We start from the raw sequence: 57,671 nt of genomic DNA, 5'->3' as shown, positions 1-57,671 counted from the left end.
TCACATCGCTGTCGGTGATGCTTTGGCCGCTTTGTAACGGTTGAGACAATAAGGCGAGATCCATAGAAGCGTGTTGGATGAGCTTTGACAACGGCTGGTCAACGATACGTTTAGCGCTTTGTGAAAACAGCTGCTCTGCGGCTGGGTTGGCGTAACGAACCTGAAGCGATTCGTTCATGATCATCACGGAGGTGACCTGATGATTGAGTATTAGGTTATCGAGTTCGCTGCTCACTGTCGTCCCTCATCCTTGACCTTAAAATGTGCAATGCACCAATTTGGTGCGCTTACATTCCAAGTATGGCGCAATAACTCATGCAGAAGAAGTGAAAAGTCCAGATATCATAGGCTTTTCAACATCGTTGCCGTTAATTGCACCGTTATGAAGGGTAACGATGCAATAAGCTTGCCGAGCGTAAAGCTCTGAATAAAAAAGATTTTAAGTGAAGTGTCACTGATGCCTAAGACATAAAAAAGGCTCACCAAAAAGGTGAGCCTCGAAGTAAGGGTTTAATCGATTGAGCGATTAAACAGAGTAGTAAAGTTCAAACTCAAGTGGGTGAGTCGTCATGTTTACTTGCTCAACGTCTTGAGACTTAAGGCCGATGTAAGAATCGATAAAGTCGTCAGAGAACACACCGCCTGCTGTTAGGAACTCACGGTCTGCATCTAGTGAATCTAGTGCATCTTTTAGTGAATAAGCGACGGTTGGGATTTCAGCTGCTTCTTCCGCTGGTAGATCATACAAGTCTTTATCCATTGCTTCACCCGGGTGAATCTTGTTCTTAATACCGTCAAGACCAGCCATTAGCATTGCTGCAAAACATAGGTATGGGTTAGCCGAAGGATCACCGAAGCGAACTTCGATACGACGTGCTTTCGGGCTTGGTACCACAGGGATACGAATAGAAGCACTGCGGTTACGAGCAGAGTACGCCAGCATTACAGGCGCTTCGAAGCCCGGAACAAGACGCTTGTATGAGTTAGTTGATGCGTTCGCGAATGCGTTGATTGCGCGAGCGTGCTTGATGATACCGCCGATGTAATATAGAGCTGTTTCAGACAGGCCGCCGTACTTATCACCCGCGAATAGGTTAACGCCATCTTTAGCGAGAGATTGGTGAACGTGCATACCAGATCCGTTGTCACCAACTAGTGGTTTAGGCATAAAGGTTGCTGTCTTACCAAATGCGTGAGCAACGTTATGAACCACGTATTTGTAGATTTGGATTTCGTCTGCTTTCGAAGTCAGTGTGTTGAAACGAGTAGCGATTTCGTTCTGACCTGCAGTCGCTACTTCGTGGTGGTGAGCTTCTACGACTAGACCCATTTCTTCCATGATTAGACACATAGCAGAACGGATGTCTTGAGATGAATCGACAGGAGCCACTGGGAAGTAACCACCTTTCACGCCTGGACGGTGGCCTTTGTTGCCTTCTTCGTAATCAGAACCTGTGTTCCATGCAGCTTCTACGTCGTCGATCTTAAAGAAAGACCCAGACATATCAGTCGCGAACTTTACGTCGTCGAATAGGAAGAATTCTGGCTCAGGACCGATAAGTACGGTATCTGCAACACCTGTAGAGCGCATGTAATCTTCAGCACGTTTGGCGATAGAGCGAGGATCGCGATCGTAGCCTTGCATGGTTGCAGGCTCAAGGATGTCACAACGGATGTTCAGTGTTGCATCTTCTGTGAATGGGTCAAGTACAGCGGATGATGCGTCTGGCATCATAACCATGTCTGACTCGTTGATGCCTTTCCAGCCAGCAACTGAAGAACCATCGAACATCTTACCTTCTTCGAAGAAGTCTGCATCGATCTGGTGAGCAGGAATTGAGATGTGCTGCTCTTTACCTTTTGTATCGGTAAAGCGTAGGTCAACAAACTTAACTTCGTTTTCTTGGATCAGCGATAGAACGTTTTCAACTGACATCTTGGATAACCTCCAGTGTTATTAAAGCGGTGTTAGCTCGATTGGTGAACAAATCCAGCATTGATTAATTTCATTTCAATCGTATTAATCGATGCTGATATCAATAAAGCCAAAACCATGCCAAAAAATTTATTCCATTAATTTCAATAAATTAGTGGTTTCGCTATCATTTTGGTGCACCAGCTTGCACCAAAATGACCTTTAATTGCACTCTATTGGTGCAGAGCTTTCAAGGTGCACCAATATGAAACAAAAGCGTATTCCATTCAGCCGCCATTCGCCACCTATGTCAATGCACAATTTTGCATATTCAGAGCGATATTGTGTTCGATCAAAGCATATTCTTCAGAAAACCAACGTATCAGATCACATATTTCTGGGTTTTTCGCTAAAATCTGGTACATTATGGCCGTTTTTTTAATCAAGTAAGCTCGCTTCATTCATCGACCATGTTTGAAGCGAGCTTCTACTATCGAGTGAATCAAATCCATGGCTACTCCACAGATTGATAAATTGAGAAATATCGCGATCATCGCGCACGTTGACCACGGTAAAACAACACTGGTTGATAAACTGCTACAGCAATCAGGCACTTTAGAGTCTCGCGGTGAAGCTGAAGAGCGAGTCATGGACTCGAACGACATCGAAAAAGAGCGTGGCATTACCATCCTTGCTAAAAACACAGCAATTAACTGGAATGACTACCGCATCAACATCGTAGATACTCCGGGACACGCGGACTTCGGTGGTGAAGTTGAGCGTATCATGTCAATGGTAGACTCAGTGCTGCTGATTGTTGACGCTGTTGATGGCCCTATGCCGCAAACACGTTTCGTAACTCAAAAAGCGTTTGCTCACGGTCTTAAACCAATTGTTGTTATCAACAAGATTGACCGTCCTGGCGCTCGTCCTGACTGGGTTATGGATCAAGTATTCGACCTATTCGACAACCTAGGTGCCACTGATGAACAGCTAGACTTCAAAGTGGTTTACGCATCAGCGCTTAACGGTTGGGCTTCTCTAGAAGAAGGCGCAACTGGCGAAGATATGGAGCCGCTATTCGAAACCATCGTTGAAGAAGTGACAGCACCGCAAGTTGACCTAGACGGTCCACTACAGATGCAAGTTTCTCAGCTAGATTACAGCTCTTACGTCGGTGTTATCGGTGTTGCTCGTGTCACTCGTGGTAGCGTTAAGCCTAACCAACAAGTCACTGTTATCGGTGCGGATGGTAAGACTCGCAACGGTAAAGTCGGCACAGTAATGGGCTACCTAGGCCTTGAACGTCACGAAGTTGACCAAGCTAACGCAGGTGACATCGTTGCAATCACAGGTCTTGGTGAGCTAAAAATTTCTGACACTATCTGTGCACAAAACCAAGTAGAAGCGTTGCCAGCACTTTCTGTCGATGAGCCAACGGTAACCATGACCTTCCAAGTAAACACGTCTCCGTTTGCTGGTAAAGAAGGTAAATTCGTAACGTCACGCAACATCCTTGAACGCCTAGAAAAAGAACTCGTACACAACGTAGCATTACGCGTTGAGCAACTAGATGATCCAGACAAGTTCCGCGTATCAGGCCGTGGTGAACTTCACCTATCTATCCTGATCGAAAACATGCGTCGTGAAGGTTTCGAGCTAGCGGTATCCCGTCCTGAAGTTATCATCAAAGAAGAAGATGGTCAGCTAATGGAACCGTACGAAACGGTAACTATCGACGTGATGGAAGAGCACCAAGGCGGCATCATGGAGAACATCGGCTTACGTAAAGGTGAGCTGACTGATATGTCTCCAGATGGCAAAGGCCGTGTACGTATGGATTTCATCATGCCATCTCGTGGTCTGATTGGTTTCCAAACTGAATTCATGACGCTAACGTCGGGTTCTGGTCTTCTTTACCATACGTTTGATCACTACGGCCCTCACAAAGGCGGTGAGATCGGTCAACGTATCAACGGCGTATTGATTTCTAACGGTATGGGTAAAGCGCTAACCAACGCACTATTCAACCTACAAGAGCGTGGTCGTATGTTCATCGGTCACGGTGTTGAAGTTTACGAAGGTATGGTTGTTGGTATCCACAGCCGTGATAACGACCTAACAGTAAACGTACTGAAAGGTAAACAGCTAACCAACGTTCGTGCCTCTGGTACTGATGATGCGCAGGTTCTTACTCCACCAATTATCATGACTCTTGAGCAAGCACTTGAGTTCATCGATGATGATGAGCTAGTAGAAGTAACGCCTGAAAGTATCCGTGTTCGTAAGAAGTTCCTAACGGAAAGCGATCGTAAGCGTGAAGCGCGTAACGCTAAGTAATTTCACTTAATCGTTATCTAAGCTTTAAAGCCCTGAGTTGATATCAACTCAGGGCTTTTTGTTATTCGCAACAGTAAAAGAACGCGTAGCTTTTTTTCGTCAGCTAACAGCTATGGTCGCTGAGGCCACAAACGAAAACAACCTCGCTTGGTAGAGGCGTCAAACTGTTACTTTTGATTGAGCTTTTGCAGGAATTTATCTGATTCTGCTATGGCTGTATTCATATCCTTGATCGCGTACTGGATATCTTGTTCCAAGTTGGCAAACTCGCCTTGCAGAGAACCAATCGCACTCGCGTTGAGGTTGTGTTTCAAGTACAGCGTATTGTCGCGCAATGTATTGAGTACAGGTGTCATCTTGTCTTCTGCACGCTTCATTGCGCTTAACATAGTGTTGTATGAACGCTGAGTCTGTTTGAGTTTCTGTTCACTTGCGCGTTTGAGCTTAGTGCTGGTATAGAGATCTAACTCGCTTTGCCATTCAGCAAACAATGCGTCTGACACATCTTCAATGGCTGCAATTCGGTCACTGACTTCTTGTGCTGCTTTTTCACTATCTTGGTACTTGTCGTTAATCTGGTTGTAGATGGTTTGCAGCTCGCCACCATCAAACTGAGTAAGTGCTGAGAGCGCTTCTAGTGCACTGGTGAACTCTTGTTGTGCTTCTTGCTGGGACTGTTTGGCATCTTCGACACGGTCTACCATGATGTCGCGTTTGTGATAGCCTACTTGTTCCATCGCTGAGTAATAAGCAGATTGACAGCCAGTGAGGGTAAAAATGGAGAGCATCAGCGCCAGTAAGTACGGCATGATTGTGTCCTTTCCTTTAAAATGATGATGTTAGGATGGCGGAGTTGATGAGGAGTTACAAGTTGAATATCGAGCAATTGAGCAAGCAAAGTCTGAACTTTGGGCGATATCTGCTCACCCGAATGGGGCATGACAGAGTGAACGTCAACGCGGGCTATCTGGCATATATCACCTTACTGTCGATTGTGCCTATGTTAACCGTGTTGTTATCTGTACTGTCTTCGTTTTCTGTATTCGCTAGCGCTGGGGATGTGATTCAAGATTTTGTCATTACCCATTTTGTGCCCGCAGCAGGGGATGCCGTTAAGCAAGCGCTACTCGAGTTTGTCGCTAATACGGGTAAAATGACCGCTGTGGGTGGTTTGTTCTTATTTGTCGCCGCTTTGATGCTGATCTCCAACATCGATAAGAACCTCAATTACATCTGGCGAGTGGAGCACAAACGGCGTGCCGTGTTTTCATTTTCTATGTACTGGATGGTGCTGACTCTGGGGCCGATCTTGGTTGGAGCGAGTATCGCCGCGACTTCTTATGTGACGTCATTAAAAATTATCGATAGCGAGGCCATTTCAGGGGCTTACGACTTTCTGCTGCGCTGGCTGCCTTTTTTACTGTCTTTCTTTGCGTTCATGGGTTTGTACATCTTGGTACCGAATAAGAAAGTCTATGTCTCTCATGCGGTAGTCGGAGCTATTGTTGCGGCATTGCTGTTTGAGGCAAGTAAAAAAGGCTTCGCGGCGTACATTACTCAATTTCCGTCCTATCAGTTAATTTATGGCGCGCTGGCTGCAATTCCGATTTTGTTTGTCTGGGTTTATTTGTGCTGGTTGATTGTTTTGATTGGTGCTGAGGTCACGGCGGCATTAGGTGAGCGAGAGCAGTGGAGTGACAACCAAGAAATGGTACACTCGACGGAAACGATCAAACAGCAGCAAGAAGGAAAGAGCAGTGATAGCGCTGATCCAAAGAGTAAGTGAAGCCGCAGTTCGCGTTGACGGTGAAGTAGTTGGTGAGATCGACCAAGGTCTACTTGTTCTACTGGGTGTAGAAAAGGACGATGATGAAGCTAAAGCGAAGCGATTGATGGAGCGTGTGACCACTTACCGAGTGTTTGGTGACGATGAAGGCAAGATGAACCTCAACGTGAAACAGGTCGAAGGTAAAGTGCTGGTGGTTTCCCAATTTACCTTGCCTGCCGATACCAAAAAAGGTACCCGTGCGGGTTTCTCACGTGGAGCGCATCCATTGGATGCTGAGCGTTTATACGATTACTTTGCAGACCAGTGCTCACAAGTGCTGCCGACAGAGCGAGGGCGCTTCGCAGCAGATATGAAAGTATCACTGGTCAATGACGGCCCAGTAACTTTCTGGTTACAGGTATAATTATAAAGATAGGCTAGAGGGGAAACGCTGAGTGTGTTTCCATGGAAAAGGAATTTTATGTTTAAGCTGATCACGCCAAAAACAGATAACCAACTCAATAAGTATTACCATTTTCGCTGGCAAATGCTGCGCGAACCTTGGCGCATGCCGCTAGGGTCTGAGCGTGATGAATATGATCCGATGAGCCACCATCGCATGATTGTCGATGGTCGTGGACGACCTATGGCAATCGGCCGACTTTACATCACTCCGGACAGCGAAGCGCAAATTCGTTATATGGCGGTGAAAGGCAATCGTCGTAGCAAAGGTATGGGCTCGCTGGTGCTGGTGGCACTGGAATCGCTTGCCCGACAGGAAGGGGCTAAGCGTCTGGTGTGTAATGCGCGTGAGGATGCCATTTCTTTCTACGAAAAGAACGGCTTTGAGCGGCGCGGTGAATTAACTGATGAACGTGGCCCTGTGCGTCACCAGCAAATGGTCAAAAAGCTCGACCCAATGGCTAATGTACTGCGTAAGCCCGAATGGTGTACTGAGCTGCAAGAGCGCTGGGAACATCAAATCCCTATCAGCGATAAGATGGGCATCAAGATCAATCAGTACACGGGTTACCAATTCGAATGCTGTTCTCAGCTCAACCCTAACCTCAACCCGCACAACACGATGTTCGCAGGGTCTGCCTTTACCCTTGCGACCCTGACAGGGTGGGGGATGACGTGGTTGTTGATGAAAGAGCGTGGTTTGAGTGGTGATATCGTTCTAGCTGACAGCCAGATTCGCTACCGTCATCCGGTGACGCAGAACCCAGTGGCTTCAACCTCGTTAGATGGGATCAGTGGAGACTTGGACCGCCTCGCTTCCGGTCGAAAAGCCCGTATTGTCATCCATGTCACTATTCACAGTGGCGATACGCAAGCGGTTGAGTTTGTTGGCACTTATATGCTGCTACCGAATTATAAGTCGATGCTGGATTTGCCTGCCTCTTCATCTTCTGAAGAGTGATTTGCTTCATTGGCGGGTGCGGTTGATTCAATCGGCTCGCCACACACATCTTGAATCACATTGGTCAGATTGAATATATCGGACCATAATCTCTGGCAGTTATGCTCGCTGGTAAAAATTAATGTGCCAAATTCAGGTTTGGTCATATCTAATGTCCCAGCTAGCTGTGCTTGTTGTCCCTTCGATGCAATTTTAATCCGGCCACGATCGGCTTGGAGTGTGATTTTATCTAATGGCCAGAGCTGCAGGTAGCTTTGATCGCCATCGACACTTTTTGCTTCCAGCGCACCATCATGCAGGTAGCCATTGAGCGTACCGCTCAGGCTATGCGCCAGCATCGAATAATCACCAGACAAGCCACTCATTTCCAGTTCGACTTCAGCTAGCCCGGCGAGCTTAAACGGTAATTGGGCTTGTAATAGCGGTTGATTGACCTGAAAACCATCGGCATGCAGTGACAGTTGCCATGGGGCACTGACAGATTGACGCTGCCATTGACCGCTTGCCTCGATATAGCCTTGATCTAGCGGGATAAAAGCGCGCTCTAAGGTAATGTTGCCCTGTTTGGCCGACGCTTTTAGCACCGCTTGGGTAGTCAGCAGCTGTTCGATACTGGCATTGTTGGCACTTATTTCCAGGCTGCCATCGTAAAGCCCGACTTGGTCGTCATGAATCAAAGTCAGCTCCTGTCCTTCGATATTGAGGCCAGATAACTGCCAGTAGGGAGGATGTTCGACTTGAATAAGTTGGGCATTTTCGATGTCGAGCTCAGCAATCTTAAGTGAGTGCAGAGGTTGTGACATTTGCGTAAGCGTACTCATCAGCTGATCGGTTTGCTCCAGCCATTTAACACCTGTTATGTTTAAGCGGTTAAGTGCAATGTTTTCTGGTGTCAGCGTGCCACTTAGTTGGACACGGCCTTGTTTGAAGTCAGTATCAAACTCATCTACTGAGATGCGATTTGGAGTGAAGCCCAGCTTGGCTGTCGGTGCGACAAACCTTAGTTGGTCGAAGTCCACACTCTCAGCATCAAACGAGATATAGCCTTGTTCTTGTTGCCACAAAGGGCGCTCGAGTGTGAGATTCTCTAAAGACGCATCGAGATGATTGAACTGCCACCCTGCGTAATGGACGTTGCTGCTGAGAAGGTCGAGGCTATTGATATGATAAATCGGTAGGTCGAGTGATTTAAGCCTTGAGAGTAATGTCTCTACAGAGCTATTGGGCGGTAAATCGAGCCTGCTGACGGTGACGTTGATCAACGACCATCCTTGGCTAAATTGTTCCGCTTGACCGGAAATTTCTGCGCCATGCCAGTTGAATGAAGCACCATAGATGGTACTGTTTTGTGCCTGATATTGCCCGTCGATCAGCAGGTTATCTAATGCTTCTCCTTTGATATACAGCTGCTTGGCTGACAGTTGAATGTCACCATAAGGCAGGTTTTGCTTTTGGTTGAGCCACTGAGGCTTTTTGACCTGAAGATTGACGTCTCTAGCTGACCAACCCGGCGCAGTAATGTCGACATGCTGCAGCGCCAGTTGCTGCAAGTTAATGGTATGCAGCAAGGGTGAATTTAGTTCGTTGATGTCTAGATTGGCACCTTCAATTAAGACAGAGTCAAATGAGGCTTGGTTGTTTTGCCACAGCGTTGGGCTCAACCAGACGGTCAGTTTGGGGATGAGAGTAGCTTTTGGCTCGGTGTTAATTTCAACATCTTCTAATGTTAGCTGGAAGGGAGGGGAGTATGACGCTTGCTGAGTTGTGATGGTATAAGGGGTCAGATTTTGTAGCATCACGTTGACCACTTTGCTCGCACAGTTGGTGTTAAGCAGAACAAACAGAGTCAGTAGCGGTAAGCTGATCAGGCTGACAATAGCAATAGCAGTCAGCAGCAGTGCTTTCTTCAAAATCTCGACCTTCCCTCGGAGTAGATGTAGCTAGCTTGGAACATTTTTGCTTTTCAGGCAACAAAAAGCCCCTCGAAAGAGGGGCTTAGCTAAGCAATTGGTGACGATATCACTAATCTAGTTGAGGGCCTGCTGCAACCAGTGATTTCCCTTCATCGTTATCCGTGTACTTGTCGAAGTTGTTGATGAAGCGCTGAGCCAGATCTTTGGCTTTGCTTTCCCACTGTAGTGGATCAGTGTAGGTATCACGTGGATCTAGGATGGCTGGATCGACGTCATGCAGCGCAGTCGGTACTTCCAGATTAAAGATTGGAATATGTTTCGTTTCTGCGTTCTCAATTGAACCATCGAGGATAGCATCGATGATACCACGGGTGTCTTGAATGGAAATACGCTTGCCACTGCCGTTCCAACCTGTGTTTACTAGGTACGCTTCAGCACCCGCCGCTTCCATACGTTTCACCAGCACCTCTGCGTACTTGGTTGGGTGTAGTGTCAGGAATGCCGCACCGAAACAAGCGGAGAAGGTTGGTGTTGGCTCTGTAATTCCACGCTCAGTACCAGCAAGTTTCGCGGTAAAGCCAGATAGGAAGTGGTACTTTGTTTGCTCTGGAGTCAGCTTGGAAACAGGAGGCAGCACGCCGAATGCATCCGCAGATAAGAAGATCACCTTGTTTGCGTGACCAGCTCTCGATACTGGCTTAACGATGTTCTCAATGTGCTCAATTGGGTAAGACACTCGAGTATTTTCTGTTTTTGAACCGTCATCGAAGTCAATCGAACCGTCACTGCGTACGGTTACGTTTTCAAGTAGCGCGTCACGACGAATCGCGTTATAGATGTCCGGTTCTGCTTCTTTCGAAAGCTTGATGGTTTTGGCGTAGCACCCACCTTCGAAATTGAAGATACCATCGTCATCCCAACCGTGCTCATCATCACCGATTAACTCACGCTTAGGGTCAGTTGAGAGTGTTGTCTTACCTGTGCCTGATAGGCCGAAGAAGACAGCAACATCACCATTTTCTTTGCACTTGTTTGCGCTACAGTGCATAGAGGCTATATCTTGCAGGGGAAGGAAGTAGTTCATCATCGCGAACATGCCTTTCTTCATTTCACCGCCATACCACGTGCCTCCGATCAACTGCATACGTTCAGTTAGGTTGAATACAGTAAAGTTCTCAGAGTTCAAGCCGTGCTCTTTCCATTTCTGGTTCGTGCACTTAGCACCATTCATCACTACAAAGTCAGGTTCGAATGTTGCCAACTCCTCTTCGCTAGGGCGTATGAACATGTTTTTGACGAAGTGTGCTTGCCATGCGACTTCAGTGATAACGCGAATACTTAGACGCGTATCTGGGTTAGCACCACAGTAACCGTCGATAACAAACACGCGTTTTCCAGAAAGTTGATTAGTGACCTGTTCTTTGAGGTCATTCCAGATTTCTTGAGTGATGGGCTTATTGTCGTTTTTAACCGCATCTGAAGACCACCACATGTGCTCTTCTGTTGTTGCGTCTTTAACGATGTACTTATCTTTTGGTGAGCGTCCAGTAAAGATACCCGTGTCCACGGCAACTGCGCCTAGTTCGGTGACTACACCCTTCTCGTAGCCTTCCAGATCTGCGCGTGTTTCTTCTTCGAACAGCATTTCGTAACTTGGGTTGCGGACAACCTCTTTTACGTTGTGAAGCCCGTGTTTGGTAAGATCAATTGTTGCAGCCTTTGCATGTTCCATAACGGTCATAGGTGCTCCTTGTAGGAATATTTTGTAGGGATTTTGTAATAATGTATTGGTTATTATCTGCTCACCATGCTAGCAACGGGTCTCTGTGAAAACAGGGATACAGCTCAAAAAAAATCCATGATTCCTGTATGGTTTTAGGCGACTCATCACATATTGGCTGGAGTAGTGTATCGTGCGCGCAAAGGATTGCGCTAGATCAAAAAGAATTATTAATTGAATAAAATTAAGTGGTTGCTTTATTACGTGAAAGTCCAATTTTTACGGGCTTTTGATCACAAAAAGGCCAGCGATGTGCTGGCCTTTTGACTGGTAAATTACGTGCTTCTTAAATGTAAAAAATTAATGTAGCGTTTCGTTGTCCGAATCCGTGTGATCAAACAGCTCTGCGATCTGAGCTTCATCGAATGTATAGTCAGTACCGCAGTAATCGCAATGCAGAGAAATTGAGCCGACTTCCGCTAATATATCCTTTATTTCCGCACGATCGACGGTCATGATCGCAGCGCCACTGCGCTCGCGTGAGCAACCACAATGGAATGCTACTGGTTGTGGCTCAAACAGGCGAACCTTCTCTTGGTTGTAGAGACGATAAAGCAGCTCGTTGGCTTGGAGCGTAAATAGCTCTTCGTTTTTGACGGTTTCTGTTAATTGCTCTAAGTGTTCAAAGTCGTCAGGTGTTCCCGTTCCATCTGGCATAACCTGAATTAGCATACCAGCAGCATGCTGCTTGCCCTCATGCTCCCCAAGACGTAACCAGATACGTGTTTTAAGTTGCTCTGAGTTTGCGAAGTAGCTTTCAAGAACTTCAGATAAGTTATCACCATCAAGGCCAACAATACCCTGATAGCGCTCTCCTTTCTTAGGATCTATGGTGATCACTAAGTGGCCTTTACCCATCATGTCATGGATGCTCGCATCTTCAGCAATGTCTCCTTCCCAGCGCGCCACTCCGCGGACTTTCTGATCATGGTCGCCATTAATGACAGCCAATGAAACAGGGCCGTCACCCTGAAGTTGTAGGGTGATAGAGCCTTCGAACTTTAACGTTGCCGTCAGCAGAGTCGTCGCTACCAAGAGCTCGCCGAGTAGACCCTGAACAGGCGCTGGGTATTCCTTGCTGGAGATAATGCGTTGGTAAGCTTCATCCAATTGTACCAACTCGCCACGTACAGAAAGGTCTTCAAAAAGGTAGCGGTTTAAAACATTGTTTGCCATGTAAGCATTTCCTCGTACGTACGGTACTAATGTCAGCCGAATGTTGGCTGATATTTATTGATGTTTGAATTTGATGATGTCGCGACGCTGCTTTTTATCTGGGCGGCGCTCTGGACTTGGGTTGTGCGCATGAAGTTTGCGACGGGCGGCATTTTCTTCACGCTTAGCAAGACTGTCCCCAGTTTCGGTATAGAGGGTTTGTGCTTCGGGAGCGCCACGTCGTTGATCCGAAATTTTTTCGATAACAACGGTTTTCTCCTCATGCCCCTGGCGAAGAGTAATCATTGCGCCTAGTTCAACTGCTTTACTTGGCTTGCTGCGCTGGCCATTATAGTGAACTTTGCCGCCGTCGACCATATTTCGCGCAATGGAGCGTGTTTTGTAAAAACGTGCTGCCCATAGCCATTTATCGAGTCTAACTACTTCAGTTTGGGAACCCATTGTGGATACTAGCCTCTAACTGGTGATGAATCTTGTGCCAAATTATTGCTGTAACAATGGTGATGAAGCGCGCATTTTTCAAGGTATATGGTAAAATTCCACCGCTTTACATGTTAATCAGGCGGTTAGCTATTTAGCCTGTTTCATATTTTGGTAGAATGTTTCGTTCAAATAAAAACTCAAATTATAGAGTGCTTTGTTTGGTAAATAGTACCTTGCATGGCTTTGTCAGCTGGTGATGAAAAGGATTGTGAGTGAACATACGTGGTGTAATTCAACTGGACAGTTTTGTTAAAAATCAAGACCGCCTGAGCTCAATGGCGACAGTTGTATTGTTGGGAGTAAGTGCTTGGGTGGCTGGCGCACTAATATGGAAACCTATGGAGTCGCAATCTGTTGCCCAATGGAGTCCTACGTTGGTCAGCGGTAGCGTCAGCAAAGACTCGGGTTTGAATCTTGCTGAATTGCAAAACAGCCACTTGTTTGGCCGCTATCAATCCCAAGCTCCGGTTGCGAAAAAACCCGTAGTGACGGAAGCGCCTAAAAGTCGTTTGAGTGTCATTTTGGTTGGGGTTGTCACCAGCACGGAACCAGATAAGAACCTTGCTGTGGTTGCAAGCCGAGGTCAACAAGCGACCTATGGGATTGGTGAAACTCTGGAAGGGACAAGAGCCAAGGTGGTTCAGGTGCTGTACGATCGAATTATCGTTGATAACTCGGGTCGTAATGAGACGGTTATGCTGGAAGGACTTAAATACACTAAAGATCCGCAACCACAACCTAAAGCCAAATCGGTTAAGGCAGACGTTTCAGTTGATAAGCTGGAAGAAATTCGTGCTGTTATCCGCAAAGACGCAAAACAAATTTTCCAATATGTTCGTATGTCTCAGATTAAAAGAGACGGAGACGTTATTGGTTATCGCTTAACCCCGGGTAAAGAGAAAGAACTATTCGAATCAGTTGGCTTACAGTCAGGGGATATAGCAACACAAATTAATGGCCAAGATCTTAGTAATCCTGCAGCGATGGGAGAGATCTTTAAAAACATGTCTCAACTTACCGAGCTCAACCTGACGGTAGAAAGAGATGGCCAGCCTTATGAAATTTATATTGAATTGTAAGAATGATGCAGATGCTTGAATCATTCCGAGGAGTAGAGAGTGAACCATTGGCTTAAAAAAAGCGCTTGGCTTTTAGCAGGAAGCTTGTTGATGCCACCAACTGCTGTATTTGCTAATGAATACAGTGCGAGCTTTAAAGGCACAGATATTCAAGAGTTCATCAACATTGTTGGCCGGAATCTAGAAAAAACCATCATTGTTGACCCGTCAGTACGTGGCAAAATTGACGTGCGCAGTTATGACATGCTGTCAGAAGAGCAGTACTACAGTTTCTTCTTAAATGTTCTTGAAGTGTATGGCTATGCGGTTGTCGAAATGGACAACGGTGTTATCAAAGTCATTAAATCTAAAGATGCAAAAACGTCGGCGATTCCTGTTGTTGGTGATGGCTCAATCCAAGGTGACGAAGTCGTGACGCGTGTTGTTGCGGTGCGTAATGTCTCGGTGCGTGAGCTTTCCCCTCTGCTTCGTCAGCTCAATGATAATGCGGGTGCAGGTAACGTTGTGCACTACGATCCTGCCAATATTATTCTTATTACAGGTCGCGCTGCCGTGGTTAATCGACTGGCAGATATCATCAAGCGTGTCGACCAAGCAGGCGACAAAGAAATTGAAGTGGTTGAATTGGATAACGCTTCAGCGGCAGAGATGGTACGAATTGTAGACGCTCTGAACAAAACAACGGACGCGAAAAGTACGCCAGCGTTTCTTCAACCCAAGTTGGTAGCGGATGACCGTACTAACTCCATTCTTATTTCTGGTGATCCTCAGGTTAGAAAGCGTCTGCGTAAGCTGATTAAGCAGCTTGATGTTGAAATGGCGACCAAAGGTAACAACCGCGTCGTTTATTTAAAGTACGCTAAGGCTGAAGACCTCGTTGATGTGCTGAAAGGTGTCTCTGACAACCTGCAAGCAGAGAAGTCTTCTGGTTCTAAACAGGCTTCCAGTGCCAAGCGCGGTGAGGTGATGATTTCGGCTCACCCAGGTACCAATGCACTTGTTCTAACTGCGCCGCCAGATATTATGAACGCGCTCCAAGATGTGATTTCTCAATTGGATATTCGCCGTGCGCAGGTACTGATTGAAGCTTTGATCGTCGAAATGACAGAGGGCGATGGTATCAATTTGGGTGTTCAGTGGGGATCACTCGATACGGGTGCAGTTATCCAATATGGGAATGCTGGAACCAAGATCGGTAGTGTCATGGTCGGCCTAGAAGAGGCAAAGGACACTGTTGAGAGTAAGCCTATCAGAGATAGTACTACTGGTGAGATAAAATACTACGAACAAACAACGACGAAAGGCGATTACTCAACACTGGCTTCTGCGCTTTCTGGCGTTAACGGTGCAGCATTGAGTGTCGTCATGGGAGACTGGACTGCCTTGATCAGCGCAGTGTCGAGTGATACCAACTCTAACATTTTGTCTTCTCCGAGTATTACTGTGATGGACAATGGCGAGGCATCGTTTATTGTCGGTGAAGAAATACCGGTAATCACTGGTTCTGCTGCAGGATCAAACAACGACAACCCATTTCAGACTGTTGATCGTAAAGAAGTCGGTATCAAGCTGAAAGTAGTTCCGCAAATCAACGAAGGTAACTCGGTACAGCTCACCATTGAGCAGGAAGTGTCTAACGTTCTGCCTGCGACCAGTAACGCGGCGGTGGATGTTAGCTTTGCTAAGCGCCAACTTAATACGTCAGTGATGGTAGAAGACGGCCAGATGATTGTTCTGGGCGGTTTGATTGACGAGCGCGCACAAGAGAGTGAGTCTAAAGTTCCGCTGTTAGGTGATATTCCTTACTTAGGCCGTCTATTTAAATCGACCAGCTCTCAAATGCAGAAATCCAACCTGATGGTATTCATCAAACCAACCATTATTCGCGATGGTGTGACCGCAGATGGTATTACTCAGCGTAAATACAACTTTATTCGTGCTGAGCAGCTTTACAAGGCGGACCAAGGTCTGAGATTGATGAAAGACGCGCAAACGCCTGTATTGCCTAAGTTTGGTGAAGAAATTAGTCACCCAGCTGAGATTCAGGCTTTCCTTGACCAAATGGAAACGAAGTGATGGATGAGATAACCACTTTCCGTCGCTTACCGTTCAGCTTTGCCAATCGTTCGCAACTGGTTCTTGAACCTTCAGAACAGGGGTTGGTTTTGTATTATGTTGCCCCTTTGGCGTTCGAAGCTTTAATCGAAGTAAAGCGCGCAGTGGGTGAATATTTTGAGTTGCGCGAAGTGTCTAAAGAGGAATTCGATTCAAAGTTAACGGAAGCGTATCAGCGTGACTCGTCTGAAGCCCGCCAGCTAATGGAAGATTTGGGCGCAGACAGTGATGATTTCTTCTCGTTGGCTGAGGATTTGCCGCAAGATGAGGACCTGCTTGAGTCCGATGACGATGCGCCTATCATCAAGTTGATCAACGCCATGCTTGGTGAAGCGATTAAGGAAGGGGCATCGGATATCCATATCGAGACCTTCGAAAAAGCGCTTTCAATTCGTTTCCGCATTGATGGCGTATTGCGTGATGTGTTATCGCCTAGTCGTAAGCTAGCGCCGTTATTGGTCTCGCGCGTAAAGGTTATGGCTAAGTTGGATATCGCCGAGAAGCGCGTCCCTCAAGATGGACGCATCTCTCTGCGCATTGGCGGCCGAGCGGTTGATGTACGTGTTTCTACCATGCCATCCTCCCACGGAGAGCGAGTGGTAATGCGTCTTTTGGATAAGAATGCGACTCGACTTGATTTACATAGCTTAGGTATGACGCCGGCTAACCATGAAAACTTCCGCCGTATGATTGAACGCCCGCATGGCATCATTTTGGTTACTGGCCCAACTGGCTCGGGTAAGTCGACCACCTTGTATGCTGGCCTGCAGGAGCTCAATAGCAACGAACGCAATATCCTTACTGTTGAGGACCCGATTGAATTTGATATCGATGGTATCGGTCAGACTCAGGTTAACCCTAAAGTAGATATGACGTTCGCTCGTGGCTTACGTGCTATTTTGCGTCAAGACCCTGATGTTGTCATGGTCGGTGAAATTCGTGATTTGGAAACTGCGCAGATCGCTGTTCAGGCCTCGTTGACTGGTCACTTGGTGATGTCTACCTTACACACCAATACAGCCGTGGGCGCAATTACCCGCTTGCGTGATATGGGCATTGAACCGTTCTTGATTTCCTCATCATTGCTGGGCGTGTTGGCACAGCGCCTAGTTCGTACGCTTTGCTCAGATTGTAAAGAGCCCTACGAAGCAGATAAAGAAACGAAAAAACTCTTTGATGTTAAGCAAGAAGAACCCTTGGTTCTCTACAGGGCTAAAGGCTGCGAACAGTGTAATCAGAAAGGGTATCGTGGTCGTACTGGTATTCATGAGTTACTGGTGGTTAACGAGCAGGTACAAGAGAAAATTCATAGCGAAGCGGGTGAGCAGGTGATTGAAAAAACCATTCGTGAGCACACGCCAAGTATTCGTGATGATGGTCTGAGCAAAGTTCGTCAAGGTATTACTTCTCTTGAAGAAGTCATGCGGGTGACTAAGGAAGGCTAATGGCAGCGTTTGAATATAAAGCCCTCAATAAGAAAGGCAAAACCCAGAAAGGAGTCATTGAAGGCGATAACGCACGTCAGGTCCGCGCTCGGCTTAAAGAACAGGGTTTAATGCCTGTTGAGGTGAGTGAAACACGGCAGAAAGCCAAAAAACAGACTGAACAAGCTGGGTTGACCTTTAAGCGTGGCATCAGCACACCTGACTTAGCTTTGATTACTCGCCAGTTGGCGACCTTGGTTCAATCAGGAATGCCGCTAGAAGAGTGTCTGAAAGCGGTTTCGGAGCAATCTGAAAAGCCGCGAATTCGTACCATGCTGCTGGCGGTACGTTCAAAGGTTACTGAAGGTTATACGTTGTCTGATAGTCTCGCGGACTTCCCGCACATCTTTGATGACTTGTTCCGCTCTATGGTGTCGGCGGGAGAAAAATCTGGCCATCTAGATGCGGTTTTGGAGCGTTTGGCGGACTATGCTGAGAATCGACAAAAAATGCGCTCTAAACTGCAGCAGGCAATGATTTACCCTGTGGTTCTGGTGGTTTTTGCCGTCGGTATAGTGGCGTTCTTGCTTGCAGCTGTCGTACCCAAGATTGTTGGCCAGTTTGTTCAGATGGGGCAAGAGCTGCCTCAGTCGACTCAGTTCCTTCTTGCTTCCAGTGATTTTATTCAACACTGGGGTATTCAACTTTTAGTGGCTATGACCGTCCTGGTGTATTTGTTTAAGTTTGCTCTAAGTAAACCAAACCTGCGTTTGAACTGGGATCGTAAGGTTGTTCATATGCCAATGATTGGCAAAATTTCTCGTGGCCTGAATACCTCTCGCTTTGCGCGTACCTTATCTATCTGTACTTCCAGTGCTATTCCTATCTTGGAAGGCATGAAAGTGGCGGTAGACGTGATGTCGAATCACTACGTCAAGCAGCAGGTCCTCAGCGCGACGGATAACGTTCGTGAAGGGGCGAGCCTTCGCAAATCACTCGAACAGACCAAGCTCTTCCCGCCGATGATGCTACACATGATTGCCAGTGGTGAACAGAGTGGTGAGCTAGAGAGTATGCTTACTCGCGCGGCTGACAATCAGGATGCCAACTTTGAATCAACGGTCAATATTGCTTTAGGTATTTTCACTCCGGCATTGATTGCACTGATGGCTGGATTAGTGCTGTTTATCGTAATGGCGACTCTGATGCCAATTTTAGAAATGAACAACTTAATGAGTGGATAGTCATACTGAGAGCGGTTTAACCTCTCGCTATGAACTTTTATTTGGAGAATACAATGAAAAGAAAAATGAACAAGCAGTCTGGCTTTACGCTTTTAGAGGTGATGGTTGTTGTCGTCATCTTAGGTATTTTAGCGAGTTTTGTTGTTCCTAACCTTTTGGGAAATAAAGAAAAGGCTGACCAACAAAAAGCCATTACTGATATTGTTGCGTTAGAAAATGCACTGGATATGTACAAGCTCGATAATAGTGTTTATCCAACCACAGACCAAGGTTTGGAAGCGTTAGTCAATAAGCCATCAAGCCCTGAACCGCGTAATTACCGCGACGGTGGTTACATCAAACGCCTGCCAACCGACCCTTGGGGTAATGACTACCAATATTTGAGCCCAGGTGACAACGGCAACATCGATATCTTCACCCTAGGTGCTAATGGCCAAGAAGGTGGTGAGGGTGTTAATGCCGATATCGGCAACTGGAATATTCAGGATTTTCAATAAGGCAGAGGCGGCATAAGCCGCCCTCTTTTTCCTATGCGCCAACGTTACCCAACTCTTGCTCGTACTGGTTTTACTTTGCTGGAAATCTTATTGGTTTTGGTACTAGTGTCTCTCGCTTCAGTAGCGGTGATCTCCACATTACCGACCAGTTCAAAAGACGTCGCAAAGAAGCAGGCAGAATCTCTCTTTCAACGAATATTGCTCCTTAATGAAGAAGCGATGCTCAGTGGAAGAGATTTTGGTCTACGCATCGATGAGAAAAAATCGGTCTACTATTTGATGTCGTTGGAAAGTGAAGGTTGGCAGAAGCTCAACATCGACCAGATTCCATACGAAACGAAGATGAATGAGTCGGTTGCTGTAACGCTGAATATGGGTGGGGGCGTATGGGCTGATGATGAACGTCTGTTCAAACCGGGAAGCCTGTTTGATGAAGATATGTTTGCTGAATATAAAGAAAAGAAAAAGTTGCGTCCGCCTCAAGTATTTATTGTTTCTAGTGGTGAAGTCACGCCATTTTCTGTTGCCATTTATCCTGAACAAGGCGATGAAGAGCAGGATGCATGGAAGGTAGTGGCAAAAGAAAATGGACAAATAGTGCTATTGGCTCCGGGAGAAAGCGAAGATGAAAGCTAAACGGGGTATGACGCTATTGGAAGTATTGGTTGCATTAGCGATATTCGCTACCGCTGCGATCGCGACAGTTCGCTCTGTAAGCCAGCACATCAACACATTAAATTATCTGGAAGAAAAAACGTTTGCTGCATTAGTCGCTGACAATCAGATGGCTAAAGTCATGTTAGCAGGGAGTAAACCGAGTAAGAAGAAAGGTAAGGATGAATTAGCTGGACGCGATTGGTTCTGGTCGATAGAACCTGTTGAGACCGCCGGTGATATTTTGCAGGCATTTGATGTCAAAGTGGCTACCAGTGAAAAAAGTTCGCCAGTGGTGACGGTGAGAAGCTATGTGGCGAAGTAAAACGTCTGCCCCTCAGGGGGGATTCACCCTAATTGAAGTACTGGTCGCCATTGCCATCTTTGCCAGCTTGAGCGTGGGTGCTTATCAGGTGCTCAATCAAGTCCAGCGCAGCAACGAACTGTCAATGGAACGAAGTGAGCGACTCAAGACATTGCAACGTGCATTAGTGTTTATGGATGGCGACTTTCGTCAGATGGCACTGCGTCAGACACGTACCAATGGTGAGGAGTCCAATGGTCTGATGATACAGTGGAAAGAGTATTTACTGGACTCTGATGCCAACGGGATCTTGTTCACTCGCTTAGGCTGGCATAACCCCCAGCAGCAATTTCCACGTGGCGAAGTGAGTAAAGTGGGTTATCGAATCAAGGATGATGTGCTGGAGCGTGTCTGGTGGCGTTACGCTGATACGCCTGCGGGACAAACGGGAATCGTCATGCCATTGCTCGACAAAGTGGAAAAGTTTAAGGTGAAGTTCTTTGATGGCTCAGACTGGAAAAAAGAGTGGGATAAGAAAGCCACGTTACCTCAAGCAGTAGCGGTTGAACTTGAACTAGAAGATTATGGCAAGATTGAGCGTATTTATATGACGGCGGGTGGCGAAATGGGCGGTTCTGAGGAGAAAAGCAATGACAGCTAAACGCCCTCAGCGCGGTGTTGCCTTAATCGTGATTTTGCTCCTCTTAGCGGTGATGGTCAGTATCGCTGCCAGTATGGCTGATCGTTTGTTTAGTCAGTTTAAGCGCGCTGGCAGCCAAATCAGTTATCAGCAAGCGTACTGGTACAGTCTGGGTGTTGAAGCTCTCGCGAAGTATGGTATAGAGCAAAGTTATAAAGACAACGATGACAGCATTAATCTGTCACAGCCTTGGGCACAAGAGCTGAATAGCATGGCATTGGACTACGGCACCGTGAGCGGTAAGTTGCATGATGCACAAGCCTGCTTCAATATCAATGCGCTGTCTGGTGCGGAGCAAACCACAGGGTCTGCTCAGCTCCCTTTCTTGGTGGAAAAGTTTCAGAACCTGCTTGAGGAATTGCAGGTGGACAATTACGAAGCAGAAACCATTGCACAGTCACTATGGGAATTTGTTGATAGCAATGATTCGGTTAACTCCTCATCGGGCGTCGAAGACAGCCACTACGAAGGTTTATCACCTGCGTATTTAAGTGCCAATACACTGTTAGCAGACAGCAGTGAGTTGCGAGCAGTAAATCAGGTCAGCGGTGAAGTGATGGAAAAAGTCGCTCCGATGATTTGCGCACTGCCCACGTCTGATTTCCGCCTAAATGTGAATACCATTGCGCCTGAGCATGCAGCGCTGCTGGCGGCAATGTTCTATCCGAACCTGAGCTCGTCTCAGGCAAAACAGATTATAGAAAACCGTGGCCCTGATGGATGGGCATCAACGGATGACTTCCTCGCTGAATCGGACCTAAGTGGTTTGAGCGATGACGTCAAAAAACAAGTCAAAGGCTACCTGAGTGTCGATAGCGTGTATTTCGAGCTCGATGCTGAGGTGCTAGTGGATAAATCCAGGGTGCGAATTCGCAGCCTGTTGTTTAGTAATAATAGAGAAACTGCAACGGTAATACGCCGTCGCTTTGGAGGGATCGGTGAACGAGTTTCTAATCGTTCGGCTGAGCAAAAGTAAAACAGCAGCGATTCAATGGCTGGTTTGGTCAGAAAGCCAAAAGGAAGTGATAGCGAGCGGTGAACTGCAAAATCACCAGGATTTGAATGAGCTTGCCAATTACGCAGAAGGGCGCCAAGTTATTGTACTGGTGTCCGCAGCAAATCTAGTTCTGACGCAGCTGGAAGTCCCAGCAGGCGCGAATCGTCAGTTTGAGTCTATGCTGCCATTCATGTTGGAAGACGATGTGGCGCAGGATGTGGATGAACTACATTTTACTATTTTGGCAAAGGCAGCCAATCAGGCTTATGTCTGTGGTATTGACTATAGCTGGTTGGAATCAATATTAGCTGAAATGCAACAGCTTGGCTTTGCTGTGCGTAAGGTATTACCTGATGCATTGGCTTTACCTGTCGCTGAAGAATCAGGCTTGAGTGCGGTTGAGCTGGATGGTCAGTGGTTGGTAAAAAAAGGTCAGTACAGTGCGGTCAGTATTGAACTGGCTTGGTTGCCGTTCTTAGCTCAGTCAGATTGGGTGAAGCAAGGCGATGAATATCTACCACTTCAGGCCTATTCACCTTTACCAGAACTAACGTTAGCCAATGATCAAAAATGGCACAATGAACAACCACAGTTGGTCATGCAGCTGTTGGCTGAACAAGCTGTCAAAAGTAAGTTCAACCTGTTGTCCGGTGAGTTTAAACCGAAGTCGTCTTTTGGTCGTCATATAAAGGTTTGGCGTAAAGCGGCAATTGCAGCAGGAATCTTAGTTGCCATTCTCAGTGTCGATAACTGGCTGCAAATCCAAAGTGCTGAAACGCAAGCCAACGCCTATCGTGAGGAAAGTGAACGTATTTTCCGTCAAGTGACCAACATGAGTAAAATTCCGACTGTCACCTATCTCAAACGAGAAATGGAGCGAGAGGAGAACCGACTGTCTGGTGGTGGTAGTGGTGACTCGGTACTGGAATGGATGGTGAAAATGCCTCAAGTGATGAAGCAGGTCCCGAGCCTCAAGCTCACCAGCTTCAAGTATGACAGTACTCGCGGAGAAGTCAGGCTTCAGGCGCAAAGCAATGATTTCCAGACGTTTGAGAAAGCGCGTGAACTGATGTCTGGTCAATTTACGGTTGAGCAGGGACAACTGAGTAAATCGGGGACTCTCGTTAATGGCACCTTTGTGCTTAAGCGATTATAGGGAGCTGCTGGTGAAACAATTAGTATCTACACTTCAGGCATGGTGGGCGGGTACCAGCCAACGTGAACAACGTTTGCTGATCGCTTGTTCGGTAATGTTATTTTTGGGTGTGATCTACTGGGGCATATTGCAACCAGTCAGTCAGCGTGCCGACATGGCGACGAATCGTATCCAGAGCGAGAAACAATTACTCAACTGGGTGAAAGACAAAGCAGACACTATCAGTCAACTGCGTGCTCAAGGCGGAGTGGCATCGTCGAGCTTGCCACTTAATCAGTCTATTTCTTCAACGGCTTCACGTTTTGGTGCAGAGCTTGTCAGAGTCCAGCCACGTGGCGAGGAACTGCAGGTTTGGGTTCAACCGATGCCATTCAATCGCCTAATTGATTGGATGACGTTCCTGCAGGAAAAACACGGTGTATCAGCGACCTTTATGGACATTGATAAGGGAGAGCAAGATGGGACTGTCCAAGTCAAGCGCTTACAGTTTGTTAAAAGGTAAAGCTAAGTGAAAAGAGTCATTCTGCTCAGTCTGACGTTGGTGATGGTCTTTCTGATTAGTGCTGTGGCGCATGTTCCAGCTCAGGTTGCGCTGAACTATTTACCATTACCACCTCAGCTAGTCGTTCATGGTGTTTCAGGTACCATTTGGGATGGTAGTGCCACAGGGTTAACTTGGCAAAGGCAGAAGTTAGGTGCCCTACATTGGCAATTAGCGCCACTCAAATTGCTCGTGGGTAAAGCTGAAGCACAGGTGCGCTTTGGCCGTGGCAGTGATATGCAACTGACGGGACGTGGTGTCGTAGGCTACAGTATGTCTGGCCCTTATGCTGAAAACTTAATCGCTTCATTGCCAGTTGCAAAAATTATCGAACTGGCGCCCCCGATACCTGTTCCAGTGGAACTTACAGGTCAGGTTGAGCTGAGTATTCATTCTATGGTTTATGTCGCTCCATATTGCCAGACTGGTGAAGGTTCAGTAGTCTGGAATGCCGATAAAGTGATTACGCCATTAGATGAGCTTAGCGTTGGTCCAGTGGTGGTTAACTTTAGTTGTCAGGATAGCCAGATCTCACTGAAAGGCGATCAGAACAGCCAACAGGTGAACAGTGCGGCGGAAGTTATGATACAAGCTAATCGCAGCTATCAGGCTTCTGCTTGGTTTAAGCCGAGCGATGAGTTTCCTAGCTCGTTTGCAGAACAGCTGAAATGGCTTCCATCGCCAGACTCTGAAGGTCGTTATCAGTTTACTTATCATGGACGCCTTTAAATCTGTTGATATCCAATAAAAAGGGGCGTTAGCCCTTTTTTATTCGAGAGGCTATTTGCCGACTGCTGGAAAACTGATCTGCGCCCGTAAGCCACCACCGCTGCGATTATTGATTAGCACCGTCCCTTTATGTTGGCTAGCAATACGCTTCACTATGGCGAGTCCAAGGCCTGTACCTTCACTGCCTCTGGCGGTGTCGCCGCGGGTGAAAGGTTCAAACAGCTTGCTTACTTGGCTTTGCTCTATACCTGGACCGTTGTCCTCTATACACACCCAAACCCGTTTATTATCTGCAGTGACACCGGTGCTGACTTTGACCCAACCTTTACCATACCGTATGGCGTTTACAACTAAGTTACTTACTGCTCGTTTAATCGCGATCGGACTGCCATTGGTAAACCTAAGGGGCTGTTGCAGCTCAGTTTCAATTTGAATCTCATAACCACCTTCTGAAGTTGCAATATCATTGGCGATGTCATTAAGGTCAACGTCGATGAATGAATCTTTGTTGACGGGTTTTAGGTAGTCCATAAACTGGCTGATGATCTCGTTACACTCTTCGGTATCACTGATGATGCCTTCAGCCAAATAGCTATCTTCCGGTGACATCATTTCAGTAGCAAGCCGGATCCGAGTTAGAGGGGTTCTCAAATCATGACTGATACCGGCCATGAGCAGAGTACGATCCTCTTCTAGAGCCTGAATACCTTTAGACATCTGATTGAATGCCCTTGTCACCGAACGGATTTCCGTCGCGCCTTTCTCAGGTAATGGCGGAGGAATGTCCCCTCGACCAACACCTTTGGCGGCTTTTTCTAGATCAATCAAAGGTCGGTTTTGTAAACGGATGAAAAGCCAACCACCGGCGACAATGAGTAACGCCATAATTAAGCTATTGCGAAATAGGGGCGCAAAGTCTTCTTCCTGCAGTTCAGATAGCGGAATACGCAGCAGCGAACCGGGCAATGAATCGATTCTCATCCACAGAATGTAGCTGTCAGTACCTAGCATCATACGTACATCGGTCGGTGAACCGAGTTCTTTGCTCATCTCCTCGCTCATGAGATCAATACTGACGGCATGATAATACTCATCTGCTATCGGGCTATCGTCGGCGTGGATGGTGACGCCAAGCTGTTCTAACACTCTGCGTCTTAGTGGAGCATCCATCTGCAATCCACCCTCGATGGCTGCTGAATCGTCGAGCATTAAATTGATTTCGTGACTGAGGATCTTATTAAACTGCTGAAGGCTGGGCATCAAAGCATAGTTAAACACGGCGTAGTAGGAGTAAACCTGACTGGCAATCAATAAGGTAAGAAAGATAAAAATCGATTGAGTAAAGGAACTGCGAATACGCATATTGGTGGCCTTGATTGAGGTGAAAACAAAAAGTGCGAGACACAGTCTCGCACTCTCATCAGGTGAGCAATTATGCTTCTTTGCCGTCTGGTACGAAAACGTAGCCTAAGCCCCATACAGTTTGAATATAACGAGGTTTACTTGGATCGACTTCCAGCATACGACGCAGACGAGAAATCTGTACGTCGATGGATCGTTCCATAGCAGAATACTCACGACCGCGGGCCATATTCATTAGTTTGTCACGTGACATCGGCTCACGGGCATTGGTAACCAGCGCTTTAAGCACCGCAAATTCGCCCGAGGTCAGAGGCATTGACTCCTCACCGCGAAACATTTCACGTGTACCAAGGTTTAGGCTGAACTCACCGAATTCGACCACCGACTCTTCTGAGCTAGGTGCACCGGGCAGTTCAGTTGTCTGACGACGCAATACTGCTTTGATGCGTGCCAGCAGCTCACGTGGGTTAAATGGTTTTGGCAGGTAGTCGTCTGCGCCAACTTCCAAGCCAACAATTCGGTCAATTTCATCACCTTTTGCAGTGAGCATCAGGATCGGTAAGGTACTGTTAGCGTTACGCAGGCGACGGCAAATAGACAGGCCATCTTCACCTGGTAGCATTAAATCCAATACCATCAGGTGGAAGTTTTCACGGGTTAACAGGCGGTCCATCTGCTCACTGTTAGCGACACTACGTACTTGGAATCCTTGTTCAGACAAGTAACGCTCCAGCAATGCACGCAAACGTGCATCGTCATCAACGACTAAGATCTTGTGATTTTCTTGCATGTAATGATTCCACCTATTAAATAAGACAGCGCTTTGTCGGAGCTAATGTACAGCCCTTTCTCACGAATCAAAATGTAACATTGTTCTGATGAAAGTGGCGCAAAGAATTGTTAACGATTATTACCTTTTTAAGTCCTTTTTAGCTAATGTATACGCCATATTCAATTCACTAGCGTCAGAAATATGAAAACAAACCTAATCACACGCGAAGGCTTTGACCGACTTAAAAAAGAACTCGATTTTCTATGGAAAGAAGATCGCCCAGAAGTGACTAAAAAAGTGACTTGGGCAGCGAGTTTAGGTGATCGCTCAGAAAATGCGGATTATCAGTACAATAAGAAACGTCTGCGTGAAATTGATCGTCGTGTACGTTATCTGCGCAAGCGTCTTGAGCAGGTGAAAGTGGTGGATTACGCTCCGCAGCAGGAAGGAAAAGTGTTTTTTGGTGCATGGGTCGAAGTGGAAAATGAAGCTGGAGAAGTGAAAAAGTTTCGCATTGTTGGCCCTGATGAAATTTATGGTGGCGCCAAAGATTATATCTCGATTGACTCGCCAATGGCGCGAGCCCTGTTAAAGAAAGAAGTGGATGACGAATTCAGCGTCAAAACGCCGGAAGGCGAGAAAGAGTGGTTTGTGAACAGTATTTTTTATAGCCGTTGAAAAGGGTGCCGCGCAGAGGAGCGCGGCACTTGTCTTTTATTTTTCGTAGTCCGGTTTTTCAGTAATGATGTAGTCCTTATCACTGCTAACAATGGCCCCATATTTGAGGAAGTTTTTGCCTAAAATCATGCTGTAGTGGAAGCGTCCCCTGTCTTGGAGGTTAACGCGAATGATCTTATCCAACTCTCCCAGCCTGACTCGCATTTCAACCACAGGGCGCACGTTGGCTTTTTCCCCTTTCTTGGCTGTAATGCGCATCACATCGACTACTTCTCGAGTGAATTCCTGTTTCATCCCGATATCATTTTCGTAGGTGAACGTGACCATATCTTTGCCATCTTTCTGATATTGCTTGATGTTCTTGGCATTGATTGAGCTGACATCCGCTCCAGTATCTAGCTTGACCGGAAAAGCCAGATCTTCGACTTGAACGACTTCAATGTGACCAGCTCTGAATAGCGGACTTGGGCTGAGTAGATCCTCTGTACGAGTGTTGAGTAGTACATTGCTTTTCGCCATGCTGTGGCCCATGACAAAGAAAGGTTTGGTGTCACTTTTGCCAAGGCTATCGATAGCAAATTCCAGTTCTCGTTTCTTGTCTCCTAACTCGAATACACCTTCCACAACCGGACGAACGGATTTGCCGACTTTGAGTTTACGCAGGACAGGCTTAGTCAACGTTTTGATTTCACCTTGGCGGTTTTCAAGAGTGAAACTGACCTGTTCCTTGCCGCTTTTCTTGCTGAGTTCAAACTCTTTGACTCTCAGCAGTGGCGTTTTGACGATAAAACTAGGCTGTGCAGGAATGCTGAACTCTTGGTCTATGGTGATGGTCTCTTTGGGTGAGATCACCAATGGATCAGACTTGAGGGCCGTCTTGAAGCTAGTATCGGCTTTTTTGAGCAGGTTTTCGCTGTCGGTATCGATAACGAAATGTTCACTGGCGATATCTCGTCCCAGGCTGATCTGGCTGTTTAAATGGCTGCGGTCACGTAAATAAACCAGCCAATGCTGAGTGTGATTCTGGTTGAGCTTGACGGGTAGGTAAACCAGCGGACGCTCACCATTGCTGGTGCTCAAGATACGAATCAATGGCAGAGTCATGGGTTTGCGTTTGCCTTTGTCATCTTCCAATTTGAACGAGACTGATTGAGCCTTTTTGTCGATTTTTACATCCAAAGCATGGGCGTTGGAGTAACGACTGGTGGTTGCGACACTGACCTTATAGGGCATGCCGTCAACTTCTACGGTTTCTTTTTTACCGATAACTTGAGCACGCGGTTGCTCTTGCAGGTAATCATAACCTGCCATCACCCAAGCGTTATCTTCAAGAAAGGTTTTACCAATCAGGATGGGCGACGAGAACTGGCTGCGCTTGGTGAGGTTAATCATAGCGTCCACGGTATGGCCGCCGATCGTGAGTGGCATTCTTACCGCTGGACGAAGAATCGGTTTTTCGCTGGTGCGGCTGCGGATGATGCTGATGCGTTCAAGATCATCTTTGATATTGATGTCTTCGCCGGTATACGGGTGGCGAATGGTAAAGGAAATAGTGACCTGATAAGACAAATAGGTTTCTGTATTTCTCTTTAGCTTGTTTTTTCGCCGATCATTGACCACCGCCCATAGCAGGTCATTGTCAGTCAAATCTTTAAAGTCTGGATGTGTGCTGGTTAGATGAATGTTTTCAGCGTGAATCGAGGTGGTATCGGCGCCAGTATCGATCTTGCCCATAAAGGGTACACCTTTGAGCTTTGGAATATCGTTATAGTAGACATTTTCGATGCGGCCCAGAATCAGTTCGTTGTCCACCTGATAGGCTGGATTTTGTGTGGTGGCGGAAAGGGTCTCAGACCAAGCTTGTGGGGCTGTCATTAGGGCGCTTGTCAAAGTCAGAATCAAAGAGAGCTTCTTCATGCAATAATTTCCCAAACTAAATCGATGTATCGATGCTTATTAACTAACTCGAAATGATATAACTTACTTAAATGTAATGAATATATTTCAATTGCGACTGCAGTTTTGACACAAATGTGCACCGTGTCTATCAGGCGTCGGTGATTTTTTCAGGACAAGATTTAAAACATTGCAAAATCCATGATTTGCCCCCATGTCTAGAGCAGACCAACTCCTTCACACAATATAATTAAGAGAATCAACGGATGAGCCAAGCTATCTGTCAAATGATTGCTCACGAACTGAATGTTCGTACTGAGCAAGTTAACGCTGCTGTTAATCTCATCGATGATGGCAATACGGTGCCATTTATCGCCCGCTATCGAAAAGAAGTGACAGGTGGTTTGGATGATACCCAACTGCGTAATCTCGACAGCCGTCTCTCTTACCTGCGTGAATTGGATGATCGTCGTCAGACGATTCTGAAATCCATTCAGGAGCAAGGTAAATTGACGACTGAGCTCGAAACTGAAATCAATCAGGCGGACAGTAAAACTCGTCTGGAAGACCTGTATCTGCCTTATAAACCTAAGCGCCGCACCAAAGGTCAGATTGCGATTGAAGCTGGTTTGGAACCGCTGGCAGACAAATTATGGAACGAACCACAGACGGAGCCGGAGCAAGAAGCGGCTCAATACCTTGATGCAGACAAAGGTATTGCAGACACGAAAGCGGCGCTTGATGGCGCGCGTGCCATTGTGATGGAACGTATTGCTGAAGATGCCAACCTGCTGGAAAAAATTCGTACGCATCTTAACCGTAGCGCAGAGCTGGTGGCTCGCGTTGTGGAAGGCAAAGAGCGCGAAGGCGAAAAATTCAAAGATTACTTTGAGCACAATGAAGCCTTAAGCAAGGTGCCATCACACCGTGCACTGGCTATGTTGCGTGGCCGTAATGAAGGTTTCTTAACATTGGCGATGAATGCTGACCCTGAGCAGGAAGAGGGCGCACGCCAGTCGTATTGCGAAACCATTGTTGCCGATCACTACGGTATTTCACTGAGCCAAGCCCCAGCGGATGTGTGGCGTAAGCAAGTGATCAGTTGGGCGTGGCGTATCAAGGTGTCGATGCACATGGAAACTGAGCTGATGGGAGCGATGAAAGAGCGTGCTGAAATCGAGGCGATTGAAGTGTTTGCCACAAACCTGAAGGATTTGTTGATGGCGGCTCCAGCTGGTCCACGAGCTACGCTAGGTCTCGATCCGGGCTTGAGAACGGGGTCGAAAATCGCGGTGGTAGATTCAACAGGTAAAGTGCTAGCAACAGAAACCATCTACCCTCATCCGCCGCAAAAACAGTATGACAAATCGGCTCAGGTGGTGGCGAAGCTGGTACAGCAGTTTAATGTCGACCTAATTGCCATTGGTAACGGCACTGCATCGCGTGAAACGGACAGTTTTGTCGCTGATCTGATTAAGCGAAATAACCTTAAAGTGCAGAAGATTATGGTCAGTGAAGCGGGCGCGTCCGTCTATTCGGCGTCAGAGCTGGCTGCCAAAGAATTCCCGGGTTTGGACGTGTCACTACGTGGAGCAGTGTCGATTGCTCGCCGTCTGCAAGACCCACTGGCGGAGCTGGTGAAAATTGACCCTAAATCGATTGGTGTTGGCCAGTATCAACACGACGTCAGCCAGTCGATGCTGGCTAAGCGTCTGGACGCGGTTGTCGAGGACTGTGTAAACGCCGTTGGTGTCGATGTGAATACGGCGTCTCCTGCTTTGTTAACGCGAGTAGCTGGGCTGTCGAGTACTATTGCGCAGAACATTGTTGACTACCGTGATGAAAATGGCCGCTTTGAAGCACGTACTACACTGAAGAAAGTCGCTCGCCTTGGGCCAAAAGCCTTTGAACAGTGTGCCGGATTCCTCCGTATTATGGATGGTAAGAACCCGCTGGATGCGTCATCGGTTCACCCAGAAGCTTACCCTGTTGTGAAAGCCATCGCAGAGAAAAATAGCAAAGACATTCGCGCATTGATTGGTGATACTCAGTTCCTGCGTGGCTTGCACGCCGTGGATTACACTGATGACAATTTTGGTGTTCCGACGGTTAGCGATATCATCAAAGAGTTGGACAAGCCAGGGCGAGATCCTCGCCCCGAATTCAAAACCGCAACGTTCGCTGATGGCGTAAATGAAGTGTCAGATCTCGAACCGGGTATGGTGCTGGAAGGCGTGGTATCCAACGTGGCGAATTTTGGCGCTTTCGTTGATATTGGCGTGCATCAAGATGGCCTAGTACATATTTCGGCTTTAACCGATCGATTTGTCTCTGATCCAAGAGAAGTCGTTAAGGCGGGGGATATCGTTAAAGTCAAAGTGATGGAAGTGGACATTCAGCGTAAGCGTATTGGCCTATCTATGCGTCTTAATGATGAACCGGGCCAAGATAACCGCTCTCCGCGTTCTACCGCGCCACGTGGTCAACAACGTCAGAGCCAAAGCAACAAAGGTAGCCAACGTCGTCGTGAAGAGCCAGCAAATGGCGCGATGGGCGGGGCATTTGCCGCTGCTTTTGCCAAAGCCAAAAAATAGCTTCGGCTAAAAATACAAATCCCCGCAATAGCGGGGATTTTTTTCGGTATTTCCTAATTCAATCTTTAGGTACTACAACACCGCAATGACATCTGAAGGTGTATTGGGTGCAACCGCATCACCGTAGTGAAACTTAATCACGGTTCTGCGCTTGGCCATTTTGCCTTCAGTTATCGCCGCATCGATTATGTGCCTTGGTAACCGAAAGCGCATCGCGTAGCCCTTGCCCTGATCTTCACTGTAGCTGTCCAGAGCAATCAATTGAAAAATCCGTTCGAGCGTATTTTTCGGATCTTCCTGATAAGTGGCTTTAACGTCTTCCTGTTCGCTGGCTTCATAGCTTGGGTGCTCAGCCGGATCCCAAGAGGATTGTTGTCGCCTTTTATCATCGGCTTTAACTTTACGTTCAGCGTTACTTTTGGTTAATGCCACAGTGGGAGTGACGGGCTCGCGGACTTTATTGTCTCTGGCTGCCTGCTCCGTTTGCACATTAACCGATGGGGCGATCAGCGGTACACTTACATTTGTAGGTGATACGAGCATTTAACCTCCTCACGCCCTGCCAAAAATACAATAAAACAGCGTTTTCTTGGCTTGGTTACTTATCGGCCTGTAGAGTCATAATTTTAGCGTGTTGGATAAAATAATTGCTATCTGTCAGTAGAAAAGCGAGTAACTTGCTGACAAAACTCATTAAATTCGGTCATGAATGGTGCATGTGATGAAGCGCTAAATACATAGCTCTCACTGGTTGGCATCAGTGTATCCACTTCAGTAGCGACTTTAGCCGGTACCAAACCATCAAGGCGTCCGTATAAGCGTAGGGTGGGTATTGAGATATTCGGTAGCGCCTGTCGATAATCTATATTTGCCAGTAGTTTTAAGCCAGTGAGTAGGGATTGAGGATTTGGCTCTGGACGAGACAGGATGGCTTTCTTGAGGTTTTTGACGTCTTGTCGGGCAGAAGGGCTACCCATTGCCTGTAACGCCATAAAGCGCTCTACGGTAACACGAAAGTCGTCGACCAATTGTTCTGTAAACGCACTCAATACTTGAGGTTGTATTCCGCGCCAGCGTCTGTCTGCTGAAAACTTAGGTGAGCTTGCCACGGTGATCAGTTTATTGATGCGCTCAGGGTGATGAATAGCGATATGCGTTGCCACCAAGCCGCCCAAAGACCAGCCGAGCCAAATTGCATTGTCAGGGGCGCTCTCCAGCACCTGTTGTATAAGCTCTTCCATCGTTTCGAAATGCAATTGATGGCTATGGCCAAACCCAGGTAGATCAACAACGTGTACCCGAAAGTGCTCACTTAACAGCTCAGAGGCCTGATGCCATACAGCGCCATTCATTCCCCAACCATGTACTAAGACCAAATCGTTACCATGACCAGTTGATTGCCAATATGGCGTTGTTGGTTTGATCTCATTTTGTACCACGTTTTCCATCCTTTACACCTGAATTAAAGCGGTAAGTTAACTATTGAGTTCTAAGATATTGAGCGCCATGTTAACCGATTGGATCAAGAAACACACAGCCTACCTGTTGCCAAGTCATTGTGATTTATGCCAGATGATAATTGAATCGCAAGCGACACATCCCTTGTTTTGTAGCTTTTGTCAGCAATGTTTTGCGCCAGTTGCGCGTTGCAGACGGTGCGGTCTAGTGACACCTGAATCTGTTGATATGTGCGGAGAGTGTTTAGTTTCACCACCGTTGTGGACAAATTTATACTGCGTTGGGGATTATCAACCGCCTCTATCGAGCTATGTTCACCGTCTGAAATATCAAGGCCAGTACTGGCAAGCTAAAACCTTGGCTTTGCTTTTGGTACCGCGTATCGATACTCGACCAGACCTAATTACGTTTGTCCCTTTGCATTGGCGTCATTACTGTTATCGAGGCTACAACCAAAGTCAGCATCTGGCATACCAAATTGGACGAGAACTGGCCGTACCTTGTAAAGCTCTCTTTAAAAAGGTGAGAGCAACGGACAGGCAACAAGGAATGAATAAAAAGCAGCGTAAGGAGAATGTTCGCCGGGCTTTTTGTCTGAATCAATCGATAAAAGCCGAGCATATTGCTATTATCGATGATGTGTTAACTACAGGCAGTACGGTGCATCAATTATGCCAATTGTTGCTTGATGCAGGTGTGAAAACTATTGATATTTACTGCATTTGCCGCACTCCTGAACCTTCTAACCGCTAAAGTAGCGCTGATTTGATCTAAAAGGCTAGATCTTGAGGAAATCAGGAGTAAAATGGCGCTTAAATAACCTACAAATTTACTCAGGTATTCGTCGTGTCAAATCCTATTACTATTACTGAAAATGCCCAAAAACACTTTGCTAACCTTTTGAGCCAGCAGCCAGAAGGGACAAACATCCGCGTATTTGTTGTGAATCCAGGGACGCAAAATGCCGAATGTGGCGTTTCTTACTGCCCAACTGAAGCGATTGAAGCTTCAGACACTGAGATCAAGTATGAAGGTTTCTCCGCTTACATTGACGAGCTGAGTCTACCATTCCTTGAAGATGCTGAGATTGACTTCGTCACTGACAAGATGGGTTCTCAACTGACGTTGAAAGCGCCTAACGCGAAAATGCGTAAAGTCTCTGATGATGCACCATTGGTTGAGCGTGTTGAATATGCAATCCAAACGCAGGTTAACCCCCAGTTAGCAGGTCATGGTGGCCACGTTAACTTAGTAGAGATTACCGATGACGGTGTTGCGATTGTTGCCTTCGGTGGTGGCTGTAATGGGTGTTCTATGGTCGACGTGACGCTAAAAGAAGGTATTGAAAAAGAGTTACTGCAACAGTTCGAAGGAGAACTGTCTGCGGTTCGCGATGCAACAGAGCACGATCGTGGCGAGCACTCTTACTACTGATAAATGGTTCAACATAAGATTTAACCATATGTACTACAAAGGGTTGACGAAAAAGTCAGCCCTTTTTTGTTTTCAAACATAGCAGTTTTCTCATATATTAATGACTTCCTCTACCGCTAAGGAGCAAGCAAGTGTCTAAACGGAAACCACCAGAAATTTTGGAAAAACAAACAGTAGCTCGATCCAAATTATTTGCTATTGAGGCACTTGATTTACGTTTTAGCAATGGTGTCGAACGGACTTATGAACGCATGAAACCGAGTGGTCGTAATGCCGTCATGATGGTACCGGTGACCGCAGCAGGAGACATACTACTGGTTCGTGAGTATGCGGCGGGTACAGAGCGTTATGAGCTTGGTTTTCCCAAAGGTTTGATTGATTCTGGAGAATCTCCAGCACAAGCAGCAGACCGAGAGCTAAAAGAAGAAATCGGTTTGGGTACCAACAAACTGACGCCAATGAAAGATGTAGTGCTCGCCCCTTCTTATTTCTCAAGCAAAATGACCCTGTTTATCGCAGAGGATCTATACTCAGAACAACTAGAAGGGGATGAACCGGAACCACTGGAAGTGATTCGCTGGCCACTCGCCCAAGCCGAAGAACTTCTGACTCACCTCGATTTTTGTGAGGCGCGCAGTATAACCGCGCTGATGCTTGCTCTACGTATCTTAAAACCATAATCAATGTAGAGCGTGAAGGATTGACTATGCCAATGACAGAAGACCTCTCCCACCATTTGCCAGCCGTAATTGATATTGCCCGCTCGGCAGGCCAACTAATTCTCGATATTTATGAGAAAAAAGAGTACCAAGCCTACACCAAAAGTGATGAAACACCTGTCACTAGTGCCGACATCGCGGCGCATAAGCTGATTATGGAACAGCTTGCTGAACTGACACCGGATATTCCGATTTTGTCCGAAGAAGCGGCAGACATCAGCCTCGAAAAACGCTCACAATGGAGTCGCTACTGGTTGGTTGATCCACTAGATGGGACTCAGGAATTTATCGCTCGCAGCGGAGACTTTGCGACCATTATTGCACTGGTCGAAAATCATCAACCAGTAATGGGCGTCGTCTATGGCCCTGTGTCTGGTGTGACTTACTATGCCTATAAAGACAAAGGGGCATGGAAGATTCCCGATATGGATGAAAGTGTGCGGATCAAATCCCACAACCATGATGGTAAGGCACACCCTATCGCGATTGCGATCAGCCGTCGTCAGGACATCAATAGTATTACTAGTCGTATGAGCAGCGGTTGGAATTATGATTTGGTGCCTTTGGGATCGGCAGCACTTAAAGCGTGCTTGGTCGCTGAGGGTGCTGTGGATTGCTACCTCCGCCTTGGGCCGACCGGAGAGTGGGATACCGCTGCGACTCAGTGCATTGTTGAAGAGGCGGGTGGCCGGATTCTAAGTACTCAGCTTGAGCCTCTGTCCTACAATGAGCGTGAAACCTTGGAAAACCCAAACTTCTTGGTTCTTGGTGATGAGAACTTACCTTGGGATGAGATTTTAAAGGTTAAGGACTAATGAGCGAGAACGTACTTCGTCCTCGGGATCGCTGCGCTTCGCCCGATGGAGAGCGGGATGACTAGTTCGAGTAGTACCTGAATAATGCACGAACATTCCATATATTAAGATGCCGTATTGTTTATTCAAACTAAGAGGGTTGACGTTTTCACGCCAACCCTCTTTTTTTGTTATCCAGTTATCCGTGAGGACGAAGTCCATTCCCACGTCCTTGTTCCATAGCGAAGCGTCCCCGTTTAATTTACGCCTTCGAATACATATCTCTATCACCTAACCAGCGGTTGATAATCGCTGCAGCGTTGTCTGGGAAGTTATCATGAATATGACGTGCGACACGCTGTACTTCAGGTATAAGATGCTGATCGCGAACCAGATCGGCGATTTTAAAGTCGGCCATTCCAGTCTGCTTAGTACCCAAAAGTTCACCGGGGCCGCGAATTTCCAGATCGCGTTGAGCTATCACAAATCCATCATTACTTTCGCGAAGTACTCCTAAACGCTTTTGTGCTGTTTTAGATAATGGAGAATGGTAGAGCAGTACACAGTGGCTGGCTACACTACCTCGACCCACTCGCCCGCGTAACTGGTGGAGCTGAGCCAATCCCAATCGCTCCGGGTTTTCAATGATCATTAAGCTTGAGTTAGGGACGTCCACACCCACTTCAATCACGGTGGTCGCGACCAATAGGTGCAGCTTGTTGTCTTTGAAATCTTGCATGACGGCTTGTTTTTCGGCTGGTTTCATCCGGCCATGCACCAAGCCGATTTTAACGTCAGGCAGCTTTCTTTGGAGTTCTTCGGCAGTATCGGCGGCGGCCTGAGCTTCCAATACTTCTGACTCATCGATCAGTGTGCAGACCCAATATGCTTGCTTACCTTCATTGAGGCAGGCATTACGGACTCGTTCGACAATATCATCTCTTTTCGTATCTGGAATGGCGACGGTCTGGATAGGCGTGCGCCCCGGGGGAAGCTCATCAATGACGGAAGTCTCGAGATCGGCGTAGGCGGTCATCGCTAGCGTTCGTGGGATGGGTGTTGCTGTCATGATCAACTGATGAGGAAATGCACCCTGCTTCTCTCCTTTTTCACGTAGTTCAAGACGTTGATGGACGCCAAATCTGTGTTGTTCATCTATGATGACTAAGGCTAGGTGATGAAAGGCGACGTGTTGCTGAAAAAGCGCATGAGTACCGACCACCATTTGCGCTTCACCGCTGGCAATTTTCGCCAGCTCAGCCTCTTTGGTTTTGCCCTTCAGTTTGCCAGCTAGCCAACCAACATTGATGCCCATAGGCTCCAGCCATTGAGCAAAGTTAATCGCATGTTGCTCGGCCAGCAGTTCAGTCGGTGCCATTAACGCTACTTGGTAACCATGCTCCAGAGCTCGTAGTGCTGCTAATGCCGCGACTAAGGTTTTACCAGAACCGACATCCCCCTGAACCAAACGCATCATCGGATGAGGTTTCTCAAGGTCTTGCTCAATTTCGGCGACAACGCGTGATTGTGCTTTGGTTGGTGAGAAAGGCAATTGATCGAGTAACTGCTGTTTAAGTTGGTTACGCTCAGATAAAGGCAGAGCAACATCCTGCTGACCTTTGCTGCGAACGGAAAGCATTGAGAGATTCTGCGCCAGTAATTCTTCCATGATCAGGCGTATTTGTGCTGGGTGTTTGCCTTCATCAAAGGCTTGTAGATCGATGTTAGGAGTCGGCCTGTGAATCGTATGTAGAGCCTGAGCCAGTGATACCTGCTGGTTGTATAGGCCGGATGGTAAGAGCTCTTGTACTGCTGCTTTATCAATAAGATCCAACGCCTGATCGGTTAAGTTACGCAGAGTGATCTGGCGTAAACCATCGGTCGTTGGGTAAACTGGCGTTAGGTTTTGTTCTACTTCATTAGGCTGATTTGGGGCGTAAAACTTATAATCGGGATGGACGATTTCCAGTCCAAAACTGCCACGTTTGACTTCACCGTAGGCGTGGATAGTTTTGCCTTCAGCAAAATTGTTTTTCATGCCTGCTGTGAAATTGAAAAAGCGTAACGTAATGGTGCCATTGCCATCGCTGATTTTTACCGACAACATCTTGCGCTTACCAAACAAAGTATCGACACTCATGATTTTACCCTGCACGGCGGCCCATAACCCGGCATGCAACTTAACAATGGGGTAAACGCGAGTGCGGTCCTCGTATCGCAGAGGAAGATGGAATAAAAGATCTTGTACTGAGTTGAGCCCGACTTTCGCCAGTTTTTCTGCCACTTTGGCACCGACGCCATTCAGAGAAGTCAAAGGAATAGCAGATAGTAATTGGGACATAACAAAGCTCGGTAAGTTATTCAGTAAGTTACATAGGCGATTACCCTAATAGTTAACCACTGAGCTGTGTTTTTGTACAGGGAAAAATTGAGGGAAAAGCTAGCCTGTTTAGGTATATTTCATATAGGGAGAAGTGAAAGTCTGTCATTCCATAGACTGACGAAGGAAGGAGTAGGGAATCTCTTAATTCATTGATTCACCAAAAGAGATCCCCAACTCGTTCGTCCCTCACTCTTGAGGATGACGAACGATCGACAAGGGGAACGTTACTTCTTCTGCATCTCTGCCCACCATTCGTCATCGGCGATGATCTGGCCTTCTTCATCCAATGATGGGTAAGGCAGTCCTTTCCGTTTAGCGACTTTGGCCAGGACCGGATGACCCCGTTCAAACAAAATGCGATGAATAGTGTCTTGCGGTAATGTGCTGACTTGATTGGAGTACATGCCAGCTTCTTGGCGTTGGCGTTGAGCTTCATACATGATAACCGCGCTCGCGACGGAGACATTGAGTGACTGCACCATCCCAATCATCGGGATGATAATATCCTGATCAGCCAGTTGTTTGGCCTCTTCTGAAGCGCCAATTTTCTCGCTACCAAGAATAATCGCTGTCGGTTTGGTGTAGTCGATCTCACGAAAATCGACTGCAGTTTCAGACAAATTAGTCACCAATATCTGCATGCCCTGAGACTTGAGCTCGGCAACCGCTTCACCAATAGAATCGTGGGTTTCGACTTCGACCCAGTTTCGTGCGCCAGCAGAGGTATGGCTGAGCGTGCGCATCTCATTGGGCCATACAGCATGAATTTTGTGAATACCAGTTGCGTCAGCGGTGCGGATCACTGCTGAAACATTATTGGGTTTATGTACTTCTTCAAGACAGAAAGTCAGGTCAGCCTGACGAGACTTGAGAACTTGTTGGATTCGGTTGTAACGTTCTGAGTTCATAGTAGTCGTAAAATAAAAGCCCTTGAAACTGTCATTCCAAGGGCATAACTCTGTGCGAGTATGTCGTTAGTTTTTGCGACGGCGCACTTTTAGTGTGTTCGGCATCGCTTTAATCTTACGCATGATTCCAGCAAGGTGAACACGATCTTTGGTCGTGAGCAATACGGTTACTGTGTAAAGTCGACCATCTCTCTCTTCGGTAGAAAGACCATGAATGTTCGAGCCAGTTTTGGAGATCACATTAGTCAGTTCAGCCAAAACACCTTGACGATTTTGCACATCAACATACAGTTCAGTGATGAACTCTTGGTCGTACTCTTCTGACCATTCCACGGCCATGTATTTGTCTGGTTCTTTCTGATATCCGCGAACATTTGGACATGTCTCACGGTGAACAACCAATCCACGACCCGGTGAGACGTGGGCAATGATGTGATCGTCTGGAATTGGATGACAACAGTTGGCGAAAGTCAGCAGTAGCCCTTCCGCTCCACGGACTGGCAGTTTTTTCTTCGGCTTATTACTATCGCTGCTTGCTACTTCGGTGAGTTCATCGACATCACCCAGTAGGCGACGAGCTATCACAATACTCATCAGCTCACCTAAACCAATATCTGCCAGCAAGTCTTCCACGCTATCGACTTTTAGCTCAGAAAGTACATGATTGATATTTTCTTCGTCGATGTCAGACAGGGACATATCGCCCAACGCATGATTGAGCAGGCGACGACCAAGCGTGACCGATTCTTCGCGACGCATGGTTTTCAGAACCTGACGGATCTTGGTGCGCGCACGTGAAGTCACCACATAATTGAGCCACGCTGCATTCGGGCGAGCTCCCGGTGCGCTGATAATTTCAATCGTCTGGCCATTTTTCAGCGACTTGCTGAGAGGATAAGGATTACGATCAACTCGCGCGCCAACACAGGTGTTGCCCACATCCGTATGGACAGCATAAGCGAAGTCCACAGCGGTAGCCCCTACTGGTAATTCGACAATGCGCCCTTTTGGTGTGAAAACGTAAATCTCGTCTGGGAACAGGTCTGATTTCACGTTTTCGATGAATTCAAATGAATTACCTGCGCTTTGTTGGAGCTCAAGAAGGCTTTGCATCCATCGCTGAGCTTTCACTTGCGCAGTTGTGCCAGTGCGATCGCCATTACCTTTGTAAGACCAGTGAGCTGCAACACCTTTATCAGCCATTTGATCCATGTCTTCGGTACGGATCTGGACCTCAACAGGTACGCCGTGAGGGCCAACCATCGAAGTGTGAATAGATTGATATCCGTTAGCCTTAGGCACCGCAATGTAATCTTTCATGCGACCTGGACGTGGCTTATACAAACTGTGAACCTGACCGAGTACTCGATAACAGGTATCAGCGTCCTCAACCACAACGCGGAACGCATAAATGTCCATAATGGTATGGAAGCGCTGCTCTTTGGTTTTCATCTTGTTATAGATGGAAAAGAGGTTTTTTTCACGACCAAACACACGGGCTTTGAGGCCGACTTCTTCAAGACGGCCTTCGATTTCACTATGGATGCGTTGGATCATCTCTTTACGGTTGCCACGCGCCGATCTGACCACTTCTTTAAGAACGCGGTAGCGGTTTGGGTATAACGCTTCAAAGCCGAGCTCTTCAAGCTCAGTTTTTATGTTGTGTATACCTAAGCGATGGGCAAGCGGCGAGAATATTTCCAGCGTTTCACGGGCGATACGACGTTTTTTATCAGCACGAAGAGCACCTAAGGTGCGCATGTTGTGCGTGCGGTCAGCCAATTTGATCAGAATAACGCGAATGTCTTGCACCATGGCAAGAACCATTTTGCGGAAGTTTTCAGCCTGAGCTTCTTTGCGGTCTCGAAATTTAAGCTTATCCAGCTTAGATACACCATCAACCAACTCAGCCACTGTCGTACCAAACTGAGTTTCTAACTCTTCTTTGGTGACTTCTGTATCTTCAATGACATCGTGAAGTAGAGCCGCTTGTAGCGTTTCAATATCCAGACGCATTTCGGCCAGAATACGAGCAACGGCGACGGGGTGGATGATATAAGGTTCACCGCTTGAGCGGGTTTGCCCTTCATGGGCGTCTTTCGCTACCACATAAGATTGACGCAGAGCCTCAACTTGAGGCTCTGATAGGTATTCTTGGGCAACGTCTTTTAGGCTATCGAATAGATACAAACTTTAGGCCCGGAAGATAGTTGATGAGAAGAAAGTCAGATTAACGACTGTGAGCGATGCTGCTTACAGCGGCTAGTTCTGCTGCTTCTTGTTCCTGCTGTTCCTGACGCTCTCGAGCATCTAGGATTTCTTTAGTGATCAGGCCTTCTTCGATTTCGCGCAGAGCGATAACCGTTGCCTTATCATTCTCTTCTGGCACTAGTGAATCTTTACCGCCAGTTTGCATTTGACGAGCGCGGCGAGCCGCAATGAGAACTAGGTCGAAACGGTTGCCAACTTTTTCAACAGCGTCTTGAACAGTTACGCGTGCCATGAGGACTCCAAATTAGTTAACTAAAATTTTGTATGACGAGAAATTATACAGTCTCTGTGTTCCCAGTGTCTAGTTCAGAGTATGCAGAGACAGTATTTCTTGAGAAACAGCTTGTTTATTCTGCTAAAAGCGCGTCAAGCATGCCTTTATATTTAGCAGCTTGCTTATCTTGCTTCAATCTTTCTGCACGGATGATGGCTTTAAAATCCATCAGTGCGCTATCGAAATCGTCATTGACGATCACATAGTCATATTCGTTGTAATGTGAAATTTCTGATTTTGCTTCGGCCATGCGCTTGGCGATAACGGCATCGCTGTCCTGACCGCGAGCATTTAAGCGGCGCTCAAGCTCACCATTAGACGGTGGCAGAATAAAAATGCTCTGCGCCTGAGGCATTTGCTCGCGGATTTGACGTGCCCCTTGCCAGTCGATATCAAGGAAGACATCAATGCCTTTATCGAGATTTTCTTCGATCCACGGGCGAGAAGTACCGTAGTAGTTGCCAAACACTTCGGCGTATTCAAGGAAGGCACCTTGGTCGATCAGCTCTTCAAAATACTCTTTCTGTACAAAATGGTAGTGGACACCATCTTGTTCACCCGGGCGCATGCCACGTGTTGTGTGCGATACAGACACTTTCATGGCGTAAGTCGGATTGGTTTCCAGCATGGCTGAAATCAAGCTCGATTTACCAGCGCCGCTTGGTGCAGATACGATATAAAGAGTGCCTTTGCCCATAGGTACAATTCCACGTTTGGTTTGATCGTGCCGACTTGGAAAGCCGACATGTTAAAGATAGCACCGACCATGAAGGATCACCGAAGTGATGAAAATAAGGTCAGAAAAATGGAGGCGAAGAGTAGCATGATCCGTAGGATCATCACAAGTATTTGCGTGGTGAGCTGCTGTTTTTAAAATGCAGATAATCGACGCGTTTCTTCCTGTTGAATGCTCAGTTGAATGCCTCTGATGGATCTCAACTTCTCCTTATCAATCAGTCCCTTAAATAGGGTGTTGTGTGGTTAAATTATTTTTTGTCTAAATTTTAAGCGTAATTAACTGATTTATTTATGATTTAGACAGTAGATTGAATTCCCATAGCACACTTTTTTTCAATAATCGTTGCTTATGAATAAATTTTAATGATAATTATTTTCATTTGTGATCTTATGCAACTGAAAGAAGGAGTGGCAAATTATGACAGCCATCAGCCCTGTGGATGTCAACGAAGTGGACAGCATGTATCGAGAGCATCATGGCTGGCTTTCGTTGTTTATTCAGCGGAGATTGAGCTGCCCTCAAGTCAGTGCTGATCTGGTTCAGGACACGTATTTGCGCCTTCTCGTTAGTGGTAAATTGCCCGAGCGTAAAGATTCCCGTCGTTATCTGACACATATTGCGAAAGGCTTGGTGATTGACCTCTATCGCCGCCGCCGGATTGAATCAGCCTATTTAGAGCTGCTCGAACAGCAGCCAGAGGATGTGATCTCATCGCCGGAAACTCAGACCATGATGGTGGAAGTGCTGGTGGAGATTGATGCGATGTTGCATAAACTGCCATTTAAAGTCCGTCAGGCTTTGGTTCTGAGGCAGATGGAAGGCTTGAGTTATAAGGAGATTGCTCAGCGTCTGGACGTGTCGGTGTCTTCAGTGGAAAAGTATGTCGCCAAAGCGTTGCAAGGTTGCATGTTGGTTGCAATGGAAGGTTATTACTGAGCATGGAGCGTGTATCTCGTAAATCAATTGAACAGGCGTCTTTATGGATGGCACGCATGTGGTCTGACGATGTGACCGAGCAGGATAAGCGTGCATTGGATCTTTGGCGTACTCGTCACCCGGATAATGATTATGCTTGGCGGCAAATGGAGTCATTACAGCAAAAACTGACCTCACTGCCGGATCCGCATTCGGGGAGTAAGGTTCTAGGAACCTATCGTCAACGCGTGTCACGCAGACAAGTGTTGGTTTGGGGAGGCGTTTCTCTAGCCACCATGAGTTTGGTGCTTTCTAGCGATGCTGCCATGCTACAGGGTGAAACAGAATATGCATCCGCCACAGGAGAAGTAAAGCCGGTAAGGTTATCAGATGGCACTGTGGTGGTGCTCAATACTGCCAGTCGTATGCGTGTCGACTTCAATCAGCATCAGAGAATTATCCGCCTGATGGAAGGTGAAATTATGCTCACCACTGGCCATCACCTGACGCCTTTCCATGTTATCACTCCACAGGGCAGCGTGACGCCGATCGGGACTAAGTTCAGTGTTCGCCTTGAATCTGAACAGACGCGGGTCAGTGTGTTCGAAGGCGAAGTAATCGCGAAGTCTCAGCGACAGGCACAAGGCCAGCATCTGCTCGCTGGGGAGAAAAGCGAGTTTAGCGCTTACCATCAAGGCCGAAAGCAGAGCTTGCTCGCCACGGATGCGCTGTGGTTAGAAGAAAAAATCCTCGCCCACGATACGCCGCTACCGGAATTTATTACAGAGCTGTCCCGTTATCGCCGCGGCGTGATCAAGGTATCCCCTGAGCTGTCAGCGTTGCGTATCTCCGGCGTGTATTCGATTCGAGATACCGACCAAACACTGGAAAACCTGCGCCAGCTGTTGCCTATTGAAGTGCACTTCCGTACTCGTTTTTGGGTCAGTATTTCCAGCAAAAGTGCATGAGTGACTGACAACTTGCATAATTTTTCTCTTATCGATTGAGGCTTTGACTCATTCGCTCGGTGTAATCACTAGTTAATCCAGCGAATAAGGACATAAACGTGCCGTCTCCTTTCACCTCGAACCTTTTGTCTATGACAATTCGTACTCAACTCGGCTTGGCTTGTCTAGCATTGCCGATTGTGGCGCTATCTGCTCAGGCACAGAATTTCGATATATCCGCAGGCGACTTAGATAGCGTACTGAATCAGTTTGCGCTTCAGGCAGGTATTGAGTATTCGATTGACGCTAGCCTGAGTCAGGGTCAATACAGCTTAGGTTTACAGGGAGATTATCAACCAGACGACGCGTTTCGTATTTTACTGGCGGATGCCGGACTCAGTGCGCAAAAGCAGGTTGATGGCTCGTATCTAGTGGACGGTGGTGATGAATGGTCGCTGGATGCGATTCAGGTCGGGACCAGTCTTGATGGTGGCGTAAGCCGAGACGAAGCGGGGGAAGCCAATGTCTACGATAAAGACACTGCGACTGAATATCGTGGCAAGGAAGAAATTGAACGTTTCAAAGGGGCGGATGCCTCAGATATCTTCAAAGGGATGGCTAACGTGCACAGTGGCGATGCGCGTAATGGCGGTGGTATTGACCCGAACATTCGCGGTATTCAGGGGCCGGGACGCGTCCCTGTGATTATTGATGGTACTGAGCAGGCGATTACGGTGAATAATGGTTATCGCGGGGCGTCTAACCGGAGTTTCCTCGACCCAAACCTGATTGGCGGCATGACGGTACATAAAGGCGCGCAAATCAATCCAGACGTGAACACTTCAGTGGGCGGAGCGGTGGAAATTACGACTTTATCTCCACGAGATATCGTCCAACCCGGCGAGACGTTTGGTATGGAATTTATTGTCGAAAGCAGCAGCAATTCAACGGCACCAGAAGAGCCGAGGCTATATACAGGACAAGACGTTAGCACCATTCCGGAATATGCCAACATCGATAACCCTGCGAGTGAACTGTTGTATAGCGACCCTGCTTTGGTTATTAATCCTGATCAGCGTCAGGATGATAATCCATTAAATGGTGAAGATACCGCTTACCGACTTGCGGTGTCGGGCATTGGGCCAAAAGTGGAATGGCTGGCGGCTTACGCTTATCGTAATCGCGGTAACTATTTTTCAGGCAAGAATGACGCGGGATTTTACCGACAGCCTTTGGAGGAAGGAGAAGAATTAGGAGGGCGACAGACAGTCGTTCGCCCAGAGCACTTAGCTTTGGTTTATCACCCTGGTGATGAAGTGACTAACACCTCTTCTGAGATGGAATCGTTTTTAGGCAAGTTTGCCTTCAACCTCAGTCATGATACCAAAGTTGAATTGGGTGCTCGCTATACCAAGATTATTCATGGTGAAATCCTAGCAAGCCGAAATGAAGCTAGGTACCTATCTGGCATTGCTCAATGGCCGTTAAATGAAACCAGACTGCAAGCCTACAATATCAAACTGCGTTCTAAGCCTGATAATCCGTATATCGACTTTAAGTCCAACCTGTGGGTGACCTTGTCCGATGTTAGTTCAAATTCGGGGTCTGGTTCGCCCAATAGTCTGACAGATGGTTCAACTATCATTAAGAACACAGCACGAATAAATGCTGAAGAAGATCGCTATGGCTTGAGTATAAGTAACAAAATGCGGCTTGGTGGTGATGTCGATTTCACTCTCTCTGGTAGCTACCAATTCCATGAGCTGGCACCTAAAGGTGACTTGAACGCTGTGATTGAGGAGTTTGAACAAGCGCGAGCGGGGGAGCGAACGGAATACAATGGCAGCGCCAATATTGAGTGGCGGGCTACGGAGTCGTTGATCTTTAACGCGGGTGTTCGTTATGGCTACTACAAAACCGTCGATAACTTTGTTAAAAATCGCTTGGCAGCAGGCGATACTCAAGCGTTATCCCAATATGGCAGTGAAGGCTATAAGCTTTCTTATCAGATGAATGTGCCGATTACTGAGGAGAATCGTGCGGAATATTTATCTGGTATTGAAAGTAGCATCAGAAATGAGAATACCCCGTTAAACGTAGAAATTGCAAATTTGAGACAGGCGTTAAACGATGTTCCTCCTATTCTTATTCCTGTTGTGCAGACACAGTTAGCTGCCAGAGTTGTTGAGCAGGATGCGCTAGTAGCTCAGGGAGTCGCTGACGCTGCGACACACACATCTTATGTGGAAGATATTGAGTCAGAGTGGCGCCATGATGGGCAGAATAACTACAGTGCATCAGACAATGGCTGTATTACTGCTGCCAACGACCCTAACTATGTGGCGGGCAGTTGCTCCGCACAATCCATCAGTGCGTCTTCAGCCAGCACCTATACCAATACCGAATCAAGTGACAGCGGTTGGATGCCATCGGCTTCTCTAACTTGGTTAATGACCGAAGACAGCCGTAGTTATATTCGCTACGCCGAATCTTTGCGCTTTCCTAGTATGTTTGAAAGTACGGTTGGCTTTTCGGCGGTGCCATCGGTGTCATCGCCACTTAACTCCGAGCGTTCCAAACTCTGGGAGCTAGGCTATGTTTACTATTTCGATCACGCCAATATCAAACTGACCTACTTTGATCAGGTGATTGAAAATGTGATGGACAGAAATACGTCAGTAAAGACCGACTCTTTTATCAACTTAGAGAAGTTGAGTACCAGTGGCTTAGAGTTGCAGCTGGATTATGACGATGGCGATTATTTTGGTGATTTATCCGTTGCCTACAATCTAGAATACGAAGTGTGTGATGAGAGTGCAGCCACGCAGCGTTTTATGGCGGACATTGCTAGCACGGGCTCCGCGGAGTATAAACAATGTCGACGTGGTGGCTTTAGCGATACTAACTATCTTGCCAATAAAATCCCCCCTGAAATCAGTGGTAGTTTTCATTTTGGGGCACGATTCTTTAACAAGAAGTGGATTGCTGGAACGCGCACCTATTATGCGGCAGACAGTCATTCAGAAGACTATATTCAACGCGATCATGTAACCACAGTGGATGCGTATATTGGTTACGCCTATAACGAACACCTTCAGTTTGAAGTACGGGGCAGTAACCTAACCGATATGTACTATCTCGAACCTGGAGCCGTGACTGGGATTCCAGCACCGGGGCGAACCATCAGCGTCAAATTGACCAGCCGATTCTAACTTCAACCAAAAAGCCGCAGCTAAGACTGCGGTTTTTTTCATGCTTATTTACGGGTTCCTCTGTTTCATCCGGTGTATGGAATGAAGCTGTTGAAGACAGCGGATAGCGACGTCTGAGCAGCAGATGACAACATATAGCCTATAAGGATTGAATAATGAAAATCGTACAACTTTCATGGATTTCAGCGGCCATGCTGGGCCTAAGCTCACTGGCACATGCTGGTTTTGATGGTGCCATCAGTGATGGTTCACAGCGTCAGGTGGGTGAATCTGAAGTCTGGGTTCCGTTTATCCACTCTAAAGGTAAAGCAGGTATCGGTAGCACAGGTGGTAAGAAGGTCGACTTTGATGGTCTAACTGTTCTTGCTAGCCAAAATGGTGATGTGTATACCTCTGGCAGTGACCACAACAACTCTAAATACGTTTTCTCTCAGGTTGCGGGTCAAGATATCTGGTTTGGTGAATGGTCTTCAGGTACTGAAAATGGTCAAGCTGTGGATCGTGCAGTGTACTACGTGGGCAATGACACAGGCACGACGGTACCTACCTCTGGTTCAGCGACCTATACAGTCGCTGGCATCAATAATGGTACGACGTTGAGCGGCCAGTTCACGGCGGATTTTGGTGCTCAAACACTTAACGGTGCTCTTTCAAACAGCAATTTGGCGATCAATCTGTACAACAATGCTATTAATGCCTCTACAGCGGAATTCTCTGGAACAGCTGTGGCGAATGGCATGTCTATCGGTCACTCTCAGGGCCACTTCTTTGGCGCGGATGCCGCTTTTCTAGCTGGCTTTGCTAAGTTTGCTGGCGACAGCACGCTCAATACTGCCTTTGGCGGTAGCAAAAACTAATTTTTGTTTTTGTCTTTCTCTTTTGGGGAGCAAGTGACTTGCTCCCATTTTTTCTCCGATTGAAACACATCAATGAAAATCGACCGTAACTTTATTCTTGGCTCACTGTTTATGGTGAGCGCTATTTACTCCTCTTGCTCTTATGCGGATCAGGATACCGACTTACGTATCCAGCAACGTGACGCGTTATCTTCCCGTCAGAACGAAAGTGCTCTTATCGAAGAAGAACTGGAAAAAGAACGCCTAGCCGAACAGTCGGCATCAAGCACTGAGTCGAGTGTAGAGAATACCGCTAATGAGCTTGGACCGGCATTGCATCTCGCGGTCAGGCAACGTCAATGGGCACTGGCAGATAATCTGCTGCAAAGGTATATGACGTTGGCGGATTTTGATCCTATGCTGGTGCACTACGCATCGGGGGCACTGGCACGCAATGCGCGTGATTATGATCGGGCAGAAACGCACTACACGACATTACTTGAGATGCAGGAAAACTTTTTGCCCGCAGAACTGGAGTTAGCTCGCGTCTGGTTTGAAGACAGAGAAAACAGTGCTTCTTTGTCGTTGTTTAATGACATCCTCAACCGTTTACCTGCTGATAATCCAAGAGCGGCGGGAGTCCGGAATACGGTAGAAAGCTTCGTTAGTGCACTGGAGTATCGTGATGATTGGCAAGGTGCATTTTCATTTGGGCCGACTTACAACGACAACCTGAATTTGTCCTCGAAACACTATGAATGTCTGGTCTATTTCACCAATGGTCAGTGCTTTTTAGAGCGTAGCGCGCCCAAGGTTAAATCTGCCTATGGTATTGACTACGACGCCAGTTTAAATCGACGCTTTTCGCTTAGTGGTCATCATGGCTTGCAGCTACGCAGCTTTGCCTATGGCACCAATTACCAGAACCACAAAGAACATAACGAGCAGACCTTAAATGTGACCTTTGGCTACAGCTATCAGACCGCCAAACATCAGATCAGTATTGCGCCGCAGTTCGAGTATCGCGCCTTAGCGAATCAGGCTCTGTTTGCTTCGGGCGGTTTCAAGGCAGATTGGTTTGCTAATCTTGGTCAGACTTCTGCCATCAAATTTGAAGTAAAAGGTGAATATCTCGATTATCGTAATCAAACCTTTGCTTACCAGTCCGACTGGCAGTGGTCGGTCTTTGGCACTTATTGGCATCAGTTACCCGATGAGTGGCTATTGTTTGGTGGCTTAGACTGGACACTGAAACAAAATCGACAGGCGGTGCATGAGTACGATTTGTGGGGAGGTCGATTGGGCGTGAATAAAACCTTCACATCGCTGAACACTGATGTGACCTTATTCGCTTCGCTGAGGCAACGTATTTATGGTGACTTCAATGCGGTGCTTGGTGAGCGGCGCGACGATACTGAGCAAAATTATACCTTAGTGGTGACGCTGCCAGAGCTGTTTGCCGGATTTCAACCGCTCATCGAAGTCAAAGCCAATCAGACCAAGAGTAATGTTGATTGGGCATACAGCTACAAGCAGCATCAATACAGTCTAAAACTAGAAAAAAGATTCTGAAAATAATCAACGGCTTATTGTTTTTTCAAAAAATAATTAAAAAACTTTTACGGATTTTTCATTGTGGTTCGGTGTTACTGATAGAGGTGCACGTGTTTGGCTAGGCATAGTGCGCACAGATAAACCGAATGTGAGTAAAACAATGGAATGCTTATCCAGATCACTACTGATTATTTGCTTTTTTTTAGCGGCCCCATTCAGCTGGGCTGAAACAACGTCAGAAAGCGGGTCACAACCCGTTATGCAGGAAAATGCGACCATCGCAGAGAAGGCTGAAATCTCTGCGCTTCCTGCACCGGTGAGCGACAACATGTCGCCACCGGATTTGGTCGCCGCTACTGCTCAACACGACATGTCCCCCTATGGCATGTATCAATCGGCTGACTGGGTGGTCAAAGCGGTGATGATTTTACTGCTGGTGGCCTCAGGCGTGACTTGGGCGATCGGTATCGCAAAGCAAATCCAGTTGAACCTAGCGTGTCGCCGTGCGCGTCATATTGTTAATGAATTGCTTGATTCTGAAACCTTGGTCGAAGGCAAGCTGCGCTGCGGCAGTGCAGAAGGCGCTGGGCTGGCGTTGATTGAAGCTACAGAAAAAGAACTGGCGTTGTCTGCCCGAGCAGATAATGAGGACGGTATCAAAGAGCGCTTACAGCTCAGGCTCGAACGTGTTCAGGCTGGTTTAAGCAGTGCGATGGTTGGAGGTACAGGAGTGCTGGCAACAGTGGGCTCCGTTGGCCCTTTTGTCGGGCTATTTGGCACCGTTTGGGGGATCATGAATGCCTTTATCGGCATCGCCAAATCTCAAAACACCACATTAGCTGTCGTAGCGCCGGGGATTGCAGAAGCGTTGTTGGCAACGGCGATTGGTTTGGTGGCCGCGATTCCTGCGGTAGTGCTTTATAACCACTTTACTCGCGGTGTCAGCCAGTATCGCGCGCTTATGGCAGATATCTCTGCAGCGCTGATGGTACTGGTGAGCCGAGATCTCGATAGAGAGCCCGTTTCTATCGATGGAAAAAAGTTGGCAGCCTGAGCGGAGCATAGAGATGGGATTTAAAGTTGCTTCGCAGCAGGACGAGTTGGTGGTCAATCATGAGATCAACATCACGCCGTTTGTTGATGTCATGCTGGTGTTGCTGATCATTGTAATGGTCGCGGCACCACTGGCGACGGTCAATATACCGGTCGATTTACCCACGTCTTCGGCTGCACCGACACCTCAACCTAAGGCTCCGTTTTACTTGACTGTTAGCACTGATCTGGCGCTGACATTAGGCGAGGAGAGTACGGTGACTCTCGAACAACTGCCTCAAGCGCTAGCCCAAGTGCTGCCTGATAAAGAGCAGCGGATCTATTTACGTGCTGACAAAGCACTGGATTACCAAAGCTTGATGAAAGTGATGAACGCTTTGGTTGCAGCGGGTTATGTACAGATCGCTCTGGTCGGATTGGAACAACCAGAGAAATGAGAGGCAGTCAGTTAGGAAGATCCATAGCGCATGATAGCTTTGGCCCATGGTTGCTACCTGGAATCATCATTAGTGTCGGTTTTCATCTGGCTGTTGCGGTATATTATTTGTACCAACCTAAAGCTAAATTTATTCAGCCGCCAGCAGCGATTCCCGTCAGTGTTGCTTTGGTTGCACCCGTCGCGGCGCCACATGTTGAAAAGCCCGCGTTAAACTCTGGTCCTGAGCAAAATGAGTCGATGGATTCTATGGCATCAATGGCTCGTACAGAGCCGATTGATCCACAACAGAAGATCCAACAAGAGGTCGAGAGTGTGCCGGAGCCATCTCCGATTATAGCCAAAGAAGCACAGCGCTCCTCAGAGATTGCGACGCCTGAAAAACCAATAGAGACGAAGCCAAAAACGAAAGTAGAGAGCAAACCTGTTGCACAGGTTCAAAAACAGTTGGAAACGCCGCAAGCCGAGACACCTTCAGTCAGCCAAAAGGCTTCGGTCGCTCAGATTAAAAAGAGCGCTCCCAAGCTTGAAGTCGAAAAAGAACATAAGCAGATTCAAGGCGTGTCTGGGGCATTTAGCCAACACCTCAAACAAGTTAAGATGAGTTGGAAGCAGCAACTGGTGCTGCACCTTGAGCAGCACAAGCAGTATCCGCGCCGCGCTAAGCGGATGCGTAAACAAGGTGTGCCCTTGATTACTTTTACTATGGATAGAGCGGGGCAAGTACTGGGCGTCAAACTGGTACGCAGTAGCGGAACAGAATCGCTCGATAAAGAAGCGGTGGATCTTGTCTACCGTGCTATGCCATTGCCATTACCACCAGATGAAGTCAGCGGTGCGACCTTAACTTGGACGGTTCCAGTTCGGTTTTACGTTCAGTAGTGAATGAACCTAGTATTGGTGTGACCAATACACGCTCGAAGCAAACGTTTGCTAAATTTGCACAAAACCATTGAGATTTCACTCAAGATCCTTAAAATCCGCGCAAACGATTAAATGCTGTATATGTCTGATGGAATGGATTGGACGTTTCTACCGCTGAGCCTATCTCGGTGACTACAGTTGCTTTGCCCCTTTTCTCTTCATACAGCATTGGATCCGTTTACTATTTACTCCACTTGTAAAGGTTTCATTGTGAGTCTCGAATCAACCCTGAAAAACCAGAATCAGTCCGGTGTACTGGAATCGGTATTTAAAATCACTCAACGTAACACCACCCTAGGTACTGAGCTGTACGCAGGCTTTATTACGTTTTTGGCAATGAGCTATATTCTGGCGGTTAACCCAGCCATTCTGGGTAGCATTCCCGGCATGGATAAAGGTGCGGTGTTTACGGCGACGGCGATCGCAGCGGCAGTGGCAACGCTAATCATGGGCATTTGGGGTAATTACCCGGTGATGCTGGCACCAGGCATGAGCATGAATGGCTTCTTCAAAGGGATGTTACTGAGTAGCTCAGTTGCCTTGGTGTGGCATGAAGCGCTGTTTGGTATCTTTCTATCCGGTGTGTTGTACCTGATTCTGTCGATGACCAATATCCGCAAAGCGATGATTGAGTCGATACCAGAAGATCTTAAGCTGGCGATTACCGTTTCGCTTGGATTGTTCATTGCCTTTCTTGGTCTTAAAAATGCCGGCATTATTGTTTCTAACCCGATCATTTTGGTCAGCATGGGCAAGGTGACAGACCCACAGGTCATCATTGCTTACATCAGTATCTTTGTCGCTTTGGGTTGCATGGTGCGCGATATTAAGCTCGCGACCTTTATTTCTTTTGTTACTGCTATTGTGTTAACTGTCTTTGCTGACATGGTGATGGGGACCAACAACGCGCCGATTCCAGAGCAATTGGTCTCTGCTCCGCCAAGCTTAGCGGGCAGCTTTGGTGCGGTGTTTGATTTTTCAGGATTAACGGCGGACAAAATGTTTGACCTGTTGTTTATTGTGATTATTTTCCTGATTGTCGATTTCTTTGATGGCCTGAGTACGATTGTTGGTGTTGGCCGTGATGCAGGGATCATCGATAAGGATGGCAAAGTGCCCAATGCACGTTCTGCATTGGTTGCAGATGCGGGTGGCACGGTGATTGGTTCAGTTCTGGGAACCACCTCTATCACTGCCTTCTCAGAGTCTGGCATTGCCTCTTCTCAGGGTGCCAAAACCGGATTGGCCGCCGTGATGGTTGCGGGCTTGTTCCTAGTCTCTCTATTCCTATATCCATTGTTTTCGATTTTTTCAGCCGCCATGGTGGCGCCAGCGATGGTCGTTGTTGGCATCTATATGATCGGGCGTTTAGGGCAAATTAGCTGGGAACAAAAAGAATCCCGCATTGCGGCATTCTTTACCATCATGTTCACCGTTCTAAGTTTTTCACCAGCCAACGGTATGGCGATGGGTTTTATCAGCTATGCATTTACCATGGTTGTGGCAGGTAAAGGTAAACAGGTGCATCCGGTGATTTACGCTCTATCGGCTATATTCCTGACGTACTTGGTACTGTTGTAATAAGATTTTGAAACTAAAAAGCCCCGCTCTTAGAGCGGGGCTTTTTTAATTATCCTGATTCTAATCATCTCTTTTAGATTAATATGCAACATGTTTATTTGATTTATTTTTAGTCAATTTGATCTTGTCAAATTATAATCAAATGTTATTGTACTTGGCTCATAAATAAGAAATGAAGCTATTCATTTTACAAAAAAATAACGTTTGGTTGGCAGGTAAAATATGTTGTCTTTCCAGTGTGGTGTTAAAGCGACCGCACTCGGTGTTTTTGTTGTTATGTCAATTAACTTGAGCATGGCTTCAACCCCCATAAATGTAGTGTCTCCTTCTACTCTTGCTGAGCAAGAAAGAGAGCAAGCAATCAGATTAGAGCAGTTAGAAAAAGCAAACGATTCCGTTAGTGAGTTACACAATGTCCCTACTTTGCCAAAAAATGACAGCGTAGAATCAGCGGAATGCTTTGAAGTGAATAGTTTGCTCTTCGAGGGTAACGAGATTTACTCTGACGAAGAATTGATTCATTGGCTGAACTTTTCCCCATCATGTATTGGCTTGAATGAAATCAATGAGTACTTAAGGATAATTACAAACCATTATGTTAAGAGTGGTTACGTTACCTCACGCGCTTTCCTCATTCCTCAGGATCTTAGTTCTGGAGTACTTAAGATAGTAATTCTGGAAGGTAAAATAGAAAAGATACTACTAAATAGTGCTCCTTCGTCCAGTTTGGATATGGTGCTTCCAAGAGCCGTGGGAAGAGTGCTTAATTTAAGGGATATTGAGCAAGGTTTAGAACAGATAAATCGATTGTCTCGTTATAATGCTCAAATTCAGTTTCTGCCAGGTAAAAAACAAGGCTACTCGATTGTTGATATAAAAACTGAATCAGGTCGAATAGTCTCAGCTAGTGCCGGTTTAAGCAATGGTGGCCAAAAATCGACGGGCGAAGAGCAATTATCGCTCAGTGTCTCGGCGGAAGATATGCTGAATTTATTTGACAAATGGACAATTTCAGCCACTCAGAGTGCCGCTTTTATCGATTCTAGAGATTCCGAGAGCCTATACTTGAGCCTCGACTTCCCAGTCGGTTATTGGAATATTGGCTACAGGTCAGCGTTCAGTAAATACAGCACCAATTTCACAAGTAATGACTTTGTCTTTGATGCGTCTGGAAAAACAAATAGTCATGATGCAGATATAAAATGGTTATTTTATCGAGATGATAGGAGTAAGTCTTCTTTTAGACTTGGAATTAATCATCGACGGGAAAAAAACTACCTACTTGATCAATTGCTTGAATCTAGCTCACGAGATTTGTCTTCTGCTTCATTTTCATGGGAACACAGCACGCGCTTGGGTGATGGTTTCTTAACGGTCTCTCCTAAATATTCTTTAGGGACTGATTGGTTTGGTGGTGAAGAGAATCAGTCTTCAGACCCTACTATTCCAAGAGCTCAGTTCTCAAAAGGAACTCTATCTGGAAGCTATACCCATTTTCTGGCGAATGAACTTATTTTTTCTAGTACATTTTTTGGTCAGTGGAGCAATGACACCCTGTATGGCGCAGAGCGAATTAGTATTGGTGGCGAATACTCGGTTCGAGGCTTTAAAGGTAAATCCTTATCTGGAGATCAAGGTTATTACTGGCGTAATGACCTAACAAAAAATGTAAGCCAATACCCTTACCTAGGACAAATCTCGCTTAATGCTGCCTTAGATATGGGAAGCATAGCTAAAGATCCAACTGATGAATCAGAACGCGGTTCGCTTGCCGGTGCTAGCTTTGGGGTTAAAACAAGATCGAAGCATGCATCTAGCTCCCTTTCTTTAGGCCTCCCCTTGGCTTTTCCGTCTCAGCTTAAAGCTGATGATTACGTTGTCTATTACCGACTTGAACTGTCGATTTGAGTATAAGGCTTTCTTCTATGGATAAACGTTTGACTTTTAGTCAGGTGACTCTGACCTATACACTATGCTGTTTGATGACACTTCAGCCAGCGATGGCTAATGTGGTAATCGATACCTCAGTAGTAAACACATCGAAAGTTGCGGCTGGCAATGGTGTAGAAGTGGTTAATATCGCGACACCAGACAGCAACGGTTTGTCTCATAACAAGTATCAACAGTTTAACGTAGATTCGAAGGGACTTATCCTCAATAACTCGACTGCGCAATTAGCGCAATCACAGCTTGGTGGTTTGTTACAGAACAATCCCAACTTAAACGGAAAATCCGCCAGTGTCATCTTGAATGAAGTGACAGGAGCTAACAGAAGTAAGCTTGAGGGGTATACCGAGGTTTTTGGTCAAAGTGCCAATGTTATTCTTGCAAACCCATACGGAATTACTTGTGACGGGTGTGGTTTTATCAATACACCTCGGGTGACCTTCTCAACAGGTACGCCTGAGTTTGAGAAGGGCGCTTTAAGTGGATTTAATGTAGCCGAAGGTTCGGTAAGTATCGAAGGGCTTGGGCTGGATGCCTCAAATCAAACTTATTTTGACATTATAAGTCGCACAGCAGAAATAAATGCGGCTATTCACGCTAATGATCTATCTATCATTACGGGAAGTAATCAAGTTGAATATTTGACGAACAAAACCATCAAACAAGAGCATAGCCCCTCAAACAAACCTCAATTGGCGATAGATACTTCATCTATTGGAGGGATGTATGCGGGTCGTATCGCTTTAATTGCAACAGAAGATGGTGTTGGGGTTAATGTTGGTGAACTGTCAACTTCTCAGGGAAACATCACAATTAGTGCTAACGGTGAGGTTCGCCTAGGAAGAGTGGATAGCGCTAAATCACTAGAGATTAGCAGCCAAGACAATGTGGTTATTGAAGGCGAACAACGTATCAAAACTGAATTGTCAATTGAAGGGGCAGAAGTAGCTATCCAGGATGCAAAAGTTGCGGCAGGACAGAATGTAGACTTGGATGCTGATGGTTTGACGTTGTTGGGAAGTCAGATCGATACCATCGATCTGGAGGCAAAAGTCAGTCGTAGCCAGTTGAATGCTAGCAGCTCGTTAAATACTCAAAATGCTCAATGGAGTAATGTGAGCCGTCTTGAAAACCAAGGATCTATTTCGGTAGCCGAGACATTGGATGTGTCAGGAAAGACGTTGAGTGTAACGGGCTCTGGAACAATACAAACAAAGCAAATGAGTGTTTCTGCTGATGCCCTGACATTTGGTAGCACTGCAAGAACAGAGCAAGCAGTGCTGAGAGCAAATGAGCGTTTGAAATCAACAGAAGAAACGGATCTTAGCGCCGTAGATAACCTGACTTTAAGTAGCCCTCATATAGACACTAGCGGCTCAATTAAGTCGGGTTCTAGCCTACTAGTTAGCGGTGAAAAAGTAGTTCACCGAGGACAAGCGCAAGGTAAGACTGTAGTTATTGATGCGGCAGCCTCTTCTATAACAGGTGTGTTGGAGAGTGTTGGAGACCTGACGGTACAGGGTGAGCATCTGGACATTTCTGGGACGGTGCAGTCGACGGGTGAGGTTGTGCTGGCCGGTGGTACTCAAGTGAGCAGCGGGCAAGACAGTCAGTTGCTGGCGGGTCAGCGTCTGAGAGTGACGGGCCCTCAAGTTTCTTTGACAGGTAAGACAGGTACAGGTGCAGAGTTAGTCATAGAAGGTGATTCGGTGACACTGGGCGGAACGGTGACGTCACAGGATGCTA

Annotated in this window: 51 protein-coding genes and 1 riboswitch (1 of these 52 running past the window's edge); of the genes, 33 read left to right on the top strand and 18 right to left on the bottom strand. The window is 46.9% G+C overall.

Annotated features, from left to right (window positions below; translation table 11 throughout):
- Positions 1 to 235: the 5' end (the start) of a nitrogen regulation protein NR(II) gene (gene glnL, locus OH455_RS18860; protein ID WP_269982415.1), read on the bottom strand. Its footprint begins 812 nt before the window's first position; only the first 235 of its 1,047 coding nucleotides appear in the window; the start codon lies at positions 233 to 235; the stop codon falls past the left edge of the window.
- 291 nt (positions 236 to 526) lie between these two features.
- A complete protein-coding gene (glnA, locus tag OH455_RS18855) occupies positions 527 to 1,936 on the bottom strand; it encodes a glutamate--ammonia ligase (RefSeq protein ID WP_206375592.1) in 1,410 nt (469 codons plus the stop codon).
- A gap of 489 nt (positions 1,937 to 2,425) precedes the next feature.
- Between glnA and typA the strand changes: the two genes are divergently transcribed.
- Positions 2,426 to 4,255 (top strand): translational GTPase TypA, encoded by a 1,830-nt coding sequence (gene typA, locus OH455_RS18850; protein WP_045977944.1) that lies wholly within the window; start codon positions 2,426 to 2,428, stop codon positions 4,253 to 4,255.
- Between the two features lie 167 nt (positions 4,256 to 4,422).
- Here the strand turns inward: typA and OH455_RS18845 are convergent, their stop codons facing one another.
- Positions 4,423 to 5,064 carry a DUF2959 domain-containing protein gene (locus tag OH455_RS18845; RefSeq protein ID WP_269982414.1) on the bottom strand — a complete coding sequence of 214 codons (642 nt, stop codon included), beginning with the start codon at positions 5,062 to 5,064 and terminating at the stop codon, positions 4,423 to 4,425.
- Positions 5,065 to 5,099: 35 nt separating this feature from the next.
- On the opposite strand from OH455_RS18845, the gene OH455_RS18840 reads away from it, so the two are divergent.
- From OH455_RS18840 to OH455_RS18830, 3 genes are read left to right on the top strand one after another with little or no spacing between them, the layout of a single operon-like run.
- A complete protein-coding gene (locus OH455_RS18840) occupies positions 5,100 to 6,041 on the top strand; it encodes a virulence factor BrkB family protein (RefSeq protein ID WP_443088609.1) in 942 nt (313 codons plus the stop codon).
- Complete coding sequence (gene dtd, locus OH455_RS18835; RefSeq protein ID WP_269982412.1) at positions 6,013 to 6,447, top strand: D-aminoacyl-tRNA deacylase; 435 nt, start codon at positions 6,013 to 6,015, stop codon at positions 6,445 to 6,447. The genes OH455_RS18840 and dtd overlap by 29 nt, the downstream gene beginning before the upstream one ends.
- Before the next feature lie 57 nt (positions 6,448 to 6,504).
- Entirely contained in the window at positions 6,505 to 7,446 is a 942-nt protein-coding gene (locus OH455_RS18830) for a bifunctional GNAT family N-acetyltransferase/hotdog fold thioesterase (protein WP_206371534.1), read from the top strand.
- On the opposite strand, the gene OH455_RS18825 is transcribed toward OH455_RS18830, so the two are convergent.
- The 4 genes from OH455_RS18825 to hslR form a co-directional block, all read right to left on the bottom strand.
- A complete protein-coding gene (locus OH455_RS18825; protein WP_269982411.1) occupies positions 7,398 to 9,356 on the bottom strand; it encodes an AsmA family protein in 1,959 nt (652 codons plus the stop codon). The genes OH455_RS18830 and OH455_RS18825 overlap by 49 nt on opposite strands.
- Positions 9,357 to 9,468: 112 nt before the next feature.
- Entirely contained in the window at positions 9,469 to 11,100 is a 1,632-nt protein-coding gene (gene pckA / locus OH455_RS18820) for a phosphoenolpyruvate carboxykinase (ATP) (RefSeq protein WP_269982410.1), read from the bottom strand.
- A gap of 339 nt (positions 11,101 to 11,439) precedes the next feature.
- Positions 11,440 to 12,315: an Hsp33 family molecular chaperone HslO gene (gene hslO, locus OH455_RS18815; protein WP_269982409.1), complete on the bottom strand. Its 876-nt coding sequence runs from the start codon at positions 12,313 to 12,315 to the stop codon at positions 11,440 to 11,442.
- Between the two features lie 54 nt (positions 12,316 to 12,369).
- The gene (hslR, locus tag OH455_RS18810) at positions 12,370 to 12,756 is read right to left on the bottom strand and encodes a ribosome-associated heat shock protein Hsp15 (protein ID WP_045977950.1); all 387 of its coding nucleotides are present in this window, start codon (positions 12,754 to 12,756) and stop codon (positions 12,370 to 12,372) included.
- 254 nt (positions 12,757 to 13,010) lie between these two features.
- On the opposite strand from hslR, the gene gspC reads away from it, so the two are divergent.
- Genes gspC through OH455_RS18750 form a run of 12 tightly spaced genes read left to right on the top strand, consistent with a single transcriptional unit; the run spans position 13,011 to position 24,238 of the window.
- Positions 13,011 to 13,877: a type II secretion system protein GspC gene (gene gspC, locus OH455_RS18805; protein ID WP_206371532.1), complete on the top strand. Its 867-nt coding sequence runs from the start codon at positions 13,011 to 13,013 to the stop codon at positions 13,875 to 13,877.
- Positions 13,878 to 13,916: 39 nt separating this feature from the next.
- Positions 13,917 to 15,953 carry a type II secretion system secretin GspD gene (gene gspD / locus OH455_RS18800; RefSeq protein WP_269982408.1) on the top strand — a complete coding sequence of 679 codons (2,037 nt, stop codon included), beginning with the start codon at positions 13,917 to 13,919 and terminating at the stop codon, positions 15,951 to 15,953.
- Positions 15,953 to 17,437 carry a type II secretion system ATPase GspE gene (gspE, locus tag OH455_RS18795; protein ID WP_206371530.1) on the top strand — a complete coding sequence of 495 codons (1,485 nt, stop codon included), beginning with the start codon at positions 15,953 to 15,955 and terminating at the stop codon, positions 17,435 to 17,437. The genes gspD and gspE overlap by 1 nt, the downstream gene beginning before the upstream one ends.
- A complete protein-coding gene (gene gspF / locus OH455_RS18790) occupies positions 17,437 to 18,660 on the top strand; it encodes a type II secretion system inner membrane protein GspF (protein WP_269982407.1) in 1,224 nt (407 codons plus the stop codon). Before gspE ends, gspF begins: the two co-directional genes overlap by 1 nt.
- A gap of 53 nt (positions 18,661 to 18,713) precedes the next feature.
- Positions 18,714 to 19,157: a type II secretion system major pseudopilin GspG gene (gene gspG, locus OH455_RS18785; protein WP_045977955.1), complete on the top strand. Its 444-nt coding sequence runs from the start codon at positions 18,714 to 18,716 to the stop codon at positions 19,155 to 19,157.
- Positions 19,158 to 19,190: 33 nt separating this feature from the next.
- Positions 19,191 to 19,793, top strand: a complete 603-nt coding sequence (gspH, locus tag OH455_RS18780; RefSeq protein ID WP_045977956.1) for a type II secretion system minor pseudopilin GspH — start codon at positions 19,191 to 19,193, stop codon at positions 19,791 to 19,793.
- Positions 19,783 to 20,136: a type II secretion system minor pseudopilin GspI gene (gene gspI / locus OH455_RS18775; protein ID WP_269982406.1), complete on the top strand. Its 354-nt coding sequence runs from the start codon at positions 19,783 to 19,785 to the stop codon at positions 20,134 to 20,136. Before gspH ends, gspI begins: the two co-directional genes overlap by 11 nt.
- Positions 20,123 to 20,776, top strand: a complete 654-nt coding sequence (gspJ, locus tag OH455_RS18770) for a type II secretion system minor pseudopilin GspJ (RefSeq protein ID WP_269982405.1) — start codon at positions 20,123 to 20,125, stop codon at positions 20,774 to 20,776. The genes gspI and gspJ overlap by 14 nt, the downstream gene beginning before the upstream one ends.
- On the top strand, positions 20,766 to 21,791 hold the full coding sequence (gene gspK, locus OH455_RS18765) for a type II secretion system minor pseudopilin GspK (protein ID WP_045977958.1): 1,026 nt from the start codon (positions 20,766 to 20,768) through the stop codon (positions 21,789 to 21,791). The genes gspJ and gspK overlap by 11 nt, the downstream gene beginning before the upstream one ends.
- Positions 21,754 to 22,968: a type II secretion system protein GspL gene (gene gspL, locus OH455_RS18760; RefSeq protein ID WP_269982404.1), complete on the top strand. Its 1,215-nt coding sequence runs from the start codon at positions 21,754 to 21,756 to the stop codon at positions 22,966 to 22,968. Before gspK ends, gspL begins: the two co-directional genes overlap by 38 nt.
- 10 nt (positions 22,969 to 22,978) lie before the next feature.
- Positions 22,979 to 23,470 (top strand): type II secretion system protein M, encoded by a 492-nt coding sequence (locus OH455_RS18755; protein ID WP_269982403.1) that lies wholly within the window; start codon positions 22,979 to 22,981, stop codon positions 23,468 to 23,470.
- A 6-nt stretch (positions 23,471 to 23,476) separates the two neighbouring features.
- The gene (locus OH455_RS18750; protein ID WP_269982402.1) at positions 23,477 to 24,238 is read left to right on the top strand and encodes a type II secretion system protein N; all 762 of its coding nucleotides are present in this window, start codon (positions 23,477 to 23,479) and stop codon (positions 24,236 to 24,238) included.
- Positions 24,239 to 24,289: 51 nt separating this feature from the next.
- On the opposite strand, the gene envZ is transcribed toward OH455_RS18750, so the two are convergent.
- Both envZ and ompR read right to left on the bottom strand, forming a co-directional pair.
- Entirely contained in the window at positions 24,290 to 25,600 is a 1,311-nt protein-coding gene (gene envZ / locus OH455_RS18745) for a two-component system sensor histidine kinase EnvZ (RefSeq protein ID WP_269982401.1), read from the bottom strand.
- A gap of 70 nt (positions 25,601 to 25,670) precedes the next feature.
- A complete protein-coding gene (gene ompR, locus OH455_RS18740) occupies positions 25,671 to 26,390 on the bottom strand; it encodes an osmolarity response regulator transcription factor OmpR (RefSeq protein ID WP_045976670.1) in 720 nt (239 codons plus the stop codon).
- A gap of 183 nt (positions 26,391 to 26,573) precedes the next feature.
- On the opposite strand from ompR, the gene greB reads away from it, so the two are divergent.
- Complete coding sequence (gene greB, locus OH455_RS18735) at positions 26,574 to 27,050, top strand: transcription elongation factor GreB (protein ID WP_269982400.1); 477 nt, start codon at positions 26,574 to 26,576, stop codon at positions 27,048 to 27,050.
- Between the two features lie 36 nt (positions 27,051 to 27,086).
- Here the strand turns inward: greB and OH455_RS18730 are convergent, their stop codons facing one another.
- Positions 27,087 to 28,967: a putative ATP-dependent zinc protease gene (locus OH455_RS18730; RefSeq protein WP_269982399.1), complete on the bottom strand. Its 1,881-nt coding sequence runs from the start codon at positions 28,965 to 28,967 to the stop codon at positions 27,087 to 27,089.
- Between the two features lie 245 nt (positions 28,968 to 29,212).
- On the opposite strand from OH455_RS18730, the gene OH455_RS18725 reads away from it, so the two are divergent.
- The gene (locus OH455_RS18725; protein WP_269982398.1) at positions 29,213 to 31,540 is read left to right on the top strand and encodes a Tex family protein; all 2,328 of its coding nucleotides are present in this window, start codon (positions 29,213 to 29,215) and stop codon (positions 31,538 to 31,540) included.
- A 72-nt stretch (positions 31,541 to 31,612) separates the two neighbouring features.
- Here OH455_RS18725 and OH455_RS18720 read toward each other — a convergent pair whose 3' ends face one another.
- Together OH455_RS18720 and bioH are read right to left on the bottom strand one after the other, a co-directional pair.
- Positions 31,613 to 32,083, bottom strand: a complete 471-nt coding sequence (locus OH455_RS18720; protein WP_269982397.1) for an ATP-dependent Lon protease — start codon at positions 32,081 to 32,083, stop codon at positions 31,613 to 31,615.
- Positions 32,084 to 32,190: 107 nt separating this feature from the next.
- A complete protein-coding gene (gene bioH / locus OH455_RS18715) occupies positions 32,191 to 32,988 on the bottom strand; it encodes a pimeloyl-ACP methyl ester esterase BioH (RefSeq protein WP_269982396.1) in 798 nt (265 codons plus the stop codon).
- 58 nt (positions 32,989 to 33,046) lie between these two features.
- Here bioH and OH455_RS18710 point away from each other — a divergent pair, with 58 nt between their 5' ends.
- The 4 genes from OH455_RS18710 to cysQ all read left to right on the top strand — a co-directional run bounded on the left by OH455_RS18710 (position 33,047) and on the right by cysQ (position 35,966).
- Positions 33,047 to 33,751 (top strand): ComF family protein, encoded by a 705-nt coding sequence (locus tag OH455_RS18710; protein WP_045976664.1) that lies wholly within the window; start codon positions 33,047 to 33,049, stop codon positions 33,749 to 33,751.
- A gap of 93 nt (positions 33,752 to 33,844) precedes the next feature.
- Entirely contained in the window at positions 33,845 to 34,432 is a 588-nt protein-coding gene (gene nfuA / locus OH455_RS18705; RefSeq protein ID WP_045976663.1) for a Fe-S biogenesis protein NfuA, read from the top strand.
- Positions 34,433 to 34,563: 131 nt separating this feature from the next.
- Positions 34,564 to 35,112, top strand: coding sequence for an ADP compounds hydrolase NudE (gene nudE / locus OH455_RS18700; RefSeq protein WP_269982395.1), 549 nt, complete (start codon positions 34,564 to 34,566; stop codon positions 35,110 to 35,112).
- 26 nt (positions 35,113 to 35,138) lie between these two features.
- Complete coding sequence (cysQ, locus tag OH455_RS18695) at positions 35,139 to 35,966, top strand: 3'(2'),5'-bisphosphate nucleotidase CysQ (protein ID WP_206371518.1); 828 nt, start codon at positions 35,139 to 35,141, stop codon at positions 35,964 to 35,966.
- On the opposite strand, the gene OH455_RS18690 is transcribed toward cysQ, so the two are convergent.
- The 6 genes from OH455_RS18690 to gmk all read right to left on the bottom strand — a co-directional run bounded on the left by OH455_RS18690 (position 35,949) and on the right by gmk (position 42,478).
- Entirely contained in the window at positions 35,949 to 36,167 is a 219-nt protein-coding gene (locus tag OH455_RS18690) for a hypothetical protein (protein WP_269982394.1), read from the bottom strand. The two genes, cysQ and OH455_RS18690, sit on opposite strands and share 18 nt — an antisense overlap.
- 40 nt (positions 36,168 to 36,207) lie before the next feature.
- Positions 36,208 to 38,286, bottom strand: coding sequence for an ATP-dependent DNA helicase RecG (gene recG / locus OH455_RS18685; protein WP_269982393.1), 2,079 nt, complete (start codon positions 38,284 to 38,286; stop codon positions 36,208 to 36,210).
- Between the two features lie 266 nt (positions 38,287 to 38,552).
- Positions 38,553 to 39,236, bottom strand: coding sequence for a tRNA (guanosine(18)-2'-O)-methyltransferase TrmH (trmH, locus tag OH455_RS18680; RefSeq protein ID WP_045976659.1), 684 nt, complete (start codon positions 39,234 to 39,236; stop codon positions 38,553 to 38,555).
- Between the two features lie 66 nt (positions 39,237 to 39,302).
- Positions 39,303 to 41,426 (bottom strand): bifunctional GTP diphosphokinase/guanosine-3',5'-bis pyrophosphate 3'-pyrophosphohydrolase, encoded by a 2,124-nt coding sequence (gene spoT / locus OH455_RS18675; RefSeq protein WP_206371515.1) that lies wholly within the window; start codon positions 41,424 to 41,426, stop codon positions 39,303 to 39,305.
- A 40-nt stretch (positions 41,427 to 41,466) separates the two neighbouring features.
- Positions 41,467 to 41,739 (bottom strand): DNA-directed RNA polymerase subunit omega, encoded by a 273-nt coding sequence (gene rpoZ, locus OH455_RS18670; RefSeq protein WP_006957184.1) that lies wholly within the window; start codon positions 41,737 to 41,739, stop codon positions 41,467 to 41,469.
- Between the two features lie 115 nt (positions 41,740 to 41,854).
- On the bottom strand, positions 41,855 to 42,478 hold the full coding sequence (gene gmk, locus OH455_RS18665; protein ID WP_045976657.1) for a guanylate kinase: 624 nt from the start codon (positions 42,476 to 42,478) through the stop codon (positions 41,855 to 41,857).
- A 459-nt stretch (positions 42,479 to 42,937) separates the two neighbouring features.
- On the opposite strand from gmk, the gene OH455_RS18660 reads away from it, so the two are divergent.
- The 11 genes from OH455_RS18660 to OH455_RS18610 form a co-directional block, all read left to right on the top strand.
- The gene (locus tag OH455_RS18660) at positions 42,938 to 43,456 is read left to right on the top strand and encodes a sigma-70 family RNA polymerase sigma factor (RefSeq protein ID WP_045976656.1); all 519 of its coding nucleotides are present in this window, start codon (positions 42,938 to 42,940) and stop codon (positions 43,454 to 43,456) included.
- 2 nt (positions 43,457 to 43,458) lie between these two features.
- Positions 43,459 to 44,403, top strand: a complete 945-nt coding sequence (locus tag OH455_RS18655) for a FecR domain-containing protein (RefSeq protein ID WP_269982392.1) — start codon at positions 43,459 to 43,461, stop codon at positions 44,401 to 44,403.
- A gap of 98 nt (positions 44,404 to 44,501) precedes the next feature.
- Positions 44,502 to 47,594, top strand: a complete 3,093-nt coding sequence (locus tag OH455_RS18650; RefSeq protein WP_269982391.1) for a TonB-dependent receptor — start codon at positions 44,502 to 44,504, stop codon at positions 47,592 to 47,594.
- Between the two features lie 155 nt (positions 47,595 to 47,749).
- Positions 47,750 to 48,451, top strand: coding sequence for a Slam-dependent surface lipoprotein (locus tag OH455_RS18645; protein WP_269982390.1), 702 nt, complete (start codon positions 47,750 to 47,752; stop codon positions 48,449 to 48,451).
- A gap of 72 nt (positions 48,452 to 48,523) precedes the next feature.
- Positions 48,524 to 50,002, top strand: a complete 1,479-nt coding sequence (locus OH455_RS18640) for a surface lipoprotein assembly modifier (protein ID WP_269982389.1) — start codon at positions 48,524 to 48,526, stop codon at positions 50,000 to 50,002.
- 61 nt (positions 50,003 to 50,063) lie between these two features.
- Complete coding sequence (exbB, locus tag OH455_RS18635; protein WP_269982388.1) at positions 50,064 to 51,038, top strand: tonB-system energizer ExbB; 975 nt, start codon at positions 50,064 to 50,066, stop codon at positions 51,036 to 51,038.
- 13 nt (positions 51,039 to 51,051) lie between these two features.
- Positions 51,052 to 51,474 carry a TonB system transport protein ExbD gene (gene exbD / locus OH455_RS18630; RefSeq protein WP_206371510.1) on the top strand — a complete coding sequence of 141 codons (423 nt, stop codon included), beginning with the start codon at positions 51,052 to 51,054 and terminating at the stop codon, positions 51,472 to 51,474.
- Positions 51,471 to 52,355 (top strand): TonB family protein, encoded by an 885-nt coding sequence (locus OH455_RS18625; protein WP_269982387.1) that lies wholly within the window; start codon positions 51,471 to 51,473, stop codon positions 52,353 to 52,355. Before exbD ends, OH455_RS18625 begins: the two co-directional genes overlap by 4 nt.
- 97 nt (positions 52,356 to 52,452) lie before the next feature.
- A riboswitch (purine riboswitch) is annotated at positions 52,453 to 52,552 on the top strand.
- 55 nt (positions 52,553 to 52,607) lie between these two features.
- Positions 52,608 to 53,978 carry an NCS2 family permease gene (locus OH455_RS18620; protein WP_045976649.1) on the top strand — a complete coding sequence of 457 codons (1,371 nt, stop codon included), beginning with the start codon at positions 52,608 to 52,610 and terminating at the stop codon, positions 53,976 to 53,978.
- A 222-nt stretch (positions 53,979 to 54,200) separates the two neighbouring features.
- Positions 54,201 to 55,886 (top strand): ShlB/FhaC/HecB family hemolysin secretion/activation protein, encoded by a 1,686-nt coding sequence (locus OH455_RS18615; RefSeq protein ID WP_269982386.1) that lies wholly within the window; start codon positions 54,201 to 54,203, stop codon positions 55,884 to 55,886.
- Positions 55,887 to 55,903: 17 nt separating this feature from the next.
- Positions 55,904 to 57,671 (top strand): filamentous hemagglutinin N-terminal domain-containing protein (locus tag OH455_RS18610; RefSeq protein WP_269982385.1); only part of this gene is annotated, 1,768 nt, incomplete at its 3' end.

The organism is Vibrio sp. T11.5, assembly GCF_027587155.1.
In the GTDB taxonomy this organism is placed as follows: Bacteria; Pseudomonadota; Gammaproteobacteria; order Enterobacterales; family Vibrionaceae; genus Vibrio; species Vibrio neptunius.
Note: the sequence above shows the minus strand (reverse complement) of the source record. Positions and strands in the feature narration are given on the sequence as shown.

Coding starts and splice junctions, on each gene's coding strand:
- glnA (WP_206375592.1), bottom strand. CDS start 1,936: ATGTCAGTTGAAAACGTTCTATCGCTGATCCAAGAAAACGAAGTTAAG.
- typA (WP_045977944.1), top strand. CDS start 2,426: ATGGCTACTCCACAGATTGATAAATTGAGAAATATCGCGATCATCGCG.
- OH455_RS18845 (WP_269982414.1), bottom strand. CDS start 5,064: ATGCCGTACTTACTGGCGCTGATGCTCTCCATTTTTACCCTCACTGGC.
- OH455_RS18840 (WP_443088609.1), top strand. CDS start 5,100: ATGGCGGAGTTGATGAGGAGTTACAAGTTGAATATCGAGCAATTGAGC.
- OH455_RS18830 (WP_206371534.1), top strand. CDS start 6,505: ATGTTTAAGCTGATCACGCCAAAAACAGATAACCAACTCAATAAGTAT.
- pckA (WP_269982410.1), bottom strand. CDS start 11,100: ATGACCGTTATGGAACATGCAAAGGCTGCAACAATTGATCTTACCAAA.
- hslO (WP_269982409.1), bottom strand. CDS start 12,315: ATGGCAAACAATGTTTTAAACCGCTACCTTTTTGAAGACCTTTCTGTA.
- hslR (WP_045977950.1), bottom strand. CDS start 12,756: ATGGGTTCCCAAACTGAAGTAGTTAGACTCGATAAATGGCTATGGGCA.
- gspE (WP_206371530.1), top strand. CDS start 15,953: ATGGATGAGATAACCACTTTCCGTCGCTTACCGTTCAGCTTTGCCAAT.
- gspF (WP_269982407.1), top strand. CDS start 17,437: ATGGCAGCGTTTGAATATAAAGCCCTCAATAAGAAAGGCAAAACCCAG.
- gspG (WP_045977955.1), top strand. CDS start 18,714: ATGAAAAGAAAAATGAACAAGCAGTCTGGCTTTACGCTTTTAGAGGTG.
- gspH (WP_045977956.1), top strand. CDS start 19,191: ATGCGCCAACGTTACCCAACTCTTGCTCGTACTGGTTTTACTTTGCTG.
- gspI (WP_269982406.1), top strand. CDS start 19,783: ATGAAAGCTAAACGGGGTATGACGCTATTGGAAGTATTGGTTGCATTA.
- gspJ (WP_269982405.1), top strand. CDS start 20,123: ATGTGGCGAAGTAAAACGTCTGCCCCTCAGGGGGGATTCACCCTAATT.
- gspK (WP_045977958.1), top strand. CDS start 20,766: ATGACAGCTAAACGCCCTCAGCGCGGTGTTGCCTTAATCGTGATTTTG.
- envZ (WP_269982401.1), bottom strand. CDS start 25,600: ATGCGTATTCGCAGTTCCTTTACTCAATCGATTTTTATCTTTCTTACC.
- ompR (WP_045976670.1), bottom strand. CDS start 26,390: ATGCAAGAAAATCACAAGATCTTAGTCGTTGATGACGATGCACGTTTG.
- greB (WP_269982400.1), top strand. CDS start 26,574: ATGAAAACAAACCTAATCACACGCGAAGGCTTTGACCGACTTAAAAAA.
- OH455_RS18730 (WP_269982399.1), bottom strand. CDS start 28,967: ATGAAGAAGCTCTCTTTGATTCTGACTTTGACAAGCGCCCTAATGACA.
- OH455_RS18725 (WP_269982398.1), top strand. CDS start 29,213: ATGAGCCAAGCTATCTGTCAAATGATTGCTCACGAACTGAATGTTCGT.
- OH455_RS18720 (WP_269982397.1), bottom strand. CDS start 32,083: ATGCTCGTATCACCTACAAATGTAAGTGTACCGCTGATCGCCCCATCG.
- bioH (WP_269982396.1), bottom strand. CDS start 32,988: ATGGAAAACGTGGTACAAAATGAGATCAAACCAACAACGCCATATTGG.
- OH455_RS18710 (WP_045976664.1), top strand. CDS start 33,047: ATGTTAACCGATTGGATCAAGAAACACACAGCCTACCTGTTGCCAAGT.
- cysQ (WP_206371518.1), top strand. CDS start 35,139: ATGCCAATGACAGAAGACCTCTCCCACCATTTGCCAGCCGTAATTGAT.
- OH455_RS18690 (WP_269982394.1), bottom strand. CDS start 36,167: ATGGACTTCGTCCTCACGGATAACTGGATAACAAAAAAAGAGGGTTGG.
- recG (WP_269982393.1), bottom strand. CDS start 38,286: ATGTCCCAATTACTATCTGCTATTCCTTTGACTTCTCTGAATGGCGTC.
- trmH (WP_045976659.1), bottom strand. CDS start 39,236: ATGAACTCAGAACGTTACAACCGAATCCAACAAGTTCTCAAGTCTCGT.
- rpoZ (WP_006957184.1), bottom strand. CDS start 41,739: ATGGCACGCGTAACTGTTCAAGACGCTGTTGAAAAAGTTGGCAACCGT.
- gmk (WP_045976657.1), bottom strand. CDS start 42,478: ATGGGCAAAGGCACTCTTTATATCGTATCTGCACCAAGCGGCGCTGGT.
- OH455_RS18660 (WP_045976656.1), top strand. CDS start 42,938: ATGACAGCCATCAGCCCTGTGGATGTCAACGAAGTGGACAGCATGTAT.
- OH455_RS18655 (WP_269982392.1), top strand. CDS start 43,459: ATGGAGCGTGTATCTCGTAAATCAATTGAACAGGCGTCTTTATGGATG.
- OH455_RS18645 (WP_269982390.1), top strand. CDS start 47,750: ATGAAAATCGTACAACTTTCATGGATTTCAGCGGCCATGCTGGGCCTA.
- OH455_RS18640 (WP_269982389.1), top strand. CDS start 48,524: ATGAAAATCGACCGTAACTTTATTCTTGGCTCACTGTTTATGGTGAGC.
- exbD (WP_206371510.1), top strand. CDS start 51,052: ATGGGATTTAAAGTTGCTTCGCAGCAGGACGAGTTGGTGGTCAATCAT.
- OH455_RS18625 (WP_269982387.1), top strand. CDS start 51,471: ATGAGAGGCAGTCAGTTAGGAAGATCCATAGCGCATGATAGCTTTGGC.
- OH455_RS18615 (WP_269982386.1), top strand. CDS start 54,201: ATGTTGTCTTTCCAGTGTGGTGTTAAAGCGACCGCACTCGGTGTTTTT.